We start from the raw sequence: 57,671 nt of genomic DNA, 5'->3' as shown, positions 1-57,671 counted from the left end.
TTGGTTTCTCAAGGGCGCCGTCCGCCGTCCAGTGATTTGGATGCTAGTGACGCAGAAAATTATGAAACTTCAAATGCACTAAAAGAAATTTCGAACCCTGAGAATTTAATGTTGTCAGAAGAATTAAGGCAGGTGGTTTTCCGAGCTATTGAATCTCTTCCCGAGGATTTGCGAATAGCAATAACGCTGAGGGAATTAGATGGGTTAAGCTATGAAGAAATAGCTACCATTATGGATTGTCCGGTTGGTACGGTTCGTTCCCGCATCTTCCGTGCAAGGGAAGCCATTGATGATAAAATTCAACCACTGATTTAAAATTAAAAATAGTGGAACAATACTGAAAGGTACTTTGGCATGCAAAGAGAAAAACTTTCCGCATTGATGGATGGCGAAACTCTTGATAGTGAAGTCGTTAGTATTTTGTCTAAAGATTCTGTAATGCAGAAACGCTGGGAAAATTACCACTTGATCCGTGATACATTGCGCGGTGATGTGACGGAAGTATTGCATCTGGATATTGCTAGTCGGGTTGCATTGGCACTTGAAAAAGAGCCGGTTCATTTCACCCCTGGGGCTATACCTGAATCTCAGCCTCAACCAGAGAGCTGGCAAAAAATGCCGTTCTGGCAAAAGCTTCGTCCTTGGGTGAGTCAAATGGTTCAAGTGAGTGTTGCAGCCTGTGTTTCGCTGGCAGTATTGGTTGGTGTACAGCAGTACAACAGCCATAGTGCTGAGGATCTTGAATATCAATCTGATACGCCTGCATTTAACACTTTGCCAATGATGGGATCGGCTTCTCCGGTGAGTTTGGGAGTGCCTTCTGGTGATGATATATTTGGCAATGATCCGCGCATTCAAATGCAGGAGCGTAATAAACGTATTAACATCATGCTGCAACAATATGAACTCGATCGCCGTGTGCATTTTAGGCAAAATGATGAACGGGGAATTTCACCACAGGTTGCTATTCCGGTTCCCGGAACGCAATCTTTAGGAACGCAATCTTTAGGAACACAATAGCAGTAATGAAACAGATTTGGTTCTCCGTTTGTTTGCTGGCGGGCGGCCTGCTTGCTCCTTTACAAGCCTCGGCACAGCTCAACAGTGCTGAGGTTTTGTTGCGGGAGATGGGTAATGCCACTCGGTCTCTAACTTACGAGCTTGCTTTTATTAATCTCAACCAGCAGGCTATTGTCTCAGTTCGTTATCGCCACGCTATTATAAATGGTATTCCAATAGCTCAGATTATGCAGATGGATGGTTCTCGTAGGGAAGTTGTCCAGCGTGGTAATGAGATCAGTTATTTTGAACCTGGATTGGATGCTTTCAGTCTTAGTGGTAATCATATTATTGATTATTTACCGACCGTCATTTTTGCTGACTTCAATCAGTTGAAAAAATATTACAATTTCATTGACGTTGGTCGTACCCATATCGGTGATAGGCCTTGTAGGGTTGTACGCATCACCTCCAAAGATGAAGTGCGTTATAATTATATTTTACTGATCGACGAAGAAACTCATTTACCATTACGTATTGACTTACTTGATCGTGATAGTGAGGCGCTTGAACAATTTAGGGTTGTTTCTTCTACCATCGATGGGGATATCAATAATGCAATGAGTGTGATTACTCGCTTAAATATGCCGCCAATGCTGGTCATTCCACCATTAGAGAAGGTCGTATTTAATTGGAAAGTGGGTAAGTTGCCGGCTGGTTTCGTTGAGGTTTCGCGTAACCGTCGTAAATTGTCAAATAATAGTGGCACACTTGAATCTATTATGTTCAGTGATGGTTTATTTAGCTTTTCTGTGAATGTAACTAATGCGGATAAAACTGGTAAGTTGGAATATCCTCTCCGTCGTGGGCCTCGAACGATTTATAGTGCAATACGTGGTGCAAATGAGGTGACAATTATTGGTGAATTACCACTGGCAACTGCCAAGCGTATCGCCGCTGGTGTCGCATTTATAGGAGCTGACTGATGGTTAAAGAGTGGGCAACAGTAATTCACTGGCAACAGGGGCGGGCATTATTACGTTATGGTTCCTCTTCTGGTTGTGGCAGTTGTCAGGCGCGAGCAACGTGTGGTTCTTATTTACTCAATAAATTAGGGTCTGATGGCATACATCAGCTTGAACTTGAGATTTTACAACCGCTGCAACCCGGGCAAAAAGTGGAAGTTGGGATCTCTGAAGGGAGCTTGCTGCGTTCGGCGTTGTTGGTTTATCTGACTCCACTTATTGGGCTATTCCTTGGTGGTGCGCTTTTTCAGTTATGGGTGACCAATCAATTATGGGTGTTTTGTGGCGGTGTTTTAGGAGGCGCGTTAGGATTCTCCTTTGCCCGTAGAATCGCCACTTATTGGGATAATCGGCAGGAATATCAACCTGTCGTTTTGCAAATCGGCTTGCCTCCTGATGCCATTCACATTCAGCATCGGGAATAAATCTATACCCTATGGATTTCAAGATGCGCCGCGACGGCAAGGGAGCGAATCCCCGGGAACATAGCGAACGATGTGGCCGGGGTGAATGAGTGCAGCCAACAAAGAGGCAACTTGAAAGATAACGGGTATATTTTAGTTATCCAAAACGTTGAATGATTCATACCTTAAAGCTGCATGCATGACTAGGTTTTCGTAGATTTGGCATGTAGAATACAGCCTTTCAGGCCGGTGGCCGACCTAATAAACCGTCGCTTTATGTCCCTCTGTGTGTCCATATAGGCGAATGATTCAGAAATATCAAGGCAGAAAAATACTTATAATGAAGCAAATACGAAATTTCTCCATTATTGCTCACATTGACCACGGTAAGTCGACGTTATCTGACCGTATTATTCAAATTTGTGGTGGCTTAACAGATCGTGAGATGGCAGAGCAAGTACTGGATTCTATGGATCTTGAGCGTGAGCGTGGTATCACCATTAAGGCCCAAAGTGTTACCTTGGATTACAAGGCGAATGATGGGCAACTCTATCAATTAAACTTTATCGATACGCCGGGGCACGTTGATTTCTCATATGAAGTTTCCCGTTCACTAGCTGCCTGTGAAGGGGCATTGCTGGTGGTTGATGCTGGACAGGGAGTGGAAGCCCAGACGCTGGCTAACTGTTATACCGCGTTGGATATGAATCTAGAAGTTGTTCCTGTTCTAAATAAAATCGATTTGCCGGCGGCAGAGCCTGAGCGCGTAGCGGAAGAGATCGAAGATATTGTCGGTATTGATGCTACCGATGCAGTGCGCTGTTCGGCCAAAACGGGCGTCGGCGTACAAGACGTCATTGAGCGCTTGGTTAAAGAGATTCCAGCTCCGGAAGGCGATCCTGATGCGCCATTACAGGCTCTTATCATTGACTCATGGTTTGATAATTACCTTGGTGTTGTCTCCCTAGTGCGGATTAAAAACGGCACCTTGCGTAAGGGTGATAAAATCAAGGTGATGAGTACCGGTCAGGTATATAACGCCGATCGTCTTGGCATTTTCACTCCTAAGCGTGTTGATCGTGATGTATTGGGTTGTGGCGAAGTGGGCTGGTTAGTTTGTGCAATTAAAGACATTCTTGGTGCACCCGTTGGGGATACCTTGACATTGTCCCGTCAACCTGCGGAAAAACCACTTCCAGGCTTTAAAAAAGTGAAGCCACAGGTTTATGCAGGGCTGTTCCCTATCAGTTCTGATGACTATGAAGCGTTCCGTGACGCATTAGGTAAATTGAGTCTGAATGACGCTTCACTATTTTATGAGCCAGAAAGTTCTTCTGCGTTGGGTTTTGGTTTCCGTTGCGGTTTCCTTGGCCTGTTGCATATGGAGATTATTCAAGAGCGTCTGGAACGTGAATATGATCTCGACCTTATTACAACGGCCCCAACGGTTGTGTATGAAGTGGAGACAACTAGCCGCGATATTCTCTATGTGGATAGCCCTTCTAAACTACCACCGCTGAATAATATTGAAGAGTTACGTGAACCAATTGCTGAGTGCCATATGCTATTACCTCAGGAGTATTTGGGGAACGTCATTACCTTATGTGTTGAGAAGCGCGGGGTGCAAACTAACATGGTTTACCACGGTAAACAGGTTGCACTGACTTACGAAATACCGATGGCGGAAGTGGTTTTGGACTTCTTCGATCGATTGAAATCTACCTCTCGCGGTTATGCTTCACTGGATTATAATTTCACTCGTTTCCAGTCATCTGATATGGTTCGTGTGGATGTATTGATTAATACTGAACGAGTTGATGCATTGGCGTTGATTACTCACCGTGGCAATGCACAGTACCGTGGCCGGGAGCTGGTGGAGAAGATGAAAGAACTTATTCCTCGTCAACAGTTCGATATCGCAATTCAGGCTGCGATTGGTAATCATATTATTGCGCGCTCAACAGTGAAGCAATTGCGTAAAAACGTCTTGGCGAAGTGTTATGGTGGTGACGTCAGCCGTAAGAAAAAGCTATTGCAGAAACAGAAAGAGGGTAAGAAACGTATGAAACAAGTGGGTAACGTTGAGTTACCGCAGGAAGCTTTCTTAGCCATTCTTCATGTTGGTAAAGACAATTAATAAGCTTGTAAGGAGTCTAAATGGCTAACACTTTTGCCCTGATCCTAACGTTGGCAACGTTAGTCACCGGCATTATTTGGTGTATCGATCGTTTCAAATGGGCACCAGAGCGCAAGAAAAAACTTGCCAGATTGCAGGAGCTGACTGAAGGTACAATGGATCAGGAGCATCTGGCTGAGACTATTAACAAGCCAACATGGGTGGATACCTGTTCATCTATTTTTCCTGTGTTAGCCGTGGTTCTGATCCTGCGCTCTTTTGTTTATGAGCCTTTTCAGATCCCATCGGGTTCCATGATGCCAACTTTATTGATTGGTGATTTCATTCTGGTAGAGAAATATTCATACGGATTGAAAGATCCCATCACTCAAACGACATTGATTAAGACTGGCGAACCAAAGCGTGGTGATGTTGCTGTATTTAAATACCCGTTGGACCCCAGTTTTGATTACATTAAACGGGTGGTTGGTTTACCGGGAGATAAAATTATTTATGATCCGGCAAAGAAAGAATTGCGTATTTTTTCTAATTGCAGCAAAACAGGGAATTGTCAGGAAGAATTACCGGTTTCTTACGGTTCACTATTCCCAAGTGAATGGACAATGCAGCAGTATGGTGTCGATTCCAAGGGTGAAAGTTTGAGAAAGGTAGGTGTTTTCCAAATCCCTGTTGAAGAAACGTTGCCGCCTTACAGTATGCGGCAGGGTGAACGAATTGAGAATTTGGGCGCGGTAACTCACCATATTTTGGAGATTCCCGGTGTACTATCGGTACCTAATTTCCGTCAACCTGGCTTGCCAGAGGGAATGTGGATTGTGCCCGAAGGCCACTATTTTATGATGGGTGATAACCGTGATAATAGCGCTGATAGCCGTGCATGGGGCTTTGTCCCTGAAAAGAATTTGGTCGGTCGCGCTTCCGCCATCTGGATGAGTTTTGAAAAACAGGAAGGGGAATGGCCTACCGGAGTTCGCTTCAGCCGTATTGGTGGAATTAATTAATATTTTTATATTAGCGAAGCATTAATTTTACTCGCGGTGTAGAATGTCCTTTCAAACTTAATAACTGGCTCCTATAAGGAGCCAGTGCAAACGCAACAGTTTTGTCAGGGGTTCCTGTTACAGGTCTGTTGCGTGTGCGTTTTTATTTGACGAATTCTGACCGATATTGGTAGCACATGAATCCCATCGTAATTAACAGATTGCAGCGTAAGCTGGGGTACACTTTTGATCAGCATGATTTGCTGATACAAGCGTTAACTCATCGTAGTGCCAGCAGTAAACATAACGAACGGCTGGAATTTCTTGGTGACTCAATCCTGAGTTTTGTTATTGCCAATGCGTTGTATCATCGCTTTCCTCGTATTGATGAGGGGGATATGAGCCGCATGCGTGCTACATTGGTGCGTGGTAATACGCTGGCTGAGTTGGCAAGGGAATTTGAATTAGGTGAATGCCTTCGTTTGGGGCCGGGGGAACTGAAAAGCGGCGGTTACCGCCGTGAATCAATACTGGCTGATACGGTTGAAGCGCTGATTGGTGCTATTTTCCTTGATAGTGATATCCAGACTATTGAAAGAATTATTCTGAGATGGTACGAAACCCGTCTGAATGAAATCAGCCCTGGCGACAAACAGAAAGATCCGAAAACCCGTTTACAGGAATATTTGCAAGGGCATCATCTGCCTCTGCCGTCATATCTGGTTGTTATGGTTCGTGGTGAAGCTCACGATCAAGAATTTACTATTCACTGTCAAGTGAGCGGTATTGAACAGCCGGTTAAAGGAACAGGCTCCAGCCGTCGCAAAGCGGAACAGGCAGCGGCTGAGCAAGCATTAAAACAATTGGAGCTTGAATGAGCGAACAAGAAACCTATTGCGGATTCGTGGCAATAGTTGGACGGCCTAATGTGGGGAAATCCACGCTGCTAAATCAGCTTTTAGGTCAGAAAATATCTATCACTTCTCGTAAACCGCAGACGACCCGTCACCGTATTATGGGTATCCATACTGAAGGTGCTTATCAGGCTATTTATGTGGATACACCGGGATTGCATATTGAAGAAAAACGGGCAATTAACCGGTTGATGAACCGGGCAGCCAGCAGTTCTATTGGTGATGTGGAGTTGGTTATTTTTGTTGTCGAAGGGACTCATTGGACCCCGGATGACGAGATGGTACTGAACAAACTGCGTAATCTGCATTGTCCGGTTTTGCTGGCTATCAATAAAGTGGATAACGTGGCCGATAAAACCAGCTTGTTGCCACATATTGGTTTTCTCAGTAAACAGATGAGTTTTCTTGATGTTGTTCCAATGAGCGCTGAAAAAGGCATGAATGTTGATACGATTGCCAAAATTGTGCGCGGATATATACCGAAAGCGACTCACCATTTTCCAGAAGATTACATTACTGACCGTTCTCAGCGGTTTATGGCTTCTGAAATTATTCGAGAAAAGCTTATGCGTTTTCTTGGTGATGAATTGCCATATTCTGTCACGGTTGAAATTGAGCAGTTCGTGGCGAATGAGCGCGGTGGTTACCATATCCATGGTTTGATTCTGGTTGAGCGTGAAGGCCAGAAGAAAATGGTTATTGGTAATAAAGGCAGTAAAATCAAGACTATTGGTATTGAAGCTCGTCAGGATATGGAAAGGCTGTTTGATGCAAAAATCCACTTAGAACTGTGGGTTAAAGTTAAAGCGGGTTGGGCTGATGATGAGCGAGCGTTACGTAGCTTGGGTTACGTCGATGATTTGAAATAAGGCATCCTCCTGTGGACGGTTGGCAACGTGTTTTTGTTCTTCATGGGCGTCCTTACAGTGAAACGAGTCTGTTACTGGATCTGTTTACTGAAAATGAAGGGCGGATTAGCGTGTTGGCAAAAGGTGCGCGTAGCCGTCGTTCCAATTTGAAAGGCTGCTTGCAGCCCTTTACCCCATTACTGGTTCGTTGGAGTGGGCGGGGGGCAATTAAAACGCTGCGTGATGCAGATCCTATCTCTCTGGCCCTTCCTCTTACTGGCAACGTATTGTACAGCGGTTTATATATCAATGAATTGTTGTCAAGAGTGCTTGAACAGGGAACGGCTTACCCCGCCTTATTCTTTGATTATCTCCAATGTTTGCAGGTTCTTGCTGCCAGTGAATATACACCGGAACATGCATTACGTCGGTTTGAACTGGCGTTGCTGGCAAATCTTGGTTATGGCGTTGATTATCTGCATTGTGCGGGCAGTGGTGAACCTGTCGCTGACACGATGACCTACCGTTATAGAGAAGAAAAAGGATTTATCGCTAGCTTGGTTGTTGATCATTACAGTTTTACCGGGCGCGAATTAAAATCACTGGCAACTCGTGAATTCCCTGATTCTACGACATTAAAGGCAGCAAAGCGTTTCACGCGTATTGCATTAAAACCTTATCTCGGTGGCAAGCCTTTGAAAAGTCGTGAATTATTTCGGCAGTTTGTACATCGGAAGCCTGAAAAGAAAGAAAACTAATGAATTTGTTTCTCTTCAAGATGGAAAGTGTAAACTTGTCATATTCTAATATGACTACAGGAGATAAATATGGCTGAAGTATTATTAGGCGTTAATATCGATCACATTGCGACAGTGCGCAATGCCCGTGGTACCAATTATCCTGATCCGGTTCAAGCGGCTTTTGTTGCGGAACAGGCGGGAGCCGATGGAATTACCATTCATTTGCGTGAAGATCGCCGTCATATTACCGATCGGGATGTAGAACTGTTGAAAAAAACTATCCAGACTCGGATGAACCTTGAGATGGCCGTGACAGATGAAATGGTGGATATTGCCTGTCGTATTAAACCTGAATTTTGCTGTTTGGTGCCTGAAAAACGGCAGGAAGTGACAACAGAAGGGGGCTTAGATGTTATTGGTCAGAAAGATAAAGTTGCTGCGGCGGTTAAGCGTCTATCTGATGCGGGTATTCTTGTCTCGTTATTTATTGATGCGGAACATCGACAAATTGATGCGGCTAGTGAAGTTGGCGCACCTTTCATTGAAATTCATACTGGTGCTTATGCCGATGCAGAAAGTGAAGTAGAACAGGAAAAAGAGTTTCATCGTATTAAAGCAGCCGCGACTTATGCAGCGAGTAAAGGTCTAACGGTTAATGCGGGTCATGGGCTGACGTATCATAATGTACAACGTATTGTTGCTCTGCCAGAGATTTATGAGTTGAATATTGGTCATGCCATTATTGGACGTGCGGTATTCAGTGGCTTGACTGCTGCTGTGGCGGATATGAAAACCCAAATGCGGAAAGCTCGCCGTTAATGGCTATTATTGGGTTAGGTACAGATATTGTTGAAATTGCCCGTATTGAAGGGGTCGTCGAGCGCTCAGGTGAGCGCTTGGCAAAACGCATTCTCAGTGAATTCGAATGGGAACAATATCAGCAACATGAAAAACCGGTTCGTTTTTTGGCTAAACGCTTTGCGGTAAAAGAAGCCGCAGCAAAGGCATTAGGAACGGGTATCCGTAATGGGCTGGCATTTAACCAGTTTGAAGTGGTCAATGATGCACTGGGAAAACCGATTTTGCGACTTTATGGTGCGGCCGCAGCGTTAGCTCAGCAATTGGGGGCGACCTCTTTACATGTGACATTGGCTGATGAGCGCCGCTATGCCTGTGCGACCGTTATTCTTGAGCGCTGATTTCAGATTTTATCTGCATGATGTAGTAATACAAATTTATCCCATAGTTGTTCTTCTGTTTCTTGTCGGTTTGGATCGGTGATAATGGTATTATTTATCGGACAGACTGATTGACAGGTTGGTGCATCATAATGACCGATGCATTCGGTGCAACGGTTGGCATCAATCTCATAAATTTCATCTCCCATTGATATCGCCTGATTGGGACATTCGGGTTCACACATATCACAATTGATACAGCTTTTTTTGATTAATAATGACATTTTAATATATTAACTTATTTTTCACTTTATATTTTTTTTTCATTCTTTTGAGGAAGAACAGCTCGAATAATAACAAAATATTTATGGCTGTTGTAGTATTAGTAATAAGAAAATGATTAAGACCGGGATTCAGTCTGAATCCCGGTCTTTTTGTGAATTACGATAATGGTGCAATTGGCCAGCTAATTTCTGGGGCTTTATCAAAATAATTATAAAATTTTAGATAGTTAACAAAGTTAGTTATCTGATATCCCTACTACAAATATGCGTACAGGAGGAAAGCTTGCACTGCGAGATTGCCAATGTGATACTATTACTAGGTTTTCTTTATTGATTTTTAATATATCAGCTCCTTCACCATAGTTACCTCCACTGATATATCCTCCCATGCTGGAAAGTATAGCATGAGGTTCATAAGAGTATGCAATTGGGTATGTGATAGTGAATTTTCCCTCGTTAGCTAAATTTGGAGCTATTACATATACAGATTGGAATAAGATATATTTTCTCTTTAATCCACTCAAAAATGGAATTTTAAAAGTCATGAAATTATTCCCTTGTGTAAACAAAGGAGTACCTGCCAATAATAATTCCAATAAACCGAGATTTTTCACAAACTCATTTTTATTGGGAATATCTGCCCCGTTTTTTGCTTTTTCTAATGCGGAGTTGGAAATTTTAGTTATAATTTTTTGTTCTAACGCTTTATTTAATTGGGTAGTGAGTTTGGTTATATTACCATCATCCAAAACATCACTGCCAGATTCTGCCGCAATAAAATCAGCTACAACAGAGGATATTGTTGATGACTGACGTAATGCTTTATTTAATACATGAGTAGTAATACTTTCTGGTGGAAATCCAGTATTTAAACTCTCGTTCTCTTCATATTTTTCTTGGCTCACAACATTAGCATTGTTACTAATAGAAAAAGCCTTAAAATCATTTTTTTGGCTCATGTTTTTTCCTCAAATTAAATAGTGTGTTCTATAATTAATAATATTGAATTGTTATAAAGATAACTTTAAGAAATTCATAGTCTAGTTCGGAAAAATAATAATGAAATACTTTTATAACTTAGGCGATTAACTATTTATGTGTAGTTGATGATAATTGGTTTAATTTTTCAATCAAATAACCTGATATTGATAAATAGGATGGTGAAAATATATTTAAATCATAAAAGCTTGTCAGGGTGAGCAGAAGGAATAATAATGAGTCATTATTCTCCGGGGAAAAGTATATGATATTACTGGATTGGGTTGATATTTCAATGGTTCTTGATATTGCATAACTAAAATACCAGAATGAATAGAGTGATAAAGACCGGGCACCATCCTGATCCCGGTCTTTTATTAGTTACAATAATGGTGAAATAGGCCAGTCAATTTCCGGTGCTTTTGACGTATCAACCCGATTAAGCATGACGCGGTATTTTTTCCATTCTTTGAGTAATAGTATTTCTTCATCTGTTGCTATATCAAGTTCTATAGCATCGGAAAGTGGGGTTATTTTTTCATTCGCGTGAGATATAAATTGCGTTCTTTGGCTTTCCGCTATGGATATTAATTCCTCTTTTGTTGGTGGTGGAGTGTCTTCCCAACAAGGAAGACCCTCTTCGCCACAGGAAAGTATTTTTCCGGCGGGAGGTATTCCCGAGAACTTATTGAATATGCCATCAGTTACAGATATGGGATCGTTTGGCCATGAGCTTGCTGCAATATAATCCTGCTGTAATAATAGTGGATAAAATGCTTTATTTAATGCGCTAAATACATAGTTTTTATCGTTCATATTAATACCCTATTGCTCTATAAAATGCGGCTACAGGAACTTGTAAATTTGGAATACTGCTAAAACATTGGAATTGGGTATTATTGACTGTCATTATTGAAAATGTGCCAGCATGTTGAGGGGCGTTACCAACGTGAGTTAACGTGACGTTGAGACATTTATTCGGGAATGGGATTGGAAAGTTATTTAAAGCACCAGCTTCGGCATAAGCATTGCCTTTAACTGATGCTATTCCCCACATTTCAATTAAGCCCGAAGGTAATTTTTGCCATCCGACCTGATTCAGGCTAGAGGTGAAAAACGACATATTAGGCACTTGATTTTCACCATTCCCTATCGTTATATTTGTTGAATCGGATAAACCAAGGTTCTTTATAAATGCAGCTTTATCAGGAATGTCTGCGCCGTTTTGGTCTTTTGCCAGTCGATTATTAGCATTATCATTTACATCAGAAACAAGCTTCTGAGTTGAAGCGAGTGTATTACTGTTGCCTATTTGGTCTGTGAGCTGAATAACTCCTTTTTCTGTTAATGAGGCATCGGGAGTTTCTGTTGTGTTTTTTTGTTCTAAGGATTTCTTGAATTGGGTGGTGAGTTTGTCTATATCCCCATTATCCAGAACATCTTCGCCAGATTGTGTTGCGATAAAATTAGCGACGACAGTGGATATGGTTGACGACTGACGTAATGCTTTATTTAATAGTTCAGGGGTAATATCTGCTGTTGGAAACCCAGTTTGTAATTTTTGTTCTTTTTCATATGTTTCTTGGGTCATTATATTTGCATTTTCACTAATAGAAAAAGCCTTAAAATCATTCTTTTGACTCATATATTTTTCTCCAATTAAGCAGTGTATTTTATAATCAATGTGGTGAATTTTTATAAAAATAATTTTTCCCTATTCACGCCAGCTATAGTTTAGTTAGAAAAAAGAATAATGGAATACTCTTATAACTTATAGGGTTAACTATTTTTATATAATTGTTGGTAATAAATATGTTAATTTTTTGTAATCTGAAATGTATCTAAACTATTTGCATTAATAAAGTCTCATTTATTCCTTGGAGAAATTATGTGGTATGACTGAATTGGTTTAATATTTTAATGATTATTGGTGTTGAATAACTACAAAATACCTGAATCAATAAAATGATTAAGACCGGGTTCTACCTGAATCCCGGTCTTTTTGTTAATTACGATAAGGGTGGAATTGACCAGTCAATTTCAGGTGCTTTCGAAGTATCAACCCGATTAAGCATCACCCGGTATTTTTTCCATTCTTTGAGTAATTTAATTTTTTAATTAATAACCTATTGCTCTAAAATAGACTCCAACAGGAGGAACATGATTAGTAGGACTTCTATAACATCGGAATTGGCTCCGATTTACTACGTGTACTGAACATATTCCGGCGTCTTGAGGGTTATAACCACCATGAGTTAATGTGATATTTAAACAGGCGTTAGGAAATGGTATTGGAAAATTATTTAAATACCCAGATTCAAGAGAGCCATAGCCGTTAGCCAGTACAAATCCCCATGTTTCAATTAAACCTGAAGGTAATTTTTGCCAACCAGCGCTAGTCAAGTTTGCAGTGAAATACGACATATCTGGAATCTGATTAATTCCAGCCCCTACTTCTCGTTTTGCTGCTTCATTTAAACCTAAGTTTTTCACAAATGCATTTTTATCAGGAATATCTGCGCCGTTTTGTGCTTTTTCCAATGCGAAATCGGAAATTTTATTTATAAAATTTTTTTCTAACGCGCTATTTAATTGAGCGTTGAGCTTAACGGTATCACCATCATCGAGAACATCACTGCCAGCTGTCGCGATAAAATCAGCGACAACAGAGGCTATTGTGGACGATTGGCGTAATGCTTTATTTAATACATGACGAGAAATCGTATCATCTGGTGGAAACCCAGTTTTTAAACTTTGCTCTCCTTCATATATTGCCTGGCTTACTACATTAGCGTTATTACCAATAGAAAACGCTTTAAAATCATTCTTAGGACTCATATATATTCCTTAATTAAATAATATTGTTTTGTAATTAACATGTTGAGTTATAGTATAGGTAATTTATCGAGATTAATTTCAATTATAGTCTACGCCAAAAAGTGAACAGTAAGATTTTATTTTTAATCAAATGATTAATTATTTACGTATGGCTGATGATAATAAATTATTTTATCTTATCTTTTTTGGCAATTTATTTATGTTTGCCAGATAAATAGAGAGAAATATCTATTGTAAAATAGGAAGATAAATTATCTCCTAAAAAATAAAAGGGCTGCTATGCAGCCCATAATTCTAATCAGCAATATAAATTTCTGTAATATCAGGGCAATCCTCTTTGTTTACTATAGATAACCTCACTCCTCCGTCTGATGAGTGCACAACGAGCCATCCTTTTGATCCATATCCAGTGCCAACCAAAATATTATCGATCGGAGGCATTTGTAAAGGTAAAAATATACCTGGGCTACCAGTACGTAAATATATACATCTTCCTCGTATGTCCTGACTCAGTAATATGCTACTTCCACTATCTCCACTCCTTCCTATTTTTCGCCATCCCTGATTAGGGCCTTTCTTTTGATATCGCTCGTCGGATTCTGAACGTGAATATGCCCCCACATCTCTGGCTTCCAGATTGATGTCTTCAATCAGTGCTTTGCCGTTAATTTTCCTGTTATTAGGAACCGCATTTTTTGCCAATGTCACGGTTTCTGATAAGCCAAGTTCATTTACAGTAGGTTTGTTTTTGGTTGTATAAATGCTAGTCCAATCTTCTTCAAATCCATAATTATCACGAGCCGAGCGATAAGCAATACCCCCGTTTTTGTAATGCACTTTCAACTGAAAAGCCGGACAACTCCCAACTCCATTATAGAAATGCACAACATGATCACTAAATTTCGGCAGCAGTAAGTCATATGACCCTGAATCTGCATTCCACGGGACCTGGTTATCAACAGAGTATTTTCCTGTTAATCCGAGCCTAAATGCCCCTACATCGCCAGCCCCTAAACTGATATCTCCAGTCAGTGCCTTACCATTAATCTTCCTACTACTCGGCACAGCATTTTTCGCCAGATTGACGGTTTCCAATAAGTCGAGATTTTTCACAAACTCATTTTTATTGGGAATATCTGCCCCATTTTGGTTTTTGGCTAATCTATTGTTAGCATTATCATTGACATCAGAAACAAGCTTCTGAGTTGCAGCGAGTGAATGACTATTACCAACCACATCGGTAAGCTGAACAATACCTTTCTGTGTTAATGAGGCATCGGGAATCTTTGGCGCCATTTTCTGTTCCAACGCCTTATTTAATTGAGCGGTAAGTTTTTCTATATTTCCGTCATCCAGAACATCATTGCCAGATTGTGTCGCGATAAAATTAGCGACTACAGAGGTTATCGTGGATGATTGACGTAATGCCTTATTTAATATATTAGTGGTAATACCATCGGGCGCAAACCCAGTCTTCAAATTCTGACTTTCTTCATATTTTTCTTGGCTCGCTGCATTAGCATTGATACTAATAGAAAAAGCCTTAAAATCATTTTTTGGACTCATATTAAACTCCTTAAGTGATGTAATTTATAAATAATATGTTGAATTGTTGTGAAAATAATTCTCTGCTTAATGTGATAAGTATATGGATTTTATCATTTATAATTGCCAACCAATTGCAATGCAATAATCAAAATATTTCCTTAAATTAATATCCTACTGCTCTAAAATATGCTGTAACAACGGGAGTCCAATTAGTAGGACTCCTAAAGCATCGAAACTCACGTTGATTTTCTATGATTACTGAAAATATTCCTGCTGCGTTAGGGCTATGGCCATTATGAGTTAATGTGACATTAAAACATTTCTTTGGGAATGGTATTGGAAAGTTGTTTAAATATCCAGACGTGTAAGAGCCATAACCATCAATTTGAGCTATTCCCCACATTTCAATTAAACCTGAAGGTAATTTTTGCCAGCCATTCTGGATCAAGCTTGCGGTAAAAAGAGACATATCTGGAAGCTGATTAATTCTATTATTCAAATTATTATTGATATCGGAGACAAGTTTCTGTGTTGCAGCCAGTGTATTATTATTGCCAACCACATCTGTAAGTTGAACAACACCTTTCTGTATTAATGAGGCATTGGGAACTTGTGTTGCAAATTTTTGTTGTAACGCCTTATTTAATTGAATATTAAGTTTAGCGGTATCACCATCATCAAGAACATCTTCACCAGATTGTGTCGAAATGAAATTAGCGACTACAGAGGCTATTGTTGATGATTGGCGTAATGTTTTATTTAATAAGTGAGTAGGAACATTATCTGGTGGAAATCCAGAATATAAACTCAGACTTTCTTCATATCTTTCTTGACTCACTACATTGGCGTTGGCGCTAGTAGAAAACGCTTTAAAATCATTTTTAGGACTCATATGCTTTCCTTAAATTAAATAATATTGTTTTGTAATTAATAGCTTGGGTTATAGTACACATGATTTCTCGCGATTGATTTCAACTATAGAGTTTAGACCAAAAAAAGGTTGGTAAGATGCTATTATAGATTAAACGATTAATTGTTTGTGTATGACTGTTTGTATATGACTGATAGTGATAAATAGTTTAATCTCTTGTGATCTAAAATATACCAAGGCATTGGGTTCTGGGTCTTTGTTTTTATAACTGAATTATTAATTTGGAAAGGGAATACTATATTACTACAACTATTAATCTCGACGGTTTAATTAGAAGTTATATCATGATTATGAAAATTTCTTTATGAAAGGATGGGTGTTAGCTCTGGGCAGCAACTGAAAGATTCTTATATACATAAATAAGAAATTTTATTTATGATATATTTTTGTTTTTCTTTTGTTAATATTATGCTTTGAGGATTTATATGCGTTTTTATAAAAAAATCAGACTATTATTGTTAGATGATATTTTTGTAGATGAACTATTATTTTATTTTTCTTATTCATTTGACCATATTTATAGAGATATAAGCTCATTATATCCTTGGGGTTAATGCTTCTATTTTTCGATATGTTGGGTTGTCTTTGTGAATAAATTTATTCTTAAGGGAGGAATATGTTTAAAAAATTAGAACAAGTCATCTTTGATACCTGTGATAACAAAAGCATTTTATCTCTTTGGTTGCAAAAAGAACAGTTGGGTAAATTAAGATAGTGGCTGAAAACAGCAATCAGCCTGAATTAAAACAAATTATATAAAGCATGCTTAATTGATTGCTGTCATTGTGCTTTTTGCCGTCGGAAGGTCAGGGGTTTGTATCATCCACGGGAAATTAGATTTTCAAAACAACTGTTGTATCTGTCAGATGCAGTAGTTTTCCATACCCTATGGATTTCAAGTTGCATCGCGACGGCAAGGGAGCGAATCCCTGGGAGCATAGGTAACTATGTGACCGGGGTGAGTGCGTGCAGCCAACAAAGAGGCAGCTTGAAAGATAACGGGTATATTTAACCTAAACTTAATTAAGGGATTATTTATGGGGAAATCATCAAACCGTAGTGCGGAATTTTTCATTACTGGGAAATATTACGATGATGATGGTGGGAATAATATTGTTGCTATTGGATTGGGAGGGGAGATTTATGCCAAAAGAGGGAATGATAATATTACCGTTGGTGCGCTTGAGACAACAATCCATGCCACTTCTGGCGATAAGGCTGTAGAGGGTGCTGCCGGATATCTAAAAATAGTGGATATTGACAGTAATCTGAAGGTACATGGTGCTGCGGGTTACGCAAGTATTGATAAAAGCGGTAATGGCAATATTTCATTTGCTGGCGCGGCGGGTGGTGTTTCCATGGATCACCGAGGGAGCAGCGGTAATCTAAACTTTTCTGGGGCGGCCGCTTATAATAACCTCAGTCGTAAAGGTCAATCCGGTAATGTGGCATTTAAAGGTATCGGTGGTTATAACGGATTATGGCACGAAACTAATCAGGGGGATTTAAACTTTAATGCCGCAGGGGCGGGTAATAAAATTGACCGTACCTGGCATGACCGTTATGAAGGAAGCAAGGGAAATGTGATATTTGTTGGTGGAGGGGCAGCAAATAGCATCAGTTCGCGGGTGGAAAGCGGTAATATTAATTTCACTGGTGCTGGGGTTGATAACCACATTATTCGTAAAGGGAGAGAAGGCAATATTATCTTTCAGGGTGCTGGAGCATCAAATCGCATTGAACGTTTGCGAAATAGTAAAGATAAATATGAACAGACTCGCGGTAATATCGAATTTGAAGGTGCCGGTGGTTATAACAAAATTTATTCTGATATAGCTCATGGTAATATCCGTTTCTCCGGTGCCGGTGGTTACAATGAAATATCAAGAATGGGTGAGGATAGCGATTCGTATAATAAAGCTTTGGGATACGCTAGCGCGGAGAAAATTGTATTAATAACGGCGAAGATGGGAGCCCAGAAGCCTCAGCAAGTAACTGCTATTAAATCAACGATTGAACCCAATACTTATCTCTTTGCGTTTGCTGACGGAAAATATACTAAGATCAGCAAAGTTCAGCTAAAAAATGATCCTAAAACCGATAAATTGAGTTATTACGCCACTTCATGGCGTAAAAATGGTAATCAACTCGCAAATCTTGCTACGGAAAATATCTCTTTAGAGAATGGATATGATGATATAAGCAATGATGGTGATTATCGTCTTTTTAATTTAATCTTTGAACATCATCAACCCGTTACTATTCAGCATATTGTCGAAGAAGATTTGCGAGAAAATCAATGGGTGACTTATGCCGGCGGAACCACCGCTAAAGCAGAAGATATCAAGCTGATTGATGCAAAAATGCATGGGCGTTCAATCCATTCTAATGGTTCGGTATTGGATGTTTCGGCGGTGAAATCGAATCGTCGATCAAATGCTTATGTCTATGCCAAATATGTCGAGTCATATACCAAAGTGGTTGTGGTGGAATTGAAGAATGATGATAAAACCGGCGAGCTGAAATATTATGCCAGTGCCTGGTATAAAGCGGGCGACCATACCCGTGATTTAGCCAATGAAGATTTTTCACGCGCAAATGGTTATAGCTCGATGGAGGTGGGGGGATATTCACTCACTAACCTTAAATATCAAGTCGATACTGTACGTCGTGTCTCTGAGCATTTAGAACATATTGAAGAATATAGCCGTCAGGAATTGGTGAAATCATCTTCGGGTATCGGTGATAGCTCCGGTGACGTTAATTTTAGCGGTATGGGTGGCGGAAACCTCATTAAATCCAGTGTAATAAATGGCAATGTTAATTTTGAAGGTGATGGGATTGCTAACATCATTCTTCATAGTTCGAGATCGGGTAATACGCATTTTGAAGGCGCAGGTGCTGCCAATATCATCGAAAAAAGTGGCATAGATGGCAATCTGACATTCCGTGGTGCAGGCTTGGCGAATGTCCTTGTTCACCAAGGCCGGAGTGGGGAAATGGATGTTTACGCCGGCGGTGCGGCAAACGTTCTGGTGCGTGTCGGTGATGGACGGTATCTGGCTCATCTTTTGGCGATTGGTAATATCTCAATCCACCAAGGTAATGGCGACAGCCGGGTCATCATGTTGGGGGGGTATAACACCCATACCCAAATAGGTAATGGCAGCGCGAATTGGTTAGGTGCCGGCGGTTTTAATGTCATGACCCAAAAAGGTAAAGGGAGTATTTCCTCGCTACTTTTGGGGGGAGCTAATGTGTTGACCAAGCTTGGCGGAGATAATCTGGTTTCCGGCATGCTCGGGGGAGCCAACATTATCACGCATATTACGGGTGATAATGAAATATCAAACACCACAGCAATTGCGCTGGGCGGTGCCAATATCCTCACCAAAAAGGGAAGAGGTGATGCTGTTGCGCTGATGGGCGGTGGCGCAAATGTTCTGACTCACATTGGTCATGGAAGTACGACGGGGGTGATGTTGGGGGGTGCCAATATCCTGACCAAAGTAGGCAATGGTGATACTACCGGTATTATGCTTGGGATGGGTAATGTGCTGACGCATGTTGGCGATGATCAGACATTAGGGGTCATGGGAGCAGCAGGTAACATCTTTACTAAAGTGGGAGATGGAACCGCAATTGCGGCCATGATTGGGGTCGGCAATATCTTTACCCATGTTGGCAAGGGGGATGCATGGGCGTTGATGGGGGGGCTGGGTAATATCTTTACCAAAGTCGGGGATGGTAAAGCGCTGGCACTGATGGTAGCCGAAGGCAATGTGTTTACCCACGTTGGGGATGGGATGAGCGTTGCCCTGATGCTGGCGGAAGGTAATGTTGCAACCAAAGTGGGTAATGGGACGACCTTGGCAGCAATGATCGGTGAGGCCAATGTGATGACCCATGTCGGTAATGGCTCAACCTTTGCCGCGATGATCGGGCAGGGCAATATCCTGACGAAAGCGGGCAATGATTTGGCGCTCGGTTTGATGGTTGGTGAAGCTAATATCTATTCGCATGTAGGTGATGGCACCAGCATTGGCTTGTTTGCCGGTGAGTTGAACGTGATGACCAGAGTAGGTGACGGGACAACGCTGGCGGCAATGTTTGGCGAAGCGAATATCATGACCCATTATGGCGACGGTTTAACTGGCGTACTGGCACTGGGTAAAGCCAATATTGTCACCAAAATGGGTAAGGGTTTTATGGGAGTGGTGGCAGCGGCCGAGGCTAACGTTGTTACTCATATGGGAGCATCAACGACGGCTGCCATGCTATTAGGTAAAGGCAATATTCTGACGAAAGTGGGTAGTGGGACGACGGTCGGCCTGCTTATTTCCGATGTGGGTAACATCATGACCCACATTGGTGATGGCACAACCGTTGGTTTCGCTAAAGGTAAAGCCAATATCATAACAAAAGTGGGAGAAGGTACAGGGATTAACGCCGTTTGGGGTGAGGCTAATATCCTGACTCATGTTGGTGATGGCGACCGTTACAATTTCGCGAAAGGCAAAGCGAATATCATTACCAAAGTGGGCGGAATGCGAGAAGTCACGGTAGTTCAGGGCGATGCTAACATTATCACCCACGTTGGTAACGGTGATGATTACACGGGAGCCTGGGGCAAAGCTAATGTCATTACTAAGGTAGGCGATGGGAATAATGTGGTACTTGCTAAAGCCGATGCCAACATTGTGACTCAAGTCGGTAACGGTGACAGCTTTAATGCGTTGTGGAGTAAAGGCAATATCGTCACCAAAGTGGGTGATGGTATGCAGGTTACCGCGGCAAAGGGTAAAGCCAATATCACCACTACGGTGGGGAATGGTTTAAGCGTGACGGCGACGCATGGCGATTTTAATGTCAATACCAAAGTGGGTGACGGAGTTTCAGTCAACGCGGTGTGGGGTGAATATAACGTCAATACCAAAGTTGGAAATGGTCTCAATGTTGCGATCATGAAAGGCAAAGGTAATGCCAATATTCATATTGGTGATGGCTTGGGGATCAATGCCTCTTATGCCCGCAATAATGTGGCGATTAAGGTGGGTAATGGTGATTTCTACAGTCTTTCTATTGCAGAGAGCAACACACAAAGTCGTCATCTCTCTTCTCTGTTTGAGAACATTAAACAAACTGTGTTCAATGTAGAGGGTAGCCAGGCGATTAATTATCTGATTCGTGGTGATGAGGCAAATACTTCTGGCGTTAATAAAGGCAGAGGGGCGATTAATTTAACCGAAGTTTCCGCCATTGATGGCTTCCAGATGGATAAAATTGATGAAGTGAGTTCGGATCTGGCTAACAACTTGAGTGGCGCAATAACCCCGGTAGAAACGCCTGATACTCAGGTTATTCAGGATGCCTTGCAGATTGGAGATAATGTTGGTTCAGCTCAGGATCAGGCATCACCACACGCTGATGCGGTTGTCAGACATGCGAAGCAGGATAAAGCCGCGCAAAATGCGTTAAGCGATAAAGAAAAAGCGGAGATGAACCATCATCGTTTGGAACAAGAAAAAGATAAACAGCTTAAAACGATTTCAAAATCACAAGGCCAACTAGAATCAACCAATCAGGCAGCACTGAATACCAATGGTCAAGTACAGCGTGATGCAATAAGTGAAGAGTCTAGGGGAGTCACGGAAGAACTATTCTCCCTGACTCAAGGTATGGGCGAGCTTAATAACTATGGGAATTATGATGGCAAATCAGGTGATGAGTGGCGTAATCGGTTTGCTGGTGGATATCTGGATAATATCCAGAATAAATTAAATGATGCCAAACTGACTGCACAGAAAAAATTAGCTGATGCACAGCAGCACTTTATTGATAAACGAGAAACAGTAATAACAGCCATTGAGAAATCAGAAGTAGGTTTCACGAAAAGCGCTGAGAATCTAGATAGTGCAGACGACGATATTGCAGACGCTGAGAAAAAAGCAGAGCAGAGAAAAGAAGAGGCATTATTACAGAAACAACGAGCCGATAAAGCGGTGAGTGACGCCAATACCGCGTATGACAAAGCGAAACAGCGTGGTGAAAGTGATAGTACAGCGGCGGAAAATAAAACGACACAGGCGCGGAAGAATGCAAAAAGCGTGAAACAGGCTGATAATGCTAAACCGGATCGCTCTGGGGCAACGGGCAGCGGTTTGTCTGGGGAAGCTTATACACCGATTAAGGTGGAGAAATCGAAGAGTCATATCGATCCTGCATCAAAAGCTGAACCTGACGGTTGGATCAGTGAAGATCTGGCACTAACAGCAGAAGATTTGGCTGCTTTGAATAATGCGCAACAGGCAGTCAATCGGTTACAGCTTAATAAAGGGATTCGTTCAGGAAATACCAGTGCTTCGATCATGTCAATGTTTACCGAAACATCATCCGATGGCACGGTGAAATCAACCGTAAATGAATCCAGAGAATTAACCCGAAAAGCGCCGACGATTTCAGGTATTGATCTGCAAGGACTAGGGGGAAATAACCCTAGATCTCATTCTTCTGTACTTAAAAAATTAGAACTTATCTTACTGAAGAAGAAGGACAAACGGTTTATTGATTCGACTAAAAGACGCCTTGGTTCGATAAATACCGATTTGCCTAGTAAGGCGTTGGTGGCCGTGCGTGAGGCGTTTAACAGTACCGTCGAACGGCCCGATGAACAGCATGTATTGCAGCTTGAACAAGCACTGGCTCATTGGCAGCAGCATGATCCCAAGGAATTCGCTCAACGTAGTAAGCTGGTGAAAAGTTTACGTTTTGAGATGGGTGAGCTGGTTGCACACATTCAGGCCCAGAGAGCGGAGTCAGCCGGGATTTTGGGTATCACTGTGCCCCCTGAGCAGGTTGAGCAGTTTGGACAGCAGGTATCGTTCGATGGGCTTGGCCGTGTGGTGGGCCTGAAAGGCGATATTGCGCAAAGCGAAATTAATCGTCTCATTGATGTACAAATTAAGCCATTAACCCAGATTAACTCCGCTGCGGAGCGGGAAGCGCCTAAGACCGAAAGCGAAAGCCTTATCGTTTTCGTCAGCCGATTGCAACAGGAAGCGATTCCAGAAGGTAAGCCGCTGATTGAACGCGCCAGAGAACTTTGGCTTACCGGGCAAGTAACACATCAGAAAACCAAAGAATTATTTAAGGATGCTGTTGCCCAGTTGCAAGCACATCCTGAATTGCACACGCTGGCTCAACAGCTATTGACTGATGCCAACAAAGAGAAGGCCACTGGACAATATATTGATAACCTGTTTGGCCGCCATTTTGATTCTGAACTGGCTTATGAGCTGGTGAAAACAGCTTCACCGGAGGCGAAAAATACCGCTGAACGAACAGGTAACTTCTTGGTGGAAGATTTTGGGCGGTGGATAGGTGATATTTACCCTGAAGGCGAGAAACGTAACGAGGCAATTGATAAAAAGATGAAATCTTTTGCCGAGGCTATTGATAAGGATTTTCGCCCTTGGTTCAGCCGGGTGCCTGAGGTGACGACATTCTTGGACGATCCGACTTTTGCTAATTTCAAGACCATGATGACCCAGGTTGATGATGGTTTTTCTGTGATTAAAGTGCCATTTCTGGCAGTAAAAATGGCGACCACACCGGGAATGGGGATGGATGTTGCTGACTGGAAGAGAAAAGGGGATTCTTTCTATCTGAACGTGATCACCAAAGCTCGTTCAACCAGTACTGAACTGACTACCGGGACGAATGCGGAGGATGTTAAGTACAAAGTAAAAATTACGGAAAAGCAGACCAATGATTATGGCACGGCGTTGCCCTACCAACCTGCGAATAATAAACATGACGACTTTTTGTATGGCAGAAAGGTCGCGGCAGGTCGAATCTTGACCCCTGGACGGGAAACTGCATTTGAGAGTAATGCATTGGCACAAGGCCAGTCTGTGGTAACTGGCGCATCTGGTTCGACCAATATCATGGTTCACCTCAATGACTATATTGCCAGCAAGCAACCCAACTTCCCAACCGGGCAGAGCTATCTCAATACGCTGGCATTTTTGGTATTTGATGGGGGTCACTCTGTCAACGAAAGTCTGGTGGTTTATCAGGCACTACAAGCAACTGATGAGGGAAAACGTAAGCAGATACTGAACAGCTACACGGCTAATTATCAGGATCTGGCAGAGATTGCTGGGGAATCGGGTAAGGTGTGGGTCAATCAGGCGCTGGATAACGCGTTTAAAGAAACTCAAGAGTTTTATCAGAAGTATGCGGTGGTAAAACCACAAAGCCGCCCTGCGGTGGAAGAGTTAGAGGGATTATCTGGCAAAAATAAAGGGGTAGAGCCGACTATTATCGACGATAGTCACCTGAAAAAGCCCGTTGATGGTTGGCAAACGGTGGACGTGGTGCCACAGACTGATGGTCGTGAAACCCGCTTTGATGGTCAGATTATTCTTCAGATGGAAGATGAGCCGATAGCCGCCAGAGCCGCCGCTAATCTGGCGGGTAAACACCCAGATTCCAGCGTGGTTATTCAACTCGACGCCAGCGGTAAATATCGTGTGGTTTATGGTGATCTGTCTAAATTATCAAATAAATTACGTTGGCAGGTGGTCGGTCATGGTCGTGATACGTCAGAGCAAAATAACATTCGTCTGAGTGGTTACAGCGCTGATGAATTGGCGACGAAATTAAAGCAGTTTTATCAGGCGGCTAAGCTGGGCGAACAAGCCATCAGCAAACCCGATCATATCAGTCTGGTGGGTTGTTCACTGATGAGTGATGATAAACGGGATGGCTTTGCGCGTCGCTTTATTACTGAGTTGGATAAACAAGGTATTCGCAGTGATGTGTCAGCCCGTAGTAGCGAAGTCGCGGTTGACGCAACAGGCCGTAAATTTACCCGTGACGAAAATAACCAATGGGTTAACAACTCGCCTGATAACAAAATTGTATTGAGTTTGAATGCTGAGAATAAACTGATAACGCATACCGAACAGGTTCGTCGTGGTATTGCTGAAAGCGATATCGACTTCTCTAAAGTCGGGTACACGGAGGCTGATTTGGTTACTAAAGGGGAAATTGCAGATAACACAGAAATTTTCATGGAGCCGCAAAAGCGTGAAAAGGTTAACGCCAGCGATAACTCGCCTCATCAGCTCAGTTACGCCGGTAATATCCAGGTGGATGTCGGTGAAGGCGAGTTTACGGCGCTGAATTGGGGAACCTCGAACGTCGGTATTAAAGTGGGAACCGGTGGTTTTAAATCGCTGGCTTTCGGTGACAACAATGTGATGGTTCACATTGGTCATGGTGATAGCAAACATAGTTTTGATATAGGCGGCTATCAGGCGCTTGAAGGGGCGCAGATGTTTATCGGTAACCGTAATGTCAGTTTCAACCAGGGTCGCAGTAATGACCTGATTGTGATGATGGATAAATCCATCCCAACGCCGCCATTGGTCAATCCATTTGATGGTGCTGCCCGTATTGCTGACGTATTGAAAGGTATTGCCCGTTCCGGTGAAACGCAGGATTGGTTAGCGGCACAAGAGCAGCAGTGGACCATTGCCGGCGCGAAGAAGTTTGTGCGTGATATGTCTGGTTTAGACCAAACCAGTAGCGTGGATTACAAAACGCTGCTTGATTTGGACTCACAACATGAACGTAGCAGCCGTGGTTTGCAGAATGACGCCGAATCAGCCCTGAATAAGAAATTTAATCAGTGGTTAGGTGAAAATGGCAATAGCATTGAAATGGGCAAAATGAGTCGGGCAGATAAATTCCGTCGGGCTAATCAGACGCTGGCTTTCAACTTTGCTGTTGGCGGGCGGGGAGCGGATATTCAGGTTACGACCGGTAACTGGAACTTTACGTTCGGTGACAATATTCAGTCAATTTTGGATACCAACCTGGGGTCGCTGTTTGGTCTGATGACCCAGCAATACTCGGCAACGGGTATGGCAAAAACAACCTTTACTTACAACCCGCAGGACTTACCGCGTCAGCTTCAGAATAAGCTGCTTGGCCGATTATCGGAGGTGGGGGCGGATACCACTTTGGCGGATATTTTTGGTGTGGATTACACCGCGGATGGACGTATTGTTTCCCGCACGGGCAAGCCTGTTGATGGCGAGGCGATGCTAAAAGAGATGCTGGAAGTGATAAAGGAATTTGGCGGTGATCAACTGGCAGCCTTCACCAACCCGGAGAAATTGCTGGAGAGTTTGGCGGCCGGCATCAAAGCGGGAGAAGATGGGGTCAGGACATTTGCGGAAAGTCATGGTTTGAAAGAGAAAGCGCCGGATGAGAATCAGGAACAAGGCGCTGCGGTTAGCATCAACGGAAATAGCGCTCAAGCTAATAGCAACGCAGAACGTGCATTTGGCTTTAATTTGCCTAACCTGTTTGCAACGATGTTTAGCATAGATAAGCAAAAAGAGATGAAGTTGCTAGTGACTAACCTGAAAGAAAACCTGACAGCGGATCTGCTTAATATGAAGCAGAAAACCTTTGATTTCCTGCGTAATAGCGGTCATTTGCAAGGGGATGGCGATATCCATATCTCGTTGGGGAACTATAACTTCAACTGGGGCGGTGACGGTAAAGATCTTGGCGCTTATCTGGGTGATAACAACAACTTCTGGGGCGGTCGCGGTGATGATGTTTATTACTCACTAGGCACATCCAATATCTTTACGGGTGGTGAAGGCAATGATCTGGGCGTACTAATGGGGCGTGAGAACTGGATGTTTGGCGGAAATGGCGATGATACCGCCGTGGTAGCCGGACGGATTAACCATGTCTTTATGGGCGAAGGGAATGACCAGACGTTTGTCTTTGGCGAAGGCGGCCTGATTGATGTCGGTAATGGACAGGATTACGTCGTGACTTCCGGTAACTATAACCGGGTGGATACTGGGGCAGGTCAGGACTACGCGGTGACCATCGGCAATAACAACCGGGTTGATTTAGGTGAAGGTGATGACTTTGCCAGAGTGTTTGGTAATGACAACCGGGTCGACGGTTATTCCGGCAATGATACGATTAAGCTGATGGGCTACCATGCGGTGATTAATGGCGGAGAAGGTGATGATCACTTGATAGCCGCTGCGATTTCGAAGTTCAGCCAGTTTAACGGCGGTGATGGACAGGATTTGTTAGTGCTGGGCGGTTATCAGAACAGCTTCCAGGGTGGAGCCGGTGTCGATAGCTTTGTGGTCGGCGCAGAAGTGATTGATAACCGGGTTAACGATATCAACGCAGAAGATATGATCTTGTTTAATGGTGTTGACTGGAAAGACTTATGGTTCCAGCGCAGTGGATATGATTTGGTGCTGTCAGTGAACCGTCATACTCAGGCCGACACGGCTCAGGGGAAATTTGAATCGGTGGGTTCAGTCACCTTTAATGATTACTTTAATGGCAATCGCGCCAAATTGGTGGCTTTGATGAGTGATAAGGAGGCGTCAGGCGAACGTGAATTTACGGCACTGTCAGATAATGCCGTGGATTCATTGATTCAGGCAATGAGTAGTTTTTCCCCGACAGCGGGCGATAATGGTTTTATTGAAAGTCTGGACAGTAAGGCGAGCGTGGCTGTTGCCACGGCATGGACCGATGTCACTATTGGTAAGGGGAAATTTGCCTAATTAGTTCGCTGTAAATTAGCAAAATAATTGTCGTAGAAATAAAAATAGCTCACAGAAATGTGGGCTATTTTTTTTGTTTTTGCGGATATATGTAATGCTATTATTGCTGAGGTGGTGTTGGTTTATTTTGCTATATTTTCTTTAATAACATAATGATTAAAATAGATTCATTTCTTGTTTTTACATTGATGTTATCTTTGTGTTTGAAAATTTCTATGTAAATAAGTTTTTATTGAATGAAAACTATTATTTTTTTGTAAGGTGGATAAATGAGTAATAAGAATGATTTTAAAGCATTTTCTATTGGTAATAACGCTCATGTAGTCAGTCAAGAAAGATACGAAGAAAGTCAGAATTTACAAACTGGGTTTCCTCCAGAAAGTATTACTACTCATGTGTTAAATAAGGCATTACGACAATCATCAACAATAGCCTCTGTCGTGGCTAATTTTATGTCCACGCAGTGTGGAAAGGATGTTTTGGATAATGGTGATTTGGCAACACTTAATAAGACTTTTGCTGATTCATTAGAGTGTCACGCGAACAAAAAATTCCCCGGTAGTTTATCTCATAATGGTTATCAACAACTGCCGGGTGGATTAATACTTCAATGGGGAAGACATAATTTTACGCCATTAGCGATAAACAAAGTTATTTTACCAACACCGTTTAAGCATGGTTGTCTGAAGGTTTTTATGTCACCTGTTGGTGATTGGATATTTCCGATGTCAGCAGCACCTAACGGGACATTGAATACTTTTAACTCCTGGGTTGCTGCGCGAACGGTTAACGCTTATGGAAGTGAAATTAAGTTATCTGCTAATGATACTTATGTATATGGAGATTATTTCGCAATCGGTTATTAATTAATAATTGAAAAATAAAAATAAGCCGAATTTATTTCGGCTTTATTTGTTTTATTTTAAAATACATTATGTGAATTGATTTTGGCTATATTACAGTGACAGAAAGTAGATAAAATGGTCTCCGATATATTTTCAATGGAATGATAAGTAAATATATCTGGAAAATAGGTAAAACAAATCGTTATAATTGTCCCTGATGTAATCAAATGAGATATGGCAGTGATTGAAATCTATAGTGACGAATATTGGATGCAGCAGGCGATAGAACGAGCAATGAAAGCGCAAGAGCAGGGGGAAATACCTGTTGGTGCTCTATTGGTTGCTGATAATAAAATCATCTCGGAAGGTTGGAATCAGTCTATTATCGCGCATGATCCTACCGCTCATGCTGAAATTATTGCGTTACGCAAAGGGGGAGAGCAGTTACAAAATTATCGTTTGATAAATACCACCTTATACGTCACGCTTGAGCCTTGCACTATGTGCGCTGGTGCTATAATACATAGCCGAATACAGCGGCTGGTTTATGGCGCCAGTGATATGAAAACTGGCGCCGTAGGTTCTTTGGTTGATATATTGCGCCATCCTGGCATGAATCATCAAATTGATATTACCAGTGGCGTGCTTGCTGAGGAATGTTCGACGATGTTGAGTGCTTTTTTCAAACAACGTCGGCTGCAACATAAGGCATTAAAAGCCGCCAGAAAACAGCAGGAAGAAAATCAAGATTCACTCTTTTAGTACCCATATATGGTATTCGCCGTTTATCATCTCTGCGCCTTCCAGAATTTTTTCAAAGCCGGGGAACTTGTTATTCCATTCACCGAGTTGGCGAATATATTGTAACCGTGGGGCATGTTCATCACCAAAACGTTCTCCCGGTAGGATTATGGGTATACCTGGTGGATAAGGAATGACACTTACAGCAGATATGCGCCCTGCTAGTTTATTAAGTGGTATATGTTCAGTGCGGCCTCCCATATGATCAAGGTGTGCTTGTCGGGGGAGTTTCACTATCTCAGGTAATTGGCTAAATGATTTCTTTTGCTCAATATCTATTTCATATTCTTTTATATACCCGAATATTTTATCCGAAATATCTTTGAGCCCCATATTTTCATAATATTCAGGGTATTGCTTCGCGAGTTTTGGCAAACATTGTTTAAGTGAAGTATTAGCGTCATAGTGTTTCTTGAAATTCAACAATACATTGATCAATGTTCCCCATTTACCTTTGGTGACGCCAATAGAAAACAGGCAAAGAACGATAAAATCGGTGGTACGTGCCGGCACAATATCATGCTGACTGAGATAAGCGGAAAGAATTTCGGCTGGAATGCCATTTTCCAGCAATTCATCATTATCATTCATTCCTGGGCATAAAATACCGACTTTTGTTGGATCTAGCAGGCACCATTCTTCTGATAGATTGGTAAATCCATGCCATTTGTCTCCCTCTTTTAATACCCAACAGGCAGGATCTGTTGCCAATTGTTCTCTGTTTGCCTCATGGAAGGGAATTAATTTACCGCTATCTGCGCTGATAATCTCTCTGGCATTCCAGGGTAAGAAGAACCAATCATCTTTTTGTTTAAATTGATGATGGGTTTTTGCTAATGTCAGACGGAAGTCTACGGCTTCATTAATCGCGTTTTGTATCAGTCTTTGCCCCTGCGGGCCATCCATCATGGCCGCTCCAATTTCATTAGTGGCGATAAGCGAATATAGCGGTGAGGTTGTGGAGTGCATCATATAAGACTCGTTGAAACGGGAATGTTCAACGGGTTTTTTACCATTGCGGATATGGATATAGGATGATTGTGATAGCGCTGCCAACATCTTATGCGTGGATTGAGTGGCAAATATTGTCGGGCCATTATTGTCAAAATCATTTGGGTCATCACGCATTGAGTAACGATGTTTATACATAGGATTAAAACGCGCATAAGCAAACCAGGCCTCATCAAAATGAATTTGATCAACACTTTTTGCTAGTAAATCTTGGGCTTGTTCTGCGTGATAACATATTCCATCATAAGTACAGTTGGTGATGACCGCATAAACAGGCTTATTGTCTATCGCGATCGCTTTTAATGGGTGTTGATCAATGAGTTGTTGGATATATTCTGGTTGAAATTGATCTCTGGGAATGGGGCCAATAATACCATAGCGGTTGCGTTGAGGAATAAGATATACGGGCAAAGCGCCAGTCATGATTAAACCTTGTCCAATAGATTTATGGCAATTGCGATCGCATATAACAATCTCTTTCTCACCAATAATGGCACCCATGATAATACGGTTAGAACCCGAAGTGCCGTTAAGAACGCAATAGCTTTGATGGGCACCAAAAATCGTTGCGGCATATTCTTCTGATTCTTTAATTGCACCTGTATGATCTAGCAGTGATCCAAGTATTTTTCTTTCTATGCCAATATCACTTCGGAATAAATTTTCCCCAAAGAAATTAATTAATTCTCTTCCTACCGCTGTCTTAGTCAGTGCAACACCGCCTTGATGCCCAGGAGCAGTCCAGGAATATTCTGGTGATTCTTGGGTGTATTGAAGTAATGCACGAGTGAAAGGCGGTAATAATTGAGCATAATATTTCTTAATTAGCGAACTGGCGCGAGAGGCGATAAATCCAGCCGTGTCTTCAAGCATCCAGACGAATTCATTTGCCAATCCCATGACTTCAAGTGTCAGTGTGTCGATGCTGGAATATTCCGCGGTCAACAATACCGGAATGGTTGTATTGTGTCTGCGTATTTCTTTCAGTAATTCTAAGACTTGTTTATGAGATTCATAGTTATTATCTCCTGAAGTCCAATCAACAAAAATACAGCATAGTGAGGAGTCAGAAGAAACGGTAGCGATGCCATCTTGGAATGTAGCAGCCAGAATAACAGCGAAATTGTTCTTTTTTAATGCTTCTATTAACTCTGTAAAAGCACGACCATTCGCTGTCGTCGGGCTAAATACATGGCTGCTGACGACCATAATTTTGTTTTGTTCGTTAATGTCTAAATTAATCATGATTTATCCTTTGAGAGAGATAGTGTCCTGACGAATTTAGTATGGTTAGCTGAATTAGCTGTCAAACATAATATAACTGAGGATATATAATGGCTGTAATTGACTCCTTAGGGCCTTATATTTGTTTACTTTTATTTTGGTTGGTTTTCTTGGGGAATTAATTTTTTCCGGTTTTCTTTGGCCTGTAAATATCCGACTAAACTAAGCTGATAACGGCGAATATTTTCAATATAGCGATAAGCTTCATGTCCACGGGCATAGCCATAGGTGGTATTTGTATAATATTTTTTCTGGCTTAATAGTGGAATCCGTTTTTTGACATCGAGCCAGCTATCGGGATTTCCTTTCTGTGATGCCGTCAGTTTGCGGGCATCTAACATATGTCCATAACCCATATTGTAAGCTGCCAGTGCAAACCAGATGCGCTCATCTTTAGGGATATTTTCAGGTAGTCGTTTCATTAGATTTTGCAGATAGATAGCCCCTCCCTTAATACTTTCCTCTGGATCAAGGCGATCAACGACGCCTAACCCTTTAGCCGTCTGGCTGGTTAACATCATCAGGCCACGTACACCCGTGGGTGAGGTTGCCTGTGGGTCCCAATGAGACTCTTGCCAGGCAATGGCAGCGAGGAGTTGCCAACTGATATCACCGGAATATTTTTCAAATAGTGGCCGATAGGTAGGCAGAATATTATCGATGGCACTTAGAAAAGAGAGTGTATCGAAATAATCAAATGAGTGGACGTGACCAAAGTATTTCTCCTCCAATCGTGGCATGACATTTTTTTCCGTTAGCTGGCTGAAAAAATCCAGCATGGCAGCGTAAAGGCTGTAGTCGTCAATGCGTTTTAAATACCATGTCAGTGGGTTATCTTCACTCACATCAAAAGCGACGGCCAAATTAGGGTGAGTACGTTGTTGCAACGCGACATTAATCGAGTCACCTAACGTATAATCCAGTTTACCTTCTGATACCTGTTCCAGTAGTTCACGAGTGTTATATTGCTGTGTCTCTTTCCATTCGAGCTCAGGGAAGGAACTCGCTTTCATTTCTTTCAATGTGCTGACATGAGCAGAACCAGAAGCGACCAGTAGTTTACCTTTTAAGTCTTTAAAAGAGCGGGGGCGTGGAGTTCCTTTGCGATAAATCAGTTGTTGGGATACAGAATAGTAGGCTGGACCTGTGCGGGTTTGATCCAGCCTTTCTTGATGATAAGTCAGGCCGGCGGCCAGAAAATCAGCTTCACCCTTTTCCAGGTCATCAAATAACTGATTGATATTTGTTCTAAATTTGATTTCTAATTTGACGCCAAGGTAATTAGCAAAGCGTTGTACCAGTTCGTAATCAAATCCATTTAGTTCTTTCTTACCGGTAAGATGGATCAGAGGTGAGCTAATGGTGCTGATCCGTAGCTCTCCTCTGGTAATGATCCTGTTAATCTGCTCCTGCTGTTTATTCGGCCAACTGATGTTCAGACTAATGATGGCGGCAGAAAAAAGAGCGATAACAATGATAACGAAATAATTTATTTTTATATTATTCAAATGGTTATCTCTGTATAACGCAGTGTGGTGCTATGTGGAAACGCGCTATATTGTTATGGTTAAATTTCCAGTGATTGAGCATTTTGCGGAACAAAAACGGGCTGTGCAACCTAATTGATACTATTTGCATGATTTGGCGATAGGATAATTGGCTGTAATAATCGTCACGCAAACGGTTTCGTCATGGGTTACAATCCTCTATAATGGCCTCATTTCCCCTTAGGCATCTATTAAGCTTTGCTTCTAAGATGAGAGAATTGATTACTATGAAAATTCTACGTGGTTCACCTGCTTTATCTGCATTTCGTATCACTAAACTCCTTTCTGTGTGCCAAGAACAGCAACTTCCGGTCAATGATATTTATGCGGAATATGTTCATTTTGCAGAGATTAATGCATCTTTGAGTGATGTTGATTCAGCAAAGTTACAACAATTACTAAAATATGGACCTTCGCTGGCTGAACATGAACCCCAAGGTACATTGCTGTTAGTCACACCCCGTCCGGGAACGATTTCCCCTTGGTCTTCCAAAGCAACCGATATTGCTCACAATTGTGGCCTGTCCCAGGTTGTGCGTCTGGAGCGTGGCCTGGCTTATTATATCCAGAGCGATGAAATGAGTGGTGCACAGTGGCAAATATTGTCATCACTGCTGCATGATCGGATGATGGAAACGGTCTTTACTCAATTGGAACAGGCGGAGAAATTATTTTCTCGTCAGCAACCCGTTCCGTTAAAACGTATTGATATTCTGCAAGCAGGACGCAGTGCGTTAGAAACTGCCAATATTGAACTTGGATTGGCGTTGGCCCCGGATGAAATTGATTATCTGATGGAGGCTTTCCAGAAATTAGGGCGCAATCCAACAGATGTTGAACTTTATATGTTTGCTCAGGCTAACTCAGAACATTGCCGTCATAAAATCTTTAATGCTGATTGGATTATTGATGGTCAGACGCAGCCAAAATCGCTGTTCAAAATGATTAAAAACACCTATGAGCAGACACCTGATTATGTCCTGTCAGCCTATAAAGATAATGCCGCTGTGATGGAGGGATCTTCTGTTGGCCGTTTCTTTGCCCGTGCGGAAAATGGTTCATATGATTACCATCAGGAGCAGGCTCATATTCTGATGAAAGTGGAAACGCATAATCACCCGACAGCAATTTCTCCTTGGCCGGGCGCATCGACAGGTTCGGGTGGTGAAATCCGCGACGAAGGGGCGACCGGTCGTGGGGCTAAGCCAAAAGCGGGTCTGGTGGGATTTTCGGTATCCAATTTGCGGATACCGGGTTTTGAACAGCCGTGGGAAGAGGATTTCGGTAAACCGGAGCGTATCGTTAGTGCTCTGGATATCATGATGGAAGGCCCTTTAGGGGGGGCGGCATTTAATAATGAATTTGGTCGTCCGGCTTTGTTGGGTTATTTCCGTACCTATGAAGAAAAAGTCAACAGTCATAACGGCAGCGAATTACGTGGTTATCACAAGCCCATCATGCTGGCAGGTGGGATCGGTAATATCCGAGATGAACATGTCAAAAAGGGTGAAATTTCTGTTGGCGCAAAACTGATTGTGCTTGGTGGCCCATCCATGAATATTGGCTTGGGGGGAGGGGCCGCATCTTCTATGGCATCGGGGCAATCCGATGCTGATCTGGATTTTGCTTCGGTACAACGCGATAACCCGGAAATGGAGCGCCGTTGTCAGGAGGTGATCGATCGCTGTTGGCAGTTAGGCGAAAACAACCCGATTCTGTTTATTCATGATGTGGGTGCTGGTGGGCTTTCCAATGCGATGCCTGAGCTAGTCAGTGATGGTGGTCGCGGTGGACGATTTGAGTTACGTAGAATTCTTAATGATGAGCCGGGAATGAGCCCGCTGGAAGTCTGGTGTAACGAATCACAAGAGCGTTACGTACTGGCTGTTGCGCCGGAACAACTTCCGCTGTTTGAGGCGATTTGTCGACGAGAGCGTGCACCTTACGCCATTATCGGTGAGGCAACAGAGGAACGTCATTTACTGCTTAATGATGAACACTTTGATAATCATCCAATCGATATGCCTTTGGATGTACTGCTAGGTAAAACGCCAAAAATGTTACGTAATGTCAGTACATTAAAAGCGAGGGGTGAAAGCCTTGAGCGTCGGGATATCGATCTGACAGAAGCTGTTAAACGCATTATGCATTTGCCGGCGGTGGCAGAAAAAACCTTCCTGATCACGATAGGCGATCGCTCTGTCACTGGTATGGTTGCTCGTGATCAAATGGTGGGTCCGTGGCAGATCCCTGTTGCGGACTGCGCTGTTACCACCGCCAGCCTTGATAGCTACTATGGCGAAGCGATGTCCATGGGTGAACGTGCGCCGATCGCTTTGCTGGATTTTGCTGCTTCTGCCCGAATGGCGGTCGGTGAAGCTCTGACCAATATCGCTTCTGCTTATATTCAGGACTTAAAGCGCATTAAACTTTCAGCTAACTGGATGTCTGCTGCGGGTCACCCTGGCGAGGATGCTGGTTTGTATGCGGCGGTTAAAGCGGTGGGTGAGGAGTTGTGCCCTGTGCTAGGGCTGACTATTCCGGTGGGTAAAGATTCCATGTCGATGAAAACCCGTTGGCATGACCAAGGTGAAGAGCGTGAGATGACGGCGCCTTTGTCACTGGTGATTACCGCTTTTGCCAGAGTGGAAGATGTCCGCCGTACAGTCACTCCTGAGCTTTCCACTGATGAAAATAATGCGTTGTTATTAATCGATCTGGGGCAAGGAAAGAACACGCTGGGCGGTACAGCATTGGCACAGGTTTACCGTCAACTGGGTAATAAAAACGCGGATGTACGTAGTGCTGAGCAATTGGCGGGTTTCTTCAATGCGATTCAGCAACTGATTTCGGAACAAAAATTACTGGCTTATCACGACCGCTCCGATGGTGGTTTACTGGTAACGTTGGCTGAAATGGCTTTTGCCGGCCATTGTGGCATTGAAGCTGATATCAGTGTATTTGATGAAGATATTCTGGCGGCGCTCTTTACGGAAGAGTTGGGTGCTGTGGTTCAGATTCGAGCATCGGATAGAGGATTTGTTGAAAGCGTTTTGGCAGAACATGGTCTGGCCGATTGCGTACATTATCTGGGTAAAGCCAAAGCAGGTGATGATTTTGTTATCTTTAGCGGCAACACTGAAGTCTATCGCCAGAATCGCAGTACCTTGCGCTTATGGTGGGCAGAAACCACATGGCAAATGCAGCGTCTGCGCGATAACCCGGAATGTGCAGATCAGGAACATCAGGCTAAACAGGATAATCAGGACCCTGGACTGAATGTAAAACTGACGTTTGATGTTTCAGAAGATATTGCAGCGCCTTACATTTTGCAGCAGGTAAGGCCGAAGGTGGCTGTACTGCGTGAACAGGGCGTTAACTCCCATGTTGAAATGGCTGCGGCGTTCCACCGAGCAGGTTTCGAGGCGATTGATGTTCATATGAGTGATTTGTTGTCTGGACGTATTGGATTGAGCCAATTCCAGACACTGGTTGCCTGTGGTGGCTTCTCGTATGGTGACGTGTTGGGGGCGGGTGAAGGTTGGGCGAAATCAATACTGTTCAATGAGCGTGTTCGTGATGAATTTGCCGCTTTCTTTGCACAACCTGATACATTGGCGCTTGGTGTTTGTAATGGTTGTCAGATGATGTCTAACTTGAGGGAGTTGATCCCGGGTGCAGAACATTGGCCGCGTTTTGTACGTAACCGTTCAGAGCGCTTTGAAGCACGATTCAGTTTGGTGGAAGTGGCTGACAGTCCGTCACTGTTCTTGCAAGATATGGTCGATTCTCGTATACCGATTGCGGTTTCTCATGGGGAAGGGCAAGTGGAATTCCGAGATAGACAGCATCTTGAGATGCTTGAAAGCAGCCAGTTAGTGGCGCTGCGTTATGTGAATAACTATGGTCAGGTTACGGAAAACTATCCGGCTAACCCAAATGGTTCAGTGAATGGCATTACCGCAGTTACCAGCCTTGATGGCCGGGCAACTGTTATGATGCCTCATCCAGAAAGGGTATCCCGCACGGTGAATAACTCGTGGCATCCAGAGGAGTGGAGCGAAGATGGCCCGTGGATGCGAATTTTCCGTAATGCTCGTAAGCAGTTAGGGTAAGCATCCCAGTGTATAAATTGTGTCAGCCGGTTTTTCCGGCTGACAGTGTTCGTTGGCTTCATTGAGATTTTTCATTCCGTAACTGACGAGAAATCATAATTGAAGCCATTTTTTTATTTATTCCAATTCATTTTGAAACTGTATTTGATTAGTCAAAAAATATTCATTAAATAGAACATACGAAGCATCATAGTCCAATAAATTTCCTATTGGAGGTGATAACTGGATTAATTGACTACATTTTCTAACTTAAAAAAACGAGTCTGAACCTACATGCTTTTGAATTGACTGCTCTTAAACCTATTTAAGGTATATATGCAAAAATAGGACTGTAAGAAATAAAACTCAGTCTATTTTAAACATTGTATTACCATCCTAGGTAATAATCATCAGCCAACCAATGTGGTCTTTTTAAATTAAACCACTCCTGTAAAAGATTTTCCGTCACACAAAACGCTCCTTCTGTCCATCCTTGCTGACTTGAATAAGCTTCTCCAATAATATGAATTGATTCATCGCATATAGGGCGGCGCATATAGGGCATTACTTCATTAACATGGATTCCTGCATGCCAGGCATGATAGCCACCGCCATAAGGATCTTGAGACCAATCTTTAATTCGTGCAATATACGGGGGTGGAATCTTTATACCATGTAGTTCTTCTACTTGGCTTATAGCTTCATCAACTAAGTTTTTAGAAGCTTCATTACCTGGCACGGATATTTGCTCAATTTTTTCTTTCGATACCAATTTAGTAGAATGTGGTTTAAACTTTTGCAGATATTTGTTATCAGGATTTATATCATCAAATTTAAAACTTTGATGATATTTCTGCTGTAGGAGGGGGGTCCAGAAGGTAACTGTACGCATATCGTTATAACTGCCTAAGAACAATGAGTGTGAGTTTTTAGGATCAGTGCCGAAATAATAGCACTGACGTATAGGTAGATCTGTAATTGATTCTCCTGCCGTTGCTCCGAAATCTTTTATCCACCACGGATATTCAAATCCCATTAATAGTTTAAAAGAAGGTTCACTAAATACTGAGTCTATATTGCTTTGTAGTTTATTTTCTTTTGTTTTATCGAAGAAAAAATTCTCCTGATCTAAAAGTTTTAAAGACCATCTTGGCATAGCTAAAATTATCTTGTCAGTATAGACTGTCCAGTAATATTTTCCCTTTTTATTCCAAAAATTAAGAGCATAATTCCTCTTTCCATTTGAATCTTTCTTAAAAGTTACAAGTTGATTTTTCATCCATAACTGAGAGCCTTTAGTTTCATTATAGTTCTTCGCTAACGCATAGGCGAGTTGATCATATCCATTTTCTATGGTTCTGTATTCAACGTTATCTGATGAAAAATCGCCAACCATGTAAGGCATTGCTTCTGCGGCATTCCAATTTATTGTATTTGAGAAATATCCGCCACAATCAGCTAAGAAAGAGTAGCCTTCCTGCCCAATTCGATCTTTTATTAAGTTCCAAAATCCAATTTCTCGGACTTTCATTCCATTATAAGGGCTATTCTTTTTATAGTAAGATAAATTAATTTTTATATCATCCCATTGGCGAGATCTTATCTTGAACTCATAAGTATATTTATTTATTATTTTCACTGAGTCTCCATATTTTTCAATAAACCATGGATCATCTGTTAGGACATCATAAATTATCTTGTTAAATAATTGATTGGGGCTATAACCTTCTTCATCTTTATTGAGATAATAGTGCGTTTTGAATTCTTGGTTATTGTCTTGTGCAATATCCCATGCATTACCTTTAAAGCGTTGTTTACGAAAATAATAGAAATGGTTGTTGGGATTGCCTAATGGGAATGATTTATAATTTAGTAGAAAAATATCTTCGATCAGAGTAGTTGTAATTTTTTGAGAAGTCATGTAGCGCATGCCACCTAATTCTCCAATGATATCTGTCCCTGGTAATTTAATAGAAAGTAGACGACCACCAATACGATCATCCAAATCGAAGATATGAACTGAAGAGGGAGAGTGAATATTATCTGAGAATTCACCTGTCAATAAACGATATCCAGCATATAAGCCAGATACACCGGCTCCTATTATAGCGACATCAATAGATAGTCCATCTTGGCTGTCATCTTTATATGAAATTTGATCCATTTCAATTCTTGAATTAGTCATGTTGGTTTCCTTTTTATATATTAATATTAGATTTTAAATGGAGTTACGTCATAAAATGTATGGCCATTAATAGCTAATTGGGCACATATCTTGCCAAGTAATGGCGTGAATTTAGCACCCCATCCAGAGGTATAAATGACAATATTTGAATGACCTGGTAACGAATCTAAATAGAAAGGTTTGTCATCCTTTGGCATTGCTAACATGCATGTAGATGTAAATTTGGGTTCTGGGTCAAGATATTTCATATGGTTATTAACCCACTGGTTTGTACCTTCAAAATCACTTTTTGTTGGCGGTATTCGTTGCTCTGGACTGTCATAAATTCTGAATGGATAATCTGGCGCTACTCTAATGTAGCTTGGGTTTTTCCAAGGCGCCTCAGGGAACCCATAATATAAGTTACTATTTTTAGCATTAGGTTTCTGGAATGCAAACCATGTTGGATAGTTTATTCCGGGATTTTTTTTACGAAAATATGCAGAAACCATATCCCAGATTTCTAAATTAAGTGTAGTACCCAAAGGCGAGATTAATTTATTGGTATATGGACCAACGGCCATAACGATTTTTTTGCTGTGATATATTTCTTTATTTGTCGTTACAATTACTTCATTACAGCCATCTGATTCAATTTTTGTTACTGAATTGTAATCTTTAAAATGTACTCCATTATTGTGAGAAATATTATAGAGGGTTCTTAAAGTTGCAGGTAAATTAATAATACCACCGTTGGATTGGAAAAATCCGACATAATCATCAGGTATATTTTTAAATTGATACCAAGCTTCAATTTCTTTTGCGGTTAAATATTGATAAGGAATACCCATTCTTTTCATTGTATTAATGGCAGAATTAACTCCTCCTTCGGTTGTTGGGATTGTTGGATCTCCAAACCAAAGGCTACCAACATATGAAATAAGTCTAGTTACTGTTTGTTTTTGGAGTCGTTCCCATTCTGGGACAGAATCAATAACCAATTGGGTCATAAAGTCATTATTGTATTGAAAGCGGAACTGACGGGAAGCTTCTGCGCTACTAGATAATTGATTAAAGAATGAAGATTGCTCTAGGACGAGAACATCTTTTCCGTTTAATGCAGTGTGTCCTCCAAAAAAGGATGTTGCATTATATGCTGTGGAAAGGCCAATCAATCCACCACCAATAACGATTAACTCATATATTTTAGCCATAAACGTACCTTTATTGTAGTGTATACTTTGTAAAATATAGAATATTTACTGCCTATCCTGATGGGAATAACTGGTACAGGCAGTTTGAATACGAGATAACTTAATTTAGCTGTTTGATAGCTAACTAATATAAATATACAATCTTTTAGGACTATATATTAATATTCTTTTTTCCAAATTAATAAACTTCGTAGTTTTGTCCGGTTTGAGCTCCATCGACACTTTTTCTAAAAGCAAGTGCTACACGGCTAGCAGGGACAGCATTAAAGCCTGGGAAAAATGCACCGTATTTATCCAATGATTCCTGTAAGACATTAGGGCTAACGCTATTTATGCGAATTCCCCTTGGCATTTCAATTGCTGAACATTTTACAAATGCCTTGACACCACCATTTGCCATAGCTGCTGATGCCCCTTGTCGGATAGGGTCATCCATTATAATTCCGGTTGTTAAAGTAAAACTTCCACCATCGTTAATATAGTCCATTCCTAACAGTACTAAGTTAATTTGGCCTTTAAGTTTACTGTTTATTCCTATTTCGTTTAACTCTGGAGTTAATTCTGAAACTGATCCAAAATGTGCGCTACCTGTTGCACTGACTACAGCATCAACTTTTCCAATTCTCTCATACATGCTCTTAATACTATCAACGGAAGTGATATCAACTACAGCATCTAAGCCATTTCTTCCGGCACGAATGACTTCGTGATTTTGTTTTAATTCTTCCGAGATTGCTTTTCCTATTGTACCGCTTGCTCCAATAACAATAACTTTCATTTCTGTTTACCTTTTCATAATTAATAAAATTTTCTTAACTATATTGTCGCATAATGAATATTACTTTTAACTCTATATAGGTGGGAACTCTCTAATAATGCTAGAGTATAAAATGAAATTTACAACTCCAATAGTTGAATTAAACAACAGTGCGGGGTGGTATTGTGCAAAATAAGAACAAATTGGGTGTTTTTAATACTTATTTGGGGTGTTTTTAAGGAATTTTTAAGATATTTTTAAATAGTATTCATAAAAATATAGTCTAAGTTGAATGTACATTATATATTTTTGTGGTTGTTTTATCTAAAAAATGTCAAAAAACGGTATTTTTTCTTACTAATTTAAGTTTGAATATATTTTTTACAGAATACCCAAAACACTCTGTCAGAAATTTATAATAGCCAAAGTAGTAGAGCGAAGATGGCCCGTGGATGCGAATTTTCCGTAATGCTCGTAAGCAGTTAGGGTAGTGCTGCAATCTAATAAACAAGAATTGTTAAATTAAACAGTTGAAGGATACTTTCAATTGATACAACAAGGGGGAGCAAAAATTGCTCTCCCTTTTGGCTAATGGAATGTCAGAAGTTCAGTCTCTACGCAGGCAATATTGGATCAGTGCTTGGCGTAAACTCTGTCGTGTATTTAGGAACAGTGTAGCAATTACGGTATGGTTAGCTTCATCTATTTTGTAGATTGCTCGCAGTTGCAATTTGGTATCCACATAGTCATGGTGGCTGGTTAACCCAATATCAGCCGTTTCCTCACATAGCGGAGCACTTTTAGGATATTTAAGAACACGAGTTTCAAAATTGTATAAAAAGGTTTCCAGAATCTCCCAAGATGCTTCTGCACCGATATGTCTGGTTAAATAGCTAAAGCGTTCATGAAGCTGGTTTTCAAATGTCTGGGTATATGCAATTTTATTTATGATCACCGTTTGCTAAGTTCCGTAAATTATTTCGTAGTTCACTAGATGACACAATTCGTCCAGATTTTATGTCTTTTTCAGCAAAAGACAGCAGGCGCAACAATGCCATTTGTTCTTGTTGCATTTCAAACTGAACCGGATCTTGAACCACATATAACGGCTTCCCGTTTTGGGTTACTGTGACTGGCTGCGATACATCCATAGAAGCCAATTCTTTTTTAAACGCGGAGACTGTCGTAATCCGCGAATTTGGGGTTTGATACATAAGTGTCCTCCGAGTAGAAACTCTGTTGCTTCTGTAATAATACATCATTTGCTGATAAAGGCCATATATGGGGTAAATATGGACTATTAATGAATTAGATGCCCAATTGCTCTATTGTCTCAATTACCCGACAAACATGTGTTATGGGTGTCTCAAAAAGGAGACATTTAATTATTTGATTTTAATCTATTTTTATTTTCATGATTTTAGATGTCTTTAATTGGCGACAAAAAATAAATTTTACTCATACCGGAAAAGAAACTGTTTGGTTGCAGAAACGTTACGTTTGATTTTTTCTAAAGTAAAAACAGCTAGTTATAATTAAAATTTTAATATTGGCATAGAATATGCATTAAGCTGACACAGTTGCTCATTCAGCTTCTTATGTCGGCCCACATTAGGTGGAGAAATGCCACATAAACTATCGATCGAATGATGCCAGAATAAGGTGCCTACCGTCCAACTCAGTGATATCGCTTTCGAGCCTTATCAAACATCGGGCGACACGTGGAGTGAGGCACCACCTATGTCTGACTGTAGATAAACAACAGGCATAAGTCCCCCTCACTGGCGGGATAGTAGCAAAAACTATTATCCCGTCGTCATCGCTCAGGTGTTTACCTGCCCTTTTGTACTGTTTGCGTCTTACACTGATTTTCAGTCACAGCAAAATTTATCAGCCGATGGGTTTTTCTATCAGCCCTTTGTCGGTTAGCATTGGTGTACTGACAGGTTACGAGATGATTTCCTTGAAAAAATGGCGTTTATTTCCGCGCTCATTGCGCCAATTAGTTGTCATGGCTTTCTGGCTGGTGTTATTGCCGTTGTTGGTTTTGGCTTATCAGGCTTATCAGAGTCTTGATCAACTCAGTGAGCAAGCGGCTGATATAAACCGTATCACGCTAGCGGATGCCCGCCGCAGTGAGGCTATGACAGGTATTGCGTTGGAGATGGAACGCAGTTACCGCCAGTATTGCGTGTTAGGGGATAAGACGCTGGAAAACCTCTACCAAAGGCAATATCAGCAATACCTTAAGATGCTGAAAGATCAGATGGTTATACTTGATGATCAACAGTATATTAAGACGCTTAACGATTTGCTGTCGCAGTTAACAAAAATCGCTTGTCTCAATAGTGAACCTACCCAACCTGCCGCTCAATTACTGGAACAATTCTCCAATGCTAATAGCCAAATGGTACAGGCTACCCGTGATGTTATTTTCAGCCGGGGAGAACAGTTACAGAAAGATATTGCTGAAAAAGGGCAATTTTTTGGCTGGCAGAGTCTTATTTTATTTCTACTGAGTGCGTTATTGGTCGCGTTATTTACTCGCATGATTATCGGGCCGGTTAAAGGGATTGAACGCATGATTAACCGATTGGGAGAAGGGCAATCATTGGGCGTTCGCATAGATTCTTTTCAGGGGCCGCGAGAACTCCGTTCTTTGGCGCAACGGATTATCTGGCTCAGTGAACGCTTGGCTTGGTTGGAATCACAGCGCCATGAGTTTTTACGTCATATTTCTCATGAACTGAAAACACCGCTGGCAAGTATGCGGGAAGGGACAGAATTACTGGCTGATGAAGTGGCAGGGCCATTAACGGCTGATCAGCAAGAAGTGGTTGCTATTCTTGATAATAGTAGTAAACATTTACAGCAATTGATCGAGCAATTACTGGATTATAACCGTAAATTGGCAGATGGCCCGACGGAGCAACAACAGGTTTCTCTGCGGGAAATTGTTAATGAGGTAGTTTTATCACACAGTTTACCCGCAAGATCGAAAAATATTCAGACGGAAATCCAGCTTGATGCTGATATTTTATGGGCAGAGCCTACACTATTAATGCGGGTTATTGATAATCTCTACTCTAATGCGGTGCACTATGGTGCCGAATCCGGTAACATCTGGGTTTCAAGTCGTCAGATTGGCAAATATGTTCAAATTAATGTTGCTAATACAGGTACGCCAATCCCTGAATCAGAACGCAGTATGATTTTTGAACCGTTCTATCAGGGAACACTCCAGCGTAAAGGTGCAGTGAAAGGCAGTGGTCTTGGGCTAAGTATTGCGCAGGATTGTATTAAGCGTATGGAGGGCGAACTGATATTGATTCAGAGCGAATTTGCTGACGTATGTTTTCGTATTAAATTGCCATTAGCTGCTGAGAATGAATAAATAATGCATAACAGGTCTACTTACCGTTTTGTACGAAAGACGGATCGGCAGAATATTGCAGTACAACTTGGGAAAAACGTATTGGTTGCCAGATTGTTATTACCACGAGTTTCAGTTTGGGGTTTTAGCATGATTCTGCTGATCTTCGTTGTTTTTTTATTGGCGGGTTGCGTTAAAAATCCGGTTAATAATAATTTAGCGACAGTGACTCAAATGGTAATACCAGAGCAACGGGTAACGGATTACCGTATTGCCGAGTGTGAGTTAATGTGGGATTTAGAGACGCCGCCATCGATTGAGAATGCGCTTTACTGGCTGCGACTGATGGATTGTTCAGATCGCTTGACATCAGCGAAAGCACGTAATATGGCGAAATACACGCTTCCGGTTACTTGGGATATGGCTTTTAAACAAAGTATCTTACTTAACAGTGCCGGGCCTACATTGTCTGAGCGTCGGAAGATGATTGAAAACTTCAACAAATACAGGTTGAAATTCCCAAATCCGTTGCGACCGTTATTACAGTTATGGCGTGAGCAGCAGGTTCAGCAAATTGCAGTGGCTGAGGAACGGGCAAAATTCCAAAAATTACAGGCAGATACGGATAATAAACTTGATCGTCTGCGTGAAAGTCGTGCACGGTTGGAATTTGAGCTACAGCAAACTTCTCGTAAACTGGAAAATCTGACAGATATTGAACGTCAGCTCTCTTCCCGTAAACAAAATCAGGGGAGTACTGGCTCAGGCAATTCGGATAAACATGTTGAAACGCCAGAGACGACGGCATTACCTAACAAAAATAGTACGCCAAACAGTACCTCTGAATCAGATAAAGGAGCAGCACCATGACAGCGCGTAAACCAGCCCATCTTCTTCTGGTTGATGATGATCCTGGTTTGTTGAAATTGTTGGGAATGCGTCTTACCAGTGAAGGCTTTCGTGTCACAACCGCAGAAAGTGGCGGTGAAGCGTTAAGATTGTTAACTAAAGAAAAAATCGATTTGGTGATCAGTGACCTGCGTATGGATGAAATGGATGGTATGGCACTGTTCGCTGAAATCCAGAAGCAACAACCGGGTATGCCGGTTATCATTCTGACGGCTCATGGATCAATTCCAGAGGCAGTTGCGGCCACTCAACAGGGTGTCTTTAGTTTTCTGACTAAACCCGTTGATCGGGATGCGCTTTATAAAGCGATTGATGGCGCATTGGCGTTATCCACGCCTGCCAGTGATGAACAGTGGCGGGAGCAGATAGTTACCCGCAGTCCTGCTATGTTGCGCTTGTTGGAGCAGGCGCGAATGGTTGCTCAATCTGATGTCAGTGTACTGATAAACGGTCAGAGTGGTACGGGGAAGGAAGTGCTAGCCCAGGCAATTCACCGCGCCAGTCCCCGGGCGAAAAAGCCATTTATCGCGATTAACTGTGGTGCTTTGCCGGAACAACTCCTTGAGTCAGAACTGTTTGGTCATGCTAAAGGCGCATTTACCGGTGCGGTCAGCAGCCGTGAAGGGTTATTCCTTGCTGCACAGGAGGGAACGCTGTTTCTTGATGAAATCGGTGATATGCCACTGGCTTTGCAGGTTAAATTATTGCGCGTATTGCAGGAACGTAAAATACGCCCGCTCGGAAGTAACCGTGATCTGGATATTGATGTACGGATTATCTCAGCGACTCACCGTGATTTACCGAAAGCTATGGCAAAAAATGAGTTTCGCGAAGATCTCTATTACCGCCTAAATGTGGTGAACTTGAAAATTCCAGCTTTGAATGGCCGGGTTGAAGATATTCCTTTATTGGCGAATCATCTGTTGCGTGAATCAGCGAAGCGTCATAAACCTTTTGTCCGTAGTTTTTCAGTTGATGCGATGAAATGCCTGATGGCGGCAAGTTGGCCTGGCAATGTGCGTCAGCTTGTTAATGTGATCGAACAGTGTGTTGCGCTGACTACTGCGCCGGTTATTAGTGAAGCCTTGGTTATGCAGGCCCTGGAAGGGGAAAATACAGCGTTACCTACTTTTGTAGAAGCCAGAAATCAGTTTGAACTGAATTATCTGCGTAAATTATTGCAAATGACCAAAGGTAATGTGACTCATGCGGCGCGTATGGCGGGGCGTAACCGGACTGAATTCTACAAATTACTGGCGCGCCATGAATTGGATGCGAATGATTTTAAAGAATAACTTTTCTGCTGCTCAGGAAGTTTTTACACTGGCATAAAAATTGGTGGCTTGGGAGAGCCAAATTGTATGAGCCGTACTCTTAATATTGCCCTTGCACAGCTTAATTGGATGATTGGTGACATTGAAGGCAACTGTGAACGTATGTTGCAGACAGTACAGGAACAACAGCACCAAGGTGCTGATTTAGTGATGTTTTCTGAACTGGCGATATCCGGTTATTCTCCAGAAGATCTCTTATTCCGGGCTGATTTTCATCAGCGTTGCCGTGAGCAATTAGCACGTTTACAGGCGTCCAGTTGCCAAACTGCTATTTTAGTTGGTCATCCTTGGGAGCAGGACGGGGAGATTTACAACGCACTTTCCTTATTCTGGCAAGGGGAGATCTTGGCCCGTTATTTCAAGCAACGGTTACCAAATTATGGTGTTTTCGATGAGAAACGCTATTTTAAAGCGGGCGATCAAAGCTGTGTTGTGCCATTTAAGGGCTACAATCTCGGCTTATTGATTTGTGAAGATTTATGGTTTGATGAGCCGATTGATGCCTTGAAACAGGCTGGTGCAGACTTAGTTCTTTCTATCAACGCTTCTCCATATAATCGTGAAAAACCTTATATCCGTTATGAGCTGATTAAAGAACATTGCCAACGTACAGATTTACCCATGATTTATCTTAATCAGGTTGGTGGTCAGGATGAGCTGATTTTCGATGGCTGCTCTAAAGTTTTTAATGCAAGTGGTGAAATGACTCATCGGTTAGCCGCATTTAATGAACAAATCCAACAATGCCGCTTTAATGAATTAGGGATTGAACCTATGGTTAATCCGGCACCCGAATTACCGCCATTGCAGCAGGTATATCAAGCATTAGTCCTTTCAGTACATGATTACGTTCGCAAAAATGGCTTTCAAGGCGTGTTGTTAGGCTTATCTGGGGGGATTGACTCTGGCTTAACGTTGGCAATTGCGGTTGATGCATTGGGTAAAGATCATGTTCAGGCCGTTATGATGCCATTCCGCTATACATCTGAAATGAGTATAGAAGATGCTAAAGAACAGGCTGATATGTTGGGTGTTGAGTTTAATGTGGTGTCGATCGAACCGGTATTTGATGCATTTATGGCACAATTTGAACCTCTGTTTGCCGGAACGGCCAAAGATACCACCGAAGAGAATTTACAGGCGCGTTGCCGTGCCGTTATTCTGATGGCGATGTCTAATAAACGCCATCGTCTTGTGCTGACGACCAGTAATAAGAGTGAATCAGCGGTGGGATATTCAACATTATATGGTGATATGGCGGGTGGTTTTAATGCGCTGAAAGATGTACCGAAAACATTGGTATTTGAATTAGCAAAATATCGTAATACCGTTTCGCCGGCGATACCTCAAAGAGTCATTGATCGTCCGCCATCGGCAGAATTGGCGCCTGGACAGCTTGATCAGGACAGTTTACCGCCTTATGACATTCTGGATGATATTCTGGAAGGTTATGTGGAACAGGATAAGTCGGTTGATGAGCTGGTGGCGGCAGGATTTGATGAACAAATTGTACGTAAAGTTGTTCGTTTGGTTGATATCAACGAATATAAACGTCGTCAGGCTCCGGTGGGGCCGCGTATTACGCCACGTAATTTTGGTAAAGACAGACGCTACCCGATTACCTCTGGTTTCGGCCGTAAAAACTGGTAACAACAGGAAAACTTCATGAAAAAGATTGATGCGATTATCAAACCTTTCAAACTAGATGATGTGCGTGAAGCTCTGGCGGAAGTGGGTATCACCGGAATGACGGTAACAGAGGTGAAAGGTTTTGGGCGCCAAAAAGGTCATACAGAGCTATATCGCGGTGCGGAATATATGGTGGATTTTCTGCCAAAAGTGAAAATAGAAATTGTCGTGCCAGATGATATTGTCGATACCTGTGTTGAAACCATTATGCAGACGGCACAGACCGGGAAAATCGGTGATGGTAAAATATTTGTATTCGATGTGGCGCGTGTTGTGCGTATCCGTACTGGTGAGCAGGACGAAGAGGCGATTTAACTTAATTTAAATTTTTTGGGGTGGTGACAGGTAGATAAAAAGGCCACCCTAATAATATAAAAATTAGATAAATATTTTAATCAGCCATAATCAGGAATGTGGTTAATTAAATAATCATTTGAAAATACAGTTATATACCCAATGGATTTCAAGATGGATCGCGACGGCAAGGGAGTGAATCCCCGGGAGCATAGATAACTATGTGACCGGGGTGAGAGAGTGCAGCCAACAAAGAGGCAATTTGAAAGATGACGGGTATAAATTAATTATTCTCAAGGTGGTCATATGCCATTTTGATAAAGAAATTTATCTTTTGCAAATCGCGCATCATATTAATGAGTGATAATATTTTCTTAATTATCGAATGTGTTTTAAATCAATTATCAATCACTGAATCTTAATGACTATTCTCGATTTGAATTTATTATGAGAATTTGAGGCTATCTTTAAAAAACCGATTAAAATTGTATTGTTGTGTCTTTTCTTTTTTACCGGATAAAGCAAGAGCCTCAATTATTTTATAAGTCATTTAAATTTATTATCTTTTTTAAGCTGAATATTCGTACCTGTCAATTTGGCTTCATAATGAGGAGGTACATATGACTGATTTTCATAGTGTTAACCTTCATTTGTCTCAAATCATGTATTGGCACTTTTCACCTGAAACAGGATCGCCGTTTTGGCTTGAAAAACGCAAGAGTGTTTTATTGTTTAGTGTTAAGTTGAAAATTTAAATCATTTTATGTAGACCAAAACATTCATAGTGAATAAATTGTTTATCAATTTCCATATCCAACCATATCCAATAACTGTTTAGCGACATATTGCATAAAGGGAACTGGACCACAGAAATAGAAATACATTCCTTCTGTTTTCTGTTTTCTGTTTTCTGCTTTTTGAAAGCGCTTTTAAGTACCGTGACGGCCAACTATGGCATAGCCAAAAGCGAAGTCCGTTTGAAAGTTGCCAAACTCCACTGTGGTGCCAATGTTGTATTTCATCATATTTTCTTATGACTTTATTGCTTGATTGATTAAAAAACATCATAATTGCTTCTTTTATGATCATTTCGTTTAGGGTATATTTCAGGCTGATAACTCAATTATAGGTAATAGTTGCTTATGGCTAATGATTTTAATGTGGAACGAACCGGGCTGGTTTTTACTCTCACGGCCGGTAATCTCCCTGTGAAAACTTTTGCTGTGGTTGAATTTACACTGAATGAAGCCTTGTCAACGCTATTCAGTTTGCAAGCCACACTAACCTGTGCCAATCCGGATATTGATTTTGCGGATATTCTGGATCAATACGCCACATTGACCGTTTATCGTGACGGGCAGCCTGAGCGTTATATCACCGGGATTGTGACTCATTTTGTGCAGGAAACAACGGGCCGTTATCGTAGTTGTTATTACCTGACTCTCCACCCTGCCTTGTGGCGTGCCGGATTGCGGGTTAACTCCCGAATTTTTCAGAATAAATCCGTCACCGATATTATTGATAGGCTATTGAAAGAAAATGGCGTTCGGCAATTCTCTTGTCTATTGCGTTATGAACATCCAGCACGGGAGTTTTGTGTTCAGTACGATGAGAGTGATCTGGCTTTTTTACAGCGTCTGTTAGCTGATGAAGGGATCTTTTATTACTATAACTTCAATCAGGATAAGGGCGAGCCGACAATGATTTTTGTCGACTCTTATGCCCAGAATGGCTCTCTTTCACTGCCCTACAACCCAGAACCTGATGCCACAGGCAACCAGTGTTGCATCAGCCAGTTTCGTTGGGGAGAACGAGTGGGCATTGCTGAAATTTCGGTGAGAGATTACACATTTAAACATCCCCGGTGGCTTTCCGATTTTCAATTCCATGAAAATCACAGGTACATCGGCAATCAGCGTTCGGATTTAAATAGCTACTATTACTATGACTTTCCCGGACGTTATAAAGATGAAAATGGGCAGCGAATAAGTCAGTACCGGTTGGAGGCATTGCGTAATGATGCTTTGCTCGGCAGTGGGCAAAGTGACAGTTTTGCTCTTTTACCGGGCATGTGGTTTACGCTTACCGATCATCCGAAAGAAAAATTTAATGCGCCGTGGCAAATAATCCAAATTACTCACCGCGGTCATCAACCTCAAGCAGATGAGTCCCATTTTGGTAGCAGAGGGACGACTTTGACGAATGGTTTTACCTTTGGTAGTCCCAATCGGGTATGGCGTCCCTTGCCTTACCCGAAGCCACGTATTGATGGCCTGCAAATTGCCACCGTGGTGGGGCCAGAGGGAGAAGAAATATTTTGTGATGAATATGGACGGGTACGGGTGCAATTTGCCTGGGATCGGTATGGCAAGCTTAATGATCAAAGTTCTTGCTGGATAAGAGTTAGCCAAGCTTGGGCTGGACACTGTTGGGGAATGATGACCATCCCGCGTGTTGGTCAGGAAGTACTGGTTGATTTCATGCATGGCGATCCTGACCAGCCGATTATTATTGGTCGTACCTATAATGCCATTAATCTCCCACCGAACCGTTTACCGATGGCAAAAACGCAGATGGTAATCCGATCAAAAACCCATAAAGGGGAAGGGTTTAATGAACTTCGTTTTGATGATGATAAAGGCGGTGAGGAAATCTATATTCATGCTCAGAAGAACATGAAAACGGAGATTTTAAACGATGAAATGGTCAATATTGCGCATAATCAGACTCATCATATTAAACACGACGCCCACTTACGTGTTGATAATGAATATCGTGTTCTGGCGCAGCATGACATTTCCGTTTCAACCGGGCAAAAACTTCATATCAAAGCTGACGATGCGTTGTTGGTACAAAGTGGAAATGAAATTCATCTCAGTTCCGGGGCGAAGGTAGTCATTGATGCCGGCAGTGAGCTCACCTTACAGGCTGCGGGGCATTTTATTAAAATTGATGCCAGTGGTATCAGCAGTAGTGCCGGGATCAGTTTTGCCAGTGGAACACCGGGCACAGGCTCGGGTTGGGGAGGAAAACTGCCAGATAAGCTGGATAAACTGAAACAGGTCAGTGCTGAAATACCAACTCCTGTTGCTAAAGCACCACTTAAAGAAATTTGTCTCAGTTGTTTGATGAAAGCTGAGCTTGAAGAAGCAATAACCGTTATCCGGGGGTAATTATGACACCTGAATTAAACGAAAAACTGGTTAATTATCAGAAAGAACATCCCGGCATTCGGCTTTATGCGTTGGTGAATGGTTTACAGTATGAGCGCTGTTTTGGTGAGGAAATTAATTATATCGCGAGTGTCAACAACCCACTATTTCGGCACTATCCAGATTCAAAAATTGCGTTTGCAGGCCCGTGGCTGTTTGATATGGAATATGCGCATCAATGGCAAGAGAAATTGTCAATACTTGAAGAAACGTATCCGGCAGTATCATGGTTATTAACCTCTCTGTCATTAGATAAGCTGACCCGCCATCTTGTGTCATATTTAAATATTCAACTGCCGACAAAACAGATGGCGCTTCTACGTTTTTATGATCCTCGTATTTTGCATCGCATCAGTGACATTTTTAGCCATGAGCAATTGTCTGCATTCACACATTGTATTAATAAATGGGTTTATCAATACAATGCCACTTATTATTCGGTGTCAGGAGTTCCACTATGATTGAATTGACTCAGGAGCAGTTTGATATTATTACCAAACTGGAAAAACAGACGGTGATTGATCATATACAGGCCGAACTTCTTGCCAAACATGCGGATTTAATTCCTTCCCCATCTTCGCTGAACGAACGGCTAATGGCTGCCTATGATTATTTGCTGACATTAAACTTTCAGGATAAATACTTGATTCAATCCTATTTATCTCTGGTCGCGTTTAATCCTGATTTTCAGCACGCTTTGCCAATCAAGACAGCCCTGGAATCCTCTGATCAAAAATCCGAACAGCAGTTTAAAGATATTCTTTATATTGCAAAAAATAAGATAAACAGGAGACGTTAATATGCCAATACCCTTATTAGCTCCGGTCGCAGTGGGTGCGGCTGAATATGTCGCCAGCGCTTGTGCCGGAGTATTAATTGCGGTTGGGTTGATGGAAGCCAGTAAAGATAAATCCATTATAGAGGATGACGACCTTCACCATAAGAAAACGGATTTTGTGGTAAGCCCTGAAATCACAGATGAAGATCGAAATATCGTCTGGAGCGCCGAAGCCCATGCGGATTTTTGGGAGGACGATGATTTAGGAGATGAATCTGTTGATGCCAGTGCAGTTCAAACTAAAGCCCGGTCTGAAACGGAAGAGTGTGAAAAAACGGAAACTAAAAAAGCGTGCAAGGCTTGCCTTGCTATTCCGATGACAAGTGAAAAATATCGTAAGGTTAGCCGTTGGAGCGCTATCACGATTAACTATCAGCGATTTATTGCGAAAACTAAATATAACCCGCTCACACAAATGATTCAGGAATTTCAATGCCTGAAAGTGACGTTTGATGGCTGGCGACCAGCGTATTGCTTATTTCTGGAAGCCAAAGCGCGGTATGACCAGTTTTTTATTAGTGAGGATGAGCCTAAGGGTTGGTGGAAAGGTGTTAAATCAGCACAAAATCAGGCTGTCAGACATCAGGCCGTCTGTGATGTACTGGATAGTACTCCTCATGTGGAATGGCATTTTTTACAGCCCATCAGTTATGGATATTTTAAAGTACTGTTTAGTAAATATAAAAATATCAGTGTTCACTATACCCCTTGCGACAGTTTAGTTTAACACGAGGTAAACATGGCAATAGTTCGTATAAAAATTAATGTATATTATGAGCAGAGAGAAACCATTACCGCCCATACAGCTTTGATGGATTTGTTTCATATTACACGGCAAATTGATGTCTTTTTTAACCAAGGAAAAGCTTGGTACTTAACTGGCTACTCCCGAAAGGAGGCCCTAAAACATCTTGTGTTTGATGAACAGGGAGCAACGGAGGTTGCCATAAAAAGTTTCGAAAAAGATTATAAGAAAAATTTTCCTGCTCTTATTAATGGAATATGGGATGGTGAAAAGGATGAATTATCCAGTGGCATGAGTTATAGAAAAATGTTAATTGATCGCCCTAATTGGGTCTGGCTGGAAATGAACCTAAGGATTGACAGTCATCAGTTTGATGTTTCTCGATTAATTGATTTTGTCAAATATTTAGCGGCTAGTCGTGATTTTCCTTATATTCAAGTCGAAAATAATGGTTATACCGTAAAAGGCAAACAAGTTTTCCCTGATCGCCTCAGTGTTGGCTGGATGCTTTACCAGCCCTGCATTATTGACAAATCTTATCTGCCTATGGCGGAGGATGTGCTTCCTGTGTATCAAAATAATGAACAGATAGGCACCCTGATTATTACCAAAAGAGGCATCTTTGATGGAAGGAATCAGGATGATATTGATAAATCCAATGATGTTGAAATTCAGTTGGTGAATCTGGGATTACTGCCATTAATTACCGAAATTTGATGAGGAATGATGCTATTTACCAATCGAAAAACGATGGAGAACTTTAATGTCAAAGGCGGTTATTCTGCTGGGTGATACAACAGATCATGGCGGTAAGGTGATTACCGCTATTGATGAATATACTCACAATGGTGTTCCTATTATTGCAAAAAATAAGATAAACAGGAGACGTTAATATGCCAATACCCTTATTAGTTCCGGTCACAGTGGGTGCGGCTGAATATGTCGCCAGCGCCTGTGCCGGAGTATTAATTGCAGTCGGTATCATGGAAGCCGATAAAGATAAATCCGTTATAGACGATGGCAGTATTCAACATAAGAAAACGGATTTTGTAATCAGCCCTGACATTACAGATGAAGATCGAAATATTGTCTGGAGTGCCGAAGCTTATGCGGATTTTTGGGAGGACGATGATTTAGGGGAAGAATCAATTGATACCAGTGCGGTTCAAGTTAAGGCTCAGTCTAAGGCAGAAGAATGTGAAAAAACGGAAACTAAAAAAGAGTGTCAGGCTTGCCTGGCTATTCCGGTGACAGGTGAAAAGTATCGTAAGGTTAGCCGCTGGAGCGCTATCACGATTAACTATCAGCGATTTATTGCTAAAACTAAATATGACCCGACCACACAAATGATTCAGGAATTTCAGTGCCTGAAAGTGACCTTTGATGGCTGGCGGCCAGCGTATTGCTTATTTCTAGAGGCCAAAGCGCGGTATGACCAGTTTTTTAATAGTGAGGGTAGACCTAAAGGGTGGTGGAAGGGGTATCGTTCTGCAAGTAAACAAGCGGGCAGACAACAAGGGGTATGTAATCTGTTAAACCGCATTCCACACGTAGAATGGCATTTTTTGCAGCCGATTAGCTATAACTATTTTAAACCGCTGCTTGAAGCTATGGGTAATATTAGTGCTCACTATACTCCATGTCCTGAATTGAGCAGTACGGTTCAAATAAGAGGTTAAAGATGACTATAGTTCGTATAGATATCAATGTTCGTTATGAAAAACGTGAAACCATTACCGCTAATACGGTGTTAATGGATTTATTTAATGTTACTCAGCAGCTCAATACTGTTTTTAATCGGAAGAAAATCTGGTTTTTAACTGGTTATTCCAGGAGGGAGGCGCTGAAACATATAGTTTTTGATGAGCATGGACCAACAAAAACAGCAATGGCTTATTTTGAAAAATCTTATAAAAAAGATTTTCCCCTACTTGTGGAAGGAATATGGGATGGTGAAAAGGATGAATTAATTAGCAGCATTGACTATTCGAAAATAAAAACGGATCGCCCCAATTGGGTCTGGTTAGCGCTGAATCTGAGAATTGAGAGTCATCATCTTGATTTTTATCGGTTAATTGACTTGATTAAATATTTGGCTGTGATCTGTGATTCACCTTATATTCAGATGGAGACAAACGAATATACATTGCAGAACAATCATGTTTTTCCTGACAGATTAAGTGTCGGTTGGATGCTTTACCAGCCCCGTATTATTGATAAAGCCTATCTGCCAATGGCGGAGGATGTGCTCCCTGTGTATCAAAAAAATGAACAGGTCGGCACGCTGATTATTACCAAAAAAGGCATTTTTGATGGAAGGAATCAGGATGATATTGATAAATCCAATGATGTTGAAATTCAGTTGGTGAATCTGGGATTATTGCCATTAATTACCGAAGTTTAATAGGGATATTATTTCTCAATTGAAAAACGATGGAGAACTTTCATGTTAAAAGCAGTTATTCTGTTAGGTGATCCGACAGATCATGGCGGTAAGGTTATTACCGTTATTGATGAATAGACTTACAATGGTGTGCTTATTATGGCAAAAAATAAGATAACCAGGAGACGTTAATATGCCAATACCCTTATTAGCTCCGGTCGCAGTGGGTGCGGCTGAATATGTCGCAAGCGCCTGTGCCGGGGTATTAATTGCAGTCGGTATCATTGAAGCGGGTAAAGATAAATCCGTTATAGATGATGACAGTATTCAACATAAGAAAACTGACTTTGTAATCAGCCCTGACATCACGGATGAAGATCGAAATATTGTCTGGAATGCTGAGGTCTATGCGGATTTTTGGGAGGACGATGATTTAGGGGAAGAATCCGTTGATACCAGTGCGGTTCAAGTTAAGGCTCAGTCTAAGACGGAAGAGTGTGAAAAAACGGAAACTAAAAAAGAGTGTCAGGCTTGTCTTGCTATTCCGGTGACGAGTGAAAAATATCGCAAGGTGAGTCGCTGGAGCGCCATCACGATTAACTATCAGCGATTTATTGCGAAAACTAAATATGACCCGACCACACAAATGATTCAGGAATTTCAGTGCCTGAAAGTGACGTTTGATGGCTGGCGGCCAGCGTATTGTTTATTTCTAGAGGCCAAAGCGCGGTATGACCAGTTTTTTAATAGTGAGGGGAAACCCAAAAGTTGGTGGAAAGGTGATGAATCAGGCAAAAAACAGGCTGAAAGGCATCAAAAAGTCTGTGATGTTCTAGAAGGCACACCTTATGTAGAATGGCATTTTTTACAACCAATCAGTTATGCTTATTTTAAGGTACAGTTTAGCGAGTATAAAAATATCAGAGTTCATTATACCCCCTACGACAGTTTATTTTAATCTGAGGTCAACATGACAATAGTTCGTATAGAAATAAATGTACGTTATGAACAGCAAAAAACTATTACTGCTAATACGGCATTGATGGATTTGTTTCATATCACACAGCAAATCGATATATTTTTCGGGAAGAAAAAAACATGGTTTTTAAAAGGATATTCCCGAAAAGAGGCATTAAAACATATTGTGTTTGATGAACAAGGGCCTACAGACGAAGCAGTAAGTTATTTTGAAAAATCTTATAAAAAAGACTTTCCTTCACTTATTGAAGGTATATGGGATGGTGAAAAGGATGAGTTATCTAGTAGTGTTAGTTATAATAAATTGTCAACAAAAGGTCCTAACTGGGTTAGGTTAGAACTCAATTTGAAAATTGACAGTAGTCAGCTTGGTATTTCCCAGTTAATTGAGCTTGTCAAATATCTAGTGACCAGCCGTGACTTCCCTTATATTCAGGTCGAAACCAACGAATATACATTACGGAATAAACAAGTTTTCCCTGATCGCTTAAGTGTTGGTTGGATGCTTTACCAACCCCGCATTATTGATAAGTCTTACCTGCCTATGGCGGAAGATATGCTCCCTGTGTATCAAAATAATGAACAGATCGGCACCCTGATTATTACCAAAAAAGGCATCTTTGATGGAAGAAATCAAGAGGATATTGATAAATCCAATGATGTTGAAATACAGTTGGTGAATCTGGGATTACTGCCATTAATTACCGAAGTTTAATGGGAGTGATGTTATTTACCAATCGAAAAACGATGGAGAACTTTCATGTCAAAAGC

The 57,671-nt window shown here is 41.6% G+C and carries 46 protein-coding genes and 2 pseudogenes (1 of these 48 running past the window's edge); 32 read left to right on the top strand and 16 right to left on the bottom strand.

Annotated elements, in window-relative coordinates; all coding sequences use genetic code 11:
• The 11 genes from rpoE to acpS all read left to right on the top strand — a co-directional run.
• A protein-coding gene (gene rpoE / locus LGZ98_RS01380; protein ID WP_112876375.1) for an RNA polymerase sigma factor RpoE crosses the window boundary here: on the top strand, window positions 1-315 show its 3' portion. It extends 255 nt beyond the left edge of the window; only the last 315 of its 570 coding nucleotides appear in the window; its start codon lies off the left edge, out of view; its stop codon occupies window positions 313-315.
• Between the two features lie 39 nt (window positions 316-354).
• Window positions 355-1,020 (top strand): anti-sigma-E factor RseA, encoded by a 666-nt coding sequence (gene rseA / locus LGZ98_RS01375; protein ID WP_113043772.1) that lies wholly within the window; start codon window positions 355-357, stop codon window positions 1,018-1,020.
• A 5-nt stretch (window positions 1,021-1,025) separates the two neighbouring features.
• The gene (rseB, locus tag LGZ98_RS01370; protein ID WP_113043771.1) at window positions 1,026-1,985 is read left to right on the top strand and encodes a sigma-E factor regulatory protein RseB; all 960 of its coding nucleotides are present in this window, start codon (window positions 1,026-1,028) and stop codon (window positions 1,983-1,985) included.
• Window positions 1,985-2,449, top strand: coding sequence for a SoxR-reducing system protein RseC (gene rseC, locus LGZ98_RS01365; protein WP_113043770.1), 465 nt, complete (start codon window positions 1,985-1,987; stop codon window positions 2,447-2,449). The genes rseB and rseC overlap by 1 nt, the downstream gene beginning before the upstream one ends.
• Before the next feature lie 319 nt (window positions 2,450-2,768).
• The gene (lepA, locus tag LGZ98_RS01360) at window positions 2,769-4,565 is read left to right on the top strand and encodes a translation elongation factor 4 (RefSeq protein WP_113043778.1); all 1,797 of its coding nucleotides are present in this window, start codon (window positions 2,769-2,771) and stop codon (window positions 4,563-4,565) included.
• Window positions 4,566-4,585: 20 nt separating this feature from the next.
• The gene (lepB, locus tag LGZ98_RS01355; RefSeq protein WP_113043769.1) at window positions 4,586-5,566 is read left to right on the top strand and encodes a signal peptidase I; all 981 of its coding nucleotides are present in this window, start codon (window positions 4,586-4,588) and stop codon (window positions 5,564-5,566) included.
• A 176-nt stretch (window positions 5,567-5,742) separates the two neighbouring features.
• Window positions 5,743-6,423 carry a ribonuclease III gene (gene rnc, locus LGZ98_RS01350; protein WP_113043768.1) on the top strand — a complete coding sequence of 227 codons (681 nt, stop codon included), beginning with the start codon at window positions 5,743-5,745 and terminating at the stop codon, window positions 6,421-6,423.
• Entirely contained in the window at window positions 6,420-7,328 is a 909-nt protein-coding gene (era, locus tag LGZ98_RS01345) for a GTPase Era (RefSeq protein ID WP_113043767.1), read from the top strand. Before rnc ends, era begins: the two co-directional genes overlap by 4 nt.
• Before the next feature lie 11 nt (window positions 7,329-7,339).
• A complete protein-coding gene (recO, locus tag LGZ98_RS01340; RefSeq protein ID WP_113043766.1) occupies window positions 7,340-8,065 on the top strand; it encodes a DNA repair protein RecO in 726 nt (241 codons plus the stop codon).
• Window positions 8,066-8,134: 69 nt separating this feature from the next.
• Entirely contained in the window at window positions 8,135-8,866 is a 732-nt protein-coding gene (gene pdxJ / locus LGZ98_RS01335; RefSeq protein WP_113043765.1) for a pyridoxine 5'-phosphate synthase, read from the top strand.
• Window positions 8,866-9,246, top strand: coding sequence for a holo-ACP synthase (acpS, locus tag LGZ98_RS01330; protein WP_112894491.1), 381 nt, complete (start codon window positions 8,866-8,868; stop codon window positions 9,244-9,246). Before pdxJ ends, acpS begins: the two co-directional genes overlap by 1 nt.
• Before the next feature lie 2 nt (window positions 9,247-9,248).
• On the opposite strand, the gene LGZ98_RS01325 is transcribed toward acpS, so the two are convergent.
• The 8 genes and pseudogenes from LGZ98_RS01325 to LGZ98_RS01290 all read right to left on the bottom strand — a co-directional run bounded on the left by LGZ98_RS01325 (window position 9,249) and on the right by LGZ98_RS01290 (window position 15,765).
• On the bottom strand, window positions 9,249-9,509 hold the full coding sequence (locus LGZ98_RS01325) for a YfhL family 4Fe-4S dicluster ferredoxin (RefSeq protein WP_112894492.1): 261 nt from the start codon (window positions 9,507-9,509) through the stop codon (window positions 9,249-9,251).
• Between the two features lie 236 nt (window positions 9,510-9,745).
• On the bottom strand, window positions 9,746-10,468 hold the full coding sequence (locus tag LGZ98_RS01320; protein ID WP_228903157.1) for a hypothetical protein: 723 nt from the start codon (window positions 10,466-10,468) through the stop codon (window positions 9,746-9,748).
• Between the two features lie 400 nt (window positions 10,469-10,868).
• Window positions 10,869-11,303 (bottom strand): tail fiber assembly protein, encoded by a 435-nt coding sequence (locus LGZ98_RS01315; protein WP_113043764.1) that lies wholly within the window; start codon window positions 11,301-11,303, stop codon window positions 10,869-10,871.
• A 1-nt stretch (window position 11,304) separates the two neighbouring features.
• Window positions 11,305-12,132, bottom strand: coding sequence for a phage tail protein (locus tag LGZ98_RS01310; RefSeq protein WP_113043763.1), 828 nt, complete (start codon window positions 12,130-12,132; stop codon window positions 11,305-11,307).
• 364 nt (window positions 12,133-12,496) lie between these two features.
• Window positions 12,497-12,592 (bottom strand): annotated as a pseudogene (locus LGZ98_RS01305) (tail fiber assembly protein); the annotation flags it as partial.
• Window positions 12,593-12,605: 13 nt separating this feature from the next.
• The gene (locus tag LGZ98_RS01300; protein ID WP_113043762.1) at window positions 12,606-13,325 is read right to left on the bottom strand and encodes a gp53-like domain-containing protein; all 720 of its coding nucleotides are present in this window, start codon (window positions 13,323-13,325) and stop codon (window positions 12,606-12,608) included.
• A gap of 294 nt (window positions 13,326-13,619) precedes the next feature.
• Window positions 13,620-14,891, bottom strand: a complete 1,272-nt coding sequence (locus LGZ98_RS01295) for a phage tail protein (protein WP_229015636.1) — start codon at window positions 14,889-14,891, stop codon at window positions 13,620-13,622.
• 145 nt (window positions 14,892-15,036) lie between these two features.
• Window positions 15,037-15,765: a gp53-like domain-containing protein gene (locus tag LGZ98_RS01290; protein ID WP_113043761.1), complete on the bottom strand. Its 729-nt coding sequence runs from the start codon at window positions 15,763-15,765 to the stop codon at window positions 15,037-15,039.
• Window positions 15,766-16,618: 853 nt separating this feature from the next.
• On the opposite strand from LGZ98_RS01290, the gene LGZ98_RS01285 reads away from it, so the two are divergent.
• The 4 genes from LGZ98_RS01285 to tadA all read left to right on the top strand — a co-directional run bounded on the left by LGZ98_RS01285 (window position 16,619) and on the right by tadA (window position 29,035).
• Window positions 16,619-16,816 carry a hypothetical protein gene (locus tag LGZ98_RS01285; RefSeq protein ID WP_146748126.1) on the top strand — a complete coding sequence of 66 codons (198 nt, stop codon included), beginning with the start codon at window positions 16,619-16,621 and terminating at the stop codon, window positions 16,814-16,816.
• 25 nt (window positions 16,817-16,841) lie between these two features.
• Window positions 16,842-27,428, top strand: a complete 10,587-nt coding sequence (gene rtxA / locus LGZ98_RS01280; RefSeq protein WP_262977595.1) for an MARTX multifunctional-autoprocessing repeats-in-toxin holotoxin RtxA — start codon at window positions 16,842-16,844, stop codon at window positions 27,426-27,428.
• A 269-nt stretch (window positions 27,429-27,697) separates the two neighbouring features.
• On the top strand, window positions 27,698-28,294 hold the full coding sequence (locus tag LGZ98_RS01275; RefSeq protein WP_228901497.1) for a gp53-like domain-containing protein: 597 nt from the start codon (window positions 27,698-27,700) through the stop codon (window positions 28,292-28,294).
• A 213-nt stretch (window positions 28,295-28,507) separates the two neighbouring features.
• On the top strand, window positions 28,508-29,035 hold the full coding sequence (tadA, locus tag LGZ98_RS01270; protein WP_113043759.1) for a tRNA adenosine(34) deaminase TadA: 528 nt from the start codon (window positions 28,508-28,510) through the stop codon (window positions 29,033-29,035).
• Here the strand turns inward: tadA and LGZ98_RS01265 are convergent.
• Window positions 29,024-31,330 carry an Orn/Lys/Arg family decarboxylase gene (locus LGZ98_RS01265; protein WP_113043758.1) on the bottom strand — a complete coding sequence of 769 codons (2,307 nt, stop codon included), beginning with the start codon at window positions 31,328-31,330 and terminating at the stop codon, window positions 29,024-29,026. The genes tadA and LGZ98_RS01265 overlap by 12 nt on opposite strands.
• 131 nt (window positions 31,331-31,461) lie before the next feature.
• Window positions 31,462-32,877, bottom strand: coding sequence for a membrane-bound lytic murein transglycosylase MltF (gene mltF / locus LGZ98_RS01260; protein WP_113043757.1), 1,416 nt, complete (start codon window positions 32,875-32,877; stop codon window positions 31,462-31,464).
• Between the two features lie 266 nt (window positions 32,878-33,143).
• On the opposite strand from mltF, the gene purL reads away from it, so the two are divergent.
• Entirely contained in the window at window positions 33,144-37,031 is a 3,888-nt protein-coding gene (purL, locus tag LGZ98_RS01255) for a phosphoribosylformylglycinamidine synthase (protein WP_262977594.1), read from the top strand.
• 367 nt (window positions 37,032-37,398) lie between these two features.
• Here purL and LGZ98_RS01250 read toward each other — a convergent pair whose 3' ends face one another.
• From LGZ98_RS01250 to LGZ98_RS01230, 5 genes are all read right to left on the bottom strand, one after another.
• Complete coding sequence (locus LGZ98_RS01250) at window positions 37,399-39,195, bottom strand: flavin monoamine oxidase family protein (RefSeq protein ID WP_113043756.1); 1,797 nt, start codon at window positions 39,193-39,195, stop codon at window positions 37,399-37,401.
• A gap of 26 nt (window positions 39,196-39,221) precedes the next feature.
• Window positions 39,222-40,388, bottom strand: a complete 1,167-nt coding sequence (locus LGZ98_RS01245) for an FAD-dependent oxidoreductase (RefSeq protein ID WP_113043755.1) — start codon at window positions 40,386-40,388, stop codon at window positions 39,222-39,224.
• Between the two features lie 178 nt (window positions 40,389-40,566).
• Window positions 40,567-41,166 (bottom strand): short chain dehydrogenase, encoded by a 600-nt coding sequence (locus LGZ98_RS01240; protein ID WP_113043754.1) that lies wholly within the window; start codon window positions 41,164-41,166, stop codon window positions 40,567-40,569.
• Window positions 41,167-41,752: 586 nt separating this feature from the next.
• Window positions 41,753-42,100 (bottom strand): type II toxin-antitoxin system RelE/ParE family toxin, encoded by a 348-nt coding sequence (locus tag LGZ98_RS01235; RefSeq protein WP_113043753.1) that lies wholly within the window; start codon window positions 42,098-42,100, stop codon window positions 41,753-41,755.
• Window positions 42,087-42,359 carry a type II toxin-antitoxin system Phd/YefM family antitoxin gene (locus LGZ98_RS01230; protein ID WP_113043752.1) on the bottom strand — a complete coding sequence of 91 codons (273 nt, stop codon included), beginning with the start codon at window positions 42,357-42,359 and terminating at the stop codon, window positions 42,087-42,089. The genes LGZ98_RS01235 and LGZ98_RS01230 overlap by 14 nt, the downstream gene beginning before the upstream one ends.
• 740 nt (window positions 42,360-43,099) lie before the next feature.
• Between LGZ98_RS01230 and LGZ98_RS01225 the strand changes: the two genes are divergently transcribed.
• The 6 genes from LGZ98_RS01225 (at window position 43,100) to LGZ98_RS01200 (ending at window position 49,108) form a co-directional block, all read left to right on the top strand.
• Window positions 43,100-44,539, top strand: a complete 1,440-nt coding sequence (locus LGZ98_RS01225; RefSeq protein ID WP_262977620.1) for a sensor histidine kinase — start codon at window positions 43,100-43,102, stop codon at window positions 44,537-44,539.
• 3 nt (window positions 44,540-44,542) lie between these two features.
• Entirely contained in the window at window positions 44,543-45,388 is an 846-nt protein-coding gene (gene qseG / locus LGZ98_RS01220) for a two-component system QseEF-associated lipoprotein QseG (RefSeq protein ID WP_262977593.1), read from the top strand.
• Window positions 45,385-46,722, top strand: a complete 1,338-nt coding sequence (gene glrR, locus LGZ98_RS01215; RefSeq protein ID WP_112876349.1) for a two-component system response regulator GlrR — start codon at window positions 45,385-45,387, stop codon at window positions 46,720-46,722. Before qseG ends, glrR begins: the two co-directional genes overlap by 4 nt.
• 66 nt (window positions 46,723-46,788) lie before the next feature.
• Window positions 46,789-48,411 carry an NAD+ synthase gene (locus LGZ98_RS01210; protein ID WP_113043751.1) on the top strand — a complete coding sequence of 541 codons (1,623 nt, stop codon included), beginning with the start codon at window positions 46,789-46,791 and terminating at the stop codon, window positions 48,409-48,411.
• Between the two features lie 15 nt (window positions 48,412-48,426).
• Window positions 48,427-48,765: a nitrogen regulatory protein P-II gene (gene glnB / locus LGZ98_RS01205; protein ID WP_011147501.1), complete on the top strand. Its 339-nt coding sequence runs from the start codon at window positions 48,427-48,429 to the stop codon at window positions 48,763-48,765.
• A gap of 202 nt (window positions 48,766-48,967) precedes the next feature.
• Window positions 48,968-49,108, top strand: a complete 141-nt coding sequence (locus LGZ98_RS01200) for a hypothetical protein (protein ID WP_262977592.1) — start codon at window positions 48,968-48,970, stop codon at window positions 49,106-49,108.
• 387 nt (window positions 49,109-49,495) lie between these two features.
• On the opposite strand, the pseudogene LGZ98_RS01195 reads toward LGZ98_RS01200, so the two are convergent.
• Window positions 49,496-49,628 (bottom strand): annotated as a pseudogene (locus LGZ98_RS01195) (NO-inducible flavohemoprotein); the annotation flags it as partial.
• A gap of 258 nt (window positions 49,629-49,886) precedes the next feature.
• On the opposite strand from LGZ98_RS01195, the gene LGZ98_RS01190 reads away from it, so the two are divergent.
• The 10 genes from LGZ98_RS01190 to LGZ98_RS01145 all read left to right on the top strand — a co-directional run bounded on the left by LGZ98_RS01190 (window position 49,887) and on the right by LGZ98_RS01145 (window position 57,615).
• Complete coding sequence (locus LGZ98_RS01190; RefSeq protein WP_262977591.1) at window positions 49,887-51,917, top strand: type VI secretion system Vgr family protein; 2,031 nt, start codon at window positions 49,887-49,889, stop codon at window positions 51,915-51,917.
• Window positions 51,918-51,919: 2 nt separating this feature from the next.
• Window positions 51,920-52,417 (top strand): DUF4123 domain-containing protein, encoded by a 498-nt coding sequence (locus tag LGZ98_RS01185; RefSeq protein ID WP_113043749.1) that lies wholly within the window; start codon window positions 51,920-51,922, stop codon window positions 52,415-52,417.
• A complete protein-coding gene (locus LGZ98_RS01180) occupies window positions 52,414-52,755 on the top strand; it encodes a hypothetical protein (RefSeq protein WP_113043748.1) in 342 nt (113 codons plus the stop codon). The genes LGZ98_RS01185 and LGZ98_RS01180 overlap by 4 nt, the downstream gene beginning before the upstream one ends.
• 1 nt (window position 52,756) lies before the next feature.
• The gene (locus LGZ98_RS01175; RefSeq protein ID WP_113043747.1) at window positions 52,757-53,521 is read left to right on the top strand and encodes a Tox-REase-5 domain-containing protein; all 765 of its coding nucleotides are present in this window, start codon (window positions 52,757-52,759) and stop codon (window positions 53,519-53,521) included.
• Window positions 53,522-53,533: 12 nt separating this feature from the next.
• Entirely contained in the window at window positions 53,534-54,256 is a 723-nt protein-coding gene (locus tag LGZ98_RS01170) for an Imm52 family immunity protein (protein ID WP_113043746.1), read from the top strand.
• A 46-nt stretch (window positions 54,257-54,302) separates the two neighbouring features.
• Window positions 54,303-54,431: a PAAR domain-containing protein gene (locus LGZ98_RS01165; RefSeq protein WP_262405178.1), complete on the top strand. Its 129-nt coding sequence runs from the start codon at window positions 54,303-54,305 to the stop codon at window positions 54,429-54,431.
• A 1-nt stretch (window position 54,432) separates the two neighbouring features.
• On the top strand, window positions 54,433-55,218 hold the full coding sequence (locus LGZ98_RS01160; RefSeq protein WP_262977590.1) for a restriction endonuclease fold toxin 5 domain-containing protein: 786 nt from the start codon (window positions 54,433-54,435) through the stop codon (window positions 55,216-55,218).
• A gap of 2 nt (window positions 55,219-55,220) precedes the next feature.
• Entirely contained in the window at window positions 55,221-55,943 is a 723-nt protein-coding gene (locus LGZ98_RS01155; RefSeq protein ID WP_113043744.1) for an Imm52 family immunity protein, read from the top strand.
• A 172-nt stretch (window positions 55,944-56,115) separates the two neighbouring features.
• On the top strand, window positions 56,116-56,880 hold the full coding sequence (locus LGZ98_RS01150) for a restriction endonuclease fold toxin 5 domain-containing protein (protein ID WP_113043743.1): 765 nt from the start codon (window positions 56,116-56,118) through the stop codon (window positions 56,878-56,880).
• 12 nt (window positions 56,881-56,892) lie between these two features.
• On the top strand, window positions 56,893-57,615 hold the full coding sequence (locus LGZ98_RS01145; RefSeq protein ID WP_113043742.1) for an Imm52 family immunity protein: 723 nt from the start codon (window positions 56,893-56,895) through the stop codon (window positions 57,613-57,615).
• Window positions 57,616-57,671: the final 56 nt, after the last annotated feature.

Origin of the sequence: Photorhabdus kayaii, from assembly GCF_025384895.1 — a bacterium.
GTDB classification, from domain to species: Bacteria; Pseudomonadota; Gammaproteobacteria; order Enterobacterales; family Enterobacteriaceae; genus Photorhabdus; species Photorhabdus kayaii.
The sequence above is the reverse complement of the archived record's forward strand: the minus strand, read 5'-3'. Positions and strand labels throughout refer to the sequence as shown.

Bases quoted from the DNA above. Each gene is read 5' to 3' on its own strand.
- LGZ98_RS01310 (WP_113043763.1), bottom strand. From the start codon at position 12,132: ATGAGTCAAAAGAATGATTTTAAGGCTTTTTCTATTAGTGAAAATGCA.
- era (WP_113043767.1), top strand. From the start codon at position 6,420: ATGAGCGAACAAGAAACCTATTGCGGATTCGTGGCAATAGTTGGACGG.
- glrR (WP_112876349.1), top strand. From the start codon at position 45,385: ATGACAGCGCGTAAACCAGCCCATCTTCTTCTGGTTGATGATGATCCT.
- rnc (WP_113043768.1), top strand. From the start codon at position 5,743: ATGAATCCCATCGTAATTAACAGATTGCAGCGTAAGCTGGGGTACACT.
- lepA (WP_113043778.1), top strand. From the start codon at position 2,769: ATGAAGCAAATACGAAATTTCTCCATTATTGCTCACATTGACCACGGT.
- LGZ98_RS01185 (WP_113043749.1), top strand. From the start codon at position 51,920: ATGACACCTGAATTAAACGAAAAACTGGTTAATTATCAGAAAGAACAT.
- qseG (WP_262977593.1), top strand. From the start codon at position 44,543: ATGCATAACAGGTCTACTTACCGTTTTGTACGAAAGACGGATCGGCAG.
- LGZ98_RS01275 (WP_228901497.1), top strand. From the start codon at position 27,698: ATGAGTAATAAGAATGATTTTAAAGCATTTTCTATTGGTAATAACGCT.
- acpS (WP_112894491.1), top strand. From the start codon at position 8,866: ATGGCTATTATTGGGTTAGGTACAGATATTGTTGAAATTGCCCGTATT.
- LGZ98_RS01230 (WP_113043752.1), bottom strand. From the start codon at position 42,359: ATGTATCAAACCCCAAATTCGCGGATTACGACAGTCTCCGCGTTTAAA.
- LGZ98_RS01155 (WP_113043744.1), top strand. From the start codon at position 55,221: ATGACTATAGTTCGTATAGATATCAATGTTCGTTATGAAAAACGTGAA.
- LGZ98_RS01245 (WP_113043755.1), bottom strand. From the start codon at position 40,388: ATGGCTAAAATATATGAGTTAATCGTTATTGGTGGTGGATTGATTGGC.
- rseB (WP_113043771.1), top strand. From the start codon at position 1,026: ATGAAACAGATTTGGTTCTCCGTTTGTTTGCTGGCGGGCGGCCTGCTT.
- pdxJ (WP_113043765.1), top strand. From the start codon at position 8,135: ATGGCTGAAGTATTATTAGGCGTTAATATCGATCACATTGCGACAGTG.
- LGZ98_RS01165 (WP_262405178.1), top strand. From the start codon at position 54,303: ATGTCAAAGGCGGTTATTCTGCTGGGTGATACAACAGATCATGGCGGT.
- LGZ98_RS01225 (WP_262977620.1), top strand. From the start codon at position 43,100: ATGATTTCCTTGAAAAAATGGCGTTTATTTCCGCGCTCATTGCGCCAA.
- rseA (WP_113043772.1), top strand. From the start codon at position 355: ATGCAAAGAGAAAAACTTTCCGCATTGATGGATGGCGAAACTCTTGAT.
- LGZ98_RS01265 (WP_113043758.1), bottom strand. From the start codon at position 31,330: ATGATTAATTTAGACATTAACGAACAAAACAAAATTATGGTCGTCAGC.
- rtxA (WP_262977595.1), top strand. From the start codon at position 16,842: ATGGGGAAATCATCAAACCGTAGTGCGGAATTTTTCATTACTGGGAAA.
- LGZ98_RS01180 (WP_113043748.1), top strand. From the start codon at position 52,414: ATGATTGAATTGACTCAGGAGCAGTTTGATATTATTACCAAACTGGAA.
- LGZ98_RS01190 (WP_262977591.1), top strand. From the start codon at position 49,887: ATGGCTAATGATTTTAATGTGGAACGAACCGGGCTGGTTTTTACTCTC.
- glnB (WP_011147501.1), top strand. From the start codon at position 48,427: ATGAAAAAGATTGATGCGATTATCAAACCTTTCAAACTAGATGATGTG.
- lepB (WP_113043769.1), top strand. From the start codon at position 4,586: ATGGCTAACACTTTTGCCCTGATCCTAACGTTGGCAACGTTAGTCACC.
- LGZ98_RS01250 (WP_113043756.1), bottom strand. From the start codon at position 39,195: ATGACTAATTCAAGAATTGAAATGGATCAAATTTCATATAAAGATGAC.
- LGZ98_RS01295 (WP_229015636.1), bottom strand. From the start codon at position 14,891: ATGAGTCCAAAAAATGATTTTAAGGCTTTTTCTATTAGTATCAATGCT.
- LGZ98_RS01175 (WP_113043747.1), top strand. From the start codon at position 52,757: ATGCCAATACCCTTATTAGCTCCGGTCGCAGTGGGTGCGGCTGAATAT.
- LGZ98_RS01170 (WP_113043746.1), top strand. From the start codon at position 53,534: ATGGCAATAGTTCGTATAAAAATTAATGTATATTATGAGCAGAGAGAA.
- LGZ98_RS01150 (WP_113043743.1), top strand. From the start codon at position 56,116: ATGCCAATACCCTTATTAGCTCCGGTCGCAGTGGGTGCGGCTGAATAT.
- LGZ98_RS01290 (WP_113043761.1), bottom strand. From the start codon at position 15,765: ATGAGTCCTAAAAATGATTTTAAAGCGTTTTCTACTAGCGCCAACGCC.
- LGZ98_RS01300 (WP_113043762.1), bottom strand. From the start codon at position 13,325: ATGAGTCCTAAGAATGATTTTAAAGCGTTTTCTATTGGTAATAACGCT.
- LGZ98_RS01320 (WP_228903157.1), bottom strand. From the start codon at position 10,468: ATGAGCCAAAAAAATGATTTTAAGGCTTTTTCTATTAGTAACAATGCT.
- LGZ98_RS01145 (WP_113043742.1), top strand. From the start codon at position 56,893: ATGACAATAGTTCGTATAGAAATAAATGTACGTTATGAACAGCAAAAA.
- LGZ98_RS01240 (WP_113043754.1), bottom strand. From the start codon at position 41,166: ATGAAAGTTATTGTTATTGGAGCAAGCGGTACAATAGGAAAAGCAATC.
- tadA (WP_113043759.1), top strand. From the start codon at position 28,508: ATGGCAGTGATTGAAATCTATAGTGACGAATATTGGATGCAGCAGGCG.
- purL (WP_262977594.1), top strand. From the start codon at position 33,144: ATGAAAATTCTACGTGGTTCACCTGCTTTATCTGCATTTCGTATCACT.
- rseC (WP_113043770.1), top strand. From the start codon at position 1,985: ATGGTTAAAGAGTGGGCAACAGTAATTCACTGGCAACAGGGGCGGGCA.
- LGZ98_RS01210 (WP_113043751.1), top strand. From the start codon at position 46,789: ATGAGCCGTACTCTTAATATTGCCCTTGCACAGCTTAATTGGATGATT.
- LGZ98_RS01160 (WP_262977590.1), top strand. From the start codon at position 54,433: ATGCCAATACCCTTATTAGTTCCGGTCACAGTGGGTGCGGCTGAATAT.
- LGZ98_RS01325 (WP_112894492.1), bottom strand. From the start codon at position 9,509: ATGTCATTATTAATCAAAAAAAGCTGTATCAATTGTGATATGTGTGAA.
- LGZ98_RS01315 (WP_113043764.1), bottom strand. From the start codon at position 11,303: ATGAACGATAAAAACTATGTATTTAGCGCATTAAATAAAGCATTTTAT.